Raw genomic sequence first — 54,596 nt, forward strand, 5'->3', positions numbered from 1 at the left:
GCCGCGCTCGAGCGGGCGCGCGGGCTGCTCGCCCGGCTCAACCTGCCCGAGCGGCTCTGGAGCCTCTCGCCCACGACCTTCTCGGGCGGCGAGCAGCAGCGCGTGAACATCGCGCGCGGCTTCGCGCACGCCTACCCGGCGCTTCTGCTGGACGAGCCGACGGCGAGCCTCGACGCCGGCAATCGCGAGGTGGTGCTGACGCTGGTCGAGGAGGCCAAGGCCCGCGGCGCGGCGATCCTCGGCATCTTCCACGACGAGGCGGCGCGCGCGCGCGTCTGCGACCGGGAGGTGGACGTCGGCACCTTCACCCCGCGGGCCGCGGCATGAGCGGGCGGCTGATCGCGGTGGTCGGCCCCTCGGGCGTGGGCAAGGACACGGTGATGGCCGAGATGGCCGCCCGCCGGCCCGGCCTGCACGTGGCGCGCCGCGCGATCACCCGGCCGGCGGCGGCGAGCGAACCCTTCGAGCCGCTCTCCGAGGCGGCCTTCGCGCGGCGGGAGGCGGCGGGCGACTTCGCCCTCGCCTGGCGGGCGCACGGCCTCGCCTATGCGCTGCCCGTGCCCGAACTCGCGGGCCTCGCCGAGGGGCGCGACGCCCTCGCCAATCTCTCGCGCCGGGCGCTCGGGGCGGCGGCGGCGCGCTTTCCGCGCCTCGTCGTGCTGGCGCTGGAGGCGCCGGCGGAAGTGCTGGCCGCGCGCCTCGCCGGGCGCGGCCGCGAAAGCGCGGACGAGATCGCCGCGCGCCTCGCGCGGGCCGCGCCGCTGCCCGCCGACCTGCCCGAGGATGTTCCGGTGATCCGCATCGACAATTCCGGCCCGCCGGGCGCGGCGGCCGAGGCGGCGCTCGCCGCGCTCTACCCGGAGAGGGCCGCCTCGTGAACCGCGTGGAACCGCCCCTCCGCGTCCTCGCCCATCAGCGCGAGGTGCGCGACCCGGAAGGGCCGCGGCGCCACCGGCGCGAAATGCGCGGCGAGCGCGGCCTCGGCGCGCGCCCGGTCGGCCTCGTCCAGCGGGCAGGTCAGCGTGACGTGAAAGCGGAACTCCTCCATCACGTAAGGATAGCCCCAGCGGCGCAGCAGCGCCTCCTGCCGGGGGCTGAGCCCGGGCTTGCGGCGCCGGGCGAGCTCCGCCGCGTCCGCGGGCGCGCGGAAGGCGTCGAGCACCTCCACCGTGGCGCACGCGAGCCGGTCGAGCTCCACCGCGCCGCCCTCGGGCCGGAGCGCGAGGAAGGGACCGACCGCGGCGACGGCGAGCCCCTCGGCCCGCGCCGGCCAGGCCCGCGCGCAGAAGGCGTCGAAGGCGGCGCGCAACTCCGCCTCGGTGCGTCCCTCGGCCAGGCGGAAGGGCGGCTTGATCGTCGCGTGAAAGCCGTAGCGCCGCGCCCGTTCGGTGAGCTCCGCCGCGGGTCGCGGCAGCCCCGGCACCTCCGGCTGCGCCAGTGCGCGCCCCGCCCGCGCGTCCCAGCCGAGCCACGCCGCGCCCGCCGCGCCGAGCGCGCCGTCGGGCAGCGCGTAGACCGCGTATCGCTCCCAACCCATCGCAATCCCTCCATCCGACGGGGCCCCGCATGACACGGCAAACGATCCTCGCCAATGCCCGCCTGATCCTGCCCGACCGGGTCGTGACCGGGCGGCTGCACCTCGAGGGCGACCGGATCGCCGGGATCGAACCGGGCGAAGGCGTGCCTGCGGGCGCCGAGGACTGCGGCGGCGACTGGGTCGCGCCGGGGCTCGTGGAGTTGCACACCGATAACCTCGAACGCCACATCGAGCCGCGCCCGAAGGTGGACTGGCCCCATGCCGCCGCGCTGGTGGCGCATGACGCGGAGCTCGCCGGCTGCGGCATCACCACGGTGTTCGACGCGATGCGCGTGGGCTCCAACCCCGGCGGCAAGCGCCGCTACCTGCCCTACGCGCGGCGCCTTGCGAGCGAGCTTCTGGAATTGCGCGAGGCGGGCGCGCTCCGGATCAGCCATTTCCTGCACCTGCGCGCCGAGATCTGTTCCGAGACGCTGCCCGAGGAGATGGACGCTTTCGGCCCCGCGGACCGCGTCGGCATCGTCAGCCTGATGGACCACACGCCGGGCCAGCGGCAGTTTCGCGACCTCTCGAAGCTGCGCGCCTACGTCTCCGGCAAGGTCGGCATGACCGAGGCGGAGTTCGTCGAGCACGTCGCCGAACTCAAGGAGCTGCGCGCGCGCCACGGCGACGCCCACGAGCGCCACGCCGTCGCGGCGGCGCAGGGCTACGGCGCGGTGCTGGCGAGCCACGACGACACCACGGCCGCGCATGTCGCCGCCTCCGCGGCGAACGGCGTGCGCCTCGCCGAGTTTCCGACGACCGAGGAAGCCGCCCGCGCCTGCCGCGCCGCCGGCATCCCGGTGATGATGGGCGCGCCCAACCTGATCCGCGGCGGCTCGCACTCGGGCAACGTGGCCGCGCAGGACCTAGCCGCGGCGGGGCTTCTCGATATCCTGTCGTCGGATTACGTGCCCGCCGCGCTCCTGCTGGGTGCGGTGCGGCTGGGCCGGCTCTGGGACGACATGGCGCGCGGGCTGGCCACCGTGACGCGCGCGCCGGCCGAGGCGGCAGGCCTCTCCGACCGGGGCGCGCTGATCGAGGGGCGGCGCGCCGACGTCATCCGCTTCGGCGAGCGCGCCGGCGTGCCGATGGTGCAGGGCGTCTGGGTCCGCGGCGCCCGCGTGGCCTGACGGCGGCGCGGCGCCCCGGGGCGCGGCGCATCGCGCCCGGGCGGGCGCTCTTCGCCGCGGCGCGCAGAGGGACCGGAGGGACCGATAAGCGCCCGCTGGACGGGGCCCTCGGGACTCGGGGCTGCCCCGGCGCATCGCACATCCGCGGGCGTCGCGCGCACCCCGCGCCGCCTCACCGCCGCCTCACCGCCGCCGAAGCGTGTCGCCCTCGTCGATCGTCGGCGTCAGCGTGACGATCCGCTCCCCCGGGTCGCGGCCGGCCACGCGGTCGGCCACGATGCGCGCGGCGCGGCGCCCGATCTCGCGGCGGCAGGCGTCCATCGTCGCGATCCGCCGCGGCAGCCCGTCCAGAAGCGTCAGCCCGTTGAACCCGGCGAGCCCGAGGCGGCCGGGGATCTCGATCCCCTGCTCCATCAGCCACAACAGCCCGCCCGCCGCGATCAGGTCGTTGGAGTAATAGAGGAAATCGAGCTCCGGGCTCCGCCCGAGCATGTCGCGCGTCATCTCGCGCCCCTTGGCGAGCGCCGAGCCGCCAGAATAGAATGCGCGGTCCTCGAGCTCCACGCCGCCCTTGGCGAGCGCCTCGACGAAACCCTCGAAGCGTTTTCGCGCCCGGTGGTCGAGCGGCATCTTGGTGCCGAGAAAGCCGATCCGCCGATACCCCTCGGCGAGGATCGCGCGCGCCATCTCGCGCCCCGCGCGGCGGTGCGAGATGCCGACCGCGGCGTCAACCGGCTCGCCGTCGGTGTCCATGATCTCGACCACCGGCATGTGCGCCGCGCGCAGCATCGCCCGCGCGGGGTCGGAATGCTCGAGCCCCGCGACGATCACGCCCGAGGGCCGCCACGAGAGCATCTCGTGCAGGACGCGCTCCTCCTTCTTGGGGAGGTAGTCGGTCATGCCGACGACGGGCTGCAAGCCGTCGGCCTCCAGCACTTCACTGATGCCCGAGAGGACCTCGGGAAAGACGAGATTGCCGAAGGAGGGCACGATCACCGCGACGAGATTGACCCGCTGGCTCGCCAGCCCGCCGGCGATGCGGTTGGGCACGTAGCCGAGCTCGCGCACCGCGGCGAGCACCTTCTCCCGGGTGCGCGCCGAGACGTCGTCGCGGTTGCGCAGCACCCGGCTCACCGTCATCTCGGAGACGCCCGAGGCCTCCGAGACGTCGCGCAGGGTGAGCGGCCGTTTGTCCTGTCGGCTCAAGAGCGCATCCGATCCGTGAAAGCTGCGCGAGCCTATCCCGCGCCCCCACGCCCCGCAAGCCGCCGCCCGGGTGACAAACCCGCCGCGGCGGGCTATCACGCCAGCGCGCGGCCCCGTGGCTCAACCGGATAGAGCAGCCCCCTCCTAAGGGGCAGGTTGCAGGTTCGAATCCTGCCGGGGTCGCCAGCTGTGTCTCCTCATGTTGATGCAAGTATCCGCCACTATCCTGTTTGTTGAGGATAAAACGCGGGCCTTCGGGTGTTCGGCCGCCTTGCCGGAAGGGTCGGCGCGTCAGGACGCTCGGCTGTATCGACGCGGCGGATCGGCGCGTTTCTCCATGCGAGGCGAGGGTATTTCAGAGAGCCGCCTGCCACCGGTGGTGTGCCGGGGCGTGCTCCGGTCGCCGCGGTCGACGTCCGACCCGTCTGCGCCTCCCGGTGCGCGCCGGCTCCGGGGGTCGCGCCCTGCTCGCCGCGACGGGCCGCGCATGTTTGCGGTCGGGGCCGGATGGATCGACGCGGTGTGCACGGTCTTCGCCGCAGTCCGGAGAGCGCCCGCGCATGAAAAAGCCCCCGCCGGCGCGGCGGGGGCTTTCGTGCTTCGAGGCGAGGCGCCGCGTCAGTGCAGCACGGCTTCCTCCGGCGGCTGCCGGTCGGAGCGGCCGACCCGGTCCCCGATCAGCAGGCCGTCGGCCCCGGCGCTCACCGGGATCACGTCGCCGTCCTTCACCTCTCCGCCGAGCAGCATCTCGGCGAGCGGGTCCTGCAGCGCCTTCTGGATCACCCGCTTGAGCGGGCGCGCGCCGAAGACCGGATCGTAGCCCTCGTTCGCGAGCCATTCCTTCGCCGCCTCGTCCATCTCCAGCCGGATCTTCCGGGCCGCGAGCCGCTTCTGAAGCTCGCCGAGCTGGATCTCGACGATGCCGGTCATGTCCGCGCGCTCCAGCCGGTCGAAGACGATGATCTCGTCGAGCCGGTTCAGGAACTCGGGGCGGAAGTGGTTGCGCACCGCCTCCATGACCTCGCCCTTGGCCTGGCTCGAGTCCGCGCCCTCCGGCAGACGGCTCAGCGCCTGGCTGCCGAGGTTGGAGGTGAGCACGATCAGCGTCTGCTTGAAGTCGACGTGATGGCCCTGCCCGTCGGTGAGCATGCCGTCGTCGAGCACCTGCAGGAGCACGTTGAAGACGTCCGGGTGGGCCTTCTCGACCTCGTCGAAGAGCACGACCTGATAGGGCCGGCGGCGCACCGCCTCGGTCAGGACGCCGCCTTCCTCGTAGCCGACGTAGCCCGGCGGCGCGCCGATCAGCCGGGCGACCGAGTGCTTCTCCATGAACTCCGACATGTCGATGCGCACCATCGCGCTCTCGTCGTCGAAGAGGAAATCGGCGAGCGACTTGGTGAGCTCCGTCTTGCCGACGCCGGTGGGCCCGAGGAAGAGGAACGAGCCCAGCGGCCGGTTCTCGTCGTTGAGCCCGGCGCGCGCGCGGCGCACGGCGTTGGCCACTGCGGTGACGGCCTGATCCTGCCCGACCACGCGGGCGTGGAGCTCCTCCTCCATGCGCAGGAGCTTCTCGCGCTCGCCCTCGAGCATCTTGGACATCGGGATGCCGGTCCAGCGCTCGACCACCGCCGCGATCTGCTCGGGGCGCACGGCCTCCTCGACCATGACTCCGTCCTCGGTCTCGCCCTCGCCCTCGCGGGCCTCGGCCTCGGCGAGCTGCGATTCGAGCTGCGGGATGATGCCGTAGGAGAGTTCCCCGGCGCGGGCGAGGTTGCCCTCGCGCTTGGCCTGCTCGAGCTCGTTGCGCGCCTGGTCGAGCTGTTCCTTGAGCTCGCGCGCGGAGGCGAGCTTGTCGCGCTCGGCCTGCCAGCGGGCGGTCATCTCGGCGGAGCGCTCCTGCAGCTCGGCGAGCTCCTTCTCGATCTTCTCGAGCCGATCTCGGGAGGCGGCGTCGTCCTCCTTCTTGAGCGCCTCGGCCTCGATCTGCATCTGCAGGATCTGGCGGTCGAGCTGGTCGAGCTCCTCGGGCTTGGAGTCCACCTCCATGCGCAGGCGGCTCGCCGCCTCGTCCATCAGGTCGATCGCCTTGTCCGGCAGGAAGCGGTCGGTGATGTAGCGGTCCGAAAGCTGCGCCGCGGCCACGAGCGCGCTGTCGGAGATGCGCACGCCGTGGTGAAGCTCGTACTTCTCCTTGATGCCGCGCAGGATGGAGACCGTGTCCTCCATCGTCGGCTCGTCCACGTAAAGCGGCTGAAACCGCCGGGCGAGCGCCGCGTCCTTCTCGACGTGCTTGCGGTATTCGTCGAGCGTCGTGGCGCCGACGCAGTGCAGCTCCCCCCGCGCGAGCGCGGGCTTCAGGAGGTTGGAGGCGTCCATCGCGCCGTCGGCCTTGCCGGCGCCGACGAGCGTGTGCATCTCGTCGATGAAGAGGATGATCTCGCCCGCGGCGGCGGTGATCTCGGACAGCACCGCCTTCAGCCGCTCCTCGAACTCGCCGCGATACTTCGCCCCCGCGATCAGCGCGCCCATGTCGAGCGCGAGCAGCTTCTTGTCGCGCAGGCTCTCCGGCACGTCGCCGTTCACGATGCGCAGGGCGAGACCCTCGGCGATGGCGGTCTTGCCGACGCCGGGGTCGCCGATCAGCACGGGGTTGTTCTTCGTCCGGCGCGAGAGCACCTGCATGGCGCGGCGGATTTCCTCGTCGCGCCCGATGATCGGGTCGATCCGGCCCTCTTCGGCGGCCTCGGTCAGGTCGCGCGCGTATTTGCGGAGCGCGTCGTAGCCCTCTTCCGCGCTCTCGGTGTCGGCGGTGCGGCCCTTGCGCAGGTCGTTGATCGCCTCGTTGAGCTTCTGCGGGCTGACCGCGCCGGCCTCGAGCGCCTCTTTCGCCGGGCTCTTCACCATGCCGAGCGCGGTGAGGATGCGCTCCACGGGCACGAAGCTGTCGCCGGCCTTTTTGGCGAGTTTCTCGGCCTCGTCCATGACCTTGGCGGTCTGCTGGTCGAGATAGACCTGCCCCGCCCCGCTGCCCGAGACCTGCGGCACCTTGGCGAGCGCGGCCTCGACCGCCTCGGAGACGCGCTCGGGCGCGCCGCCGGCGCGGCGGATCAGGTTGGCGGCGAGCCCCTGCTCGTCGTCCATCAGCGCCTTCAGCAGGTGCTCGGGGGCGAGCTTCTGGTGTCCCTCGCGCACCGCGATGGTCTGCGCCGCCTGCATGAAGCCGCGCGACCGTTCCGTGAACTTCGACAAGTCCATGACGTTTCTCTCCTTCTTCAAGCGCCCCCTGTCGGCCGCCCGCCCGGCGGCGCGGCCCCTCGGAAGCCTCGCGGGATCGAGATGGGAAGGGGCGCGGCCTGTTGCAAGTGGACAACAGCCCCGGCGTCAGCCGCCCGCTTCCTCGGCCGCCGGGGTCTCGGTCACCATCTCGCGGTCGGCGCTCCGCACCACCCAGATCGCCGCGATCCCGGCGAGGATCAGGAGCGCGGCCACCGCCACCGCGATGCCTGTCGTGCCGCGTCTGCGCTTCGCCATCGTCTCCTCCGTGCGCTGCGGCGGCGCCGCGCGCGCCGCCTCTCGTCCCCGCAACCGGTGCGCGCCGCAAGGGGTTCCGCGCCTTGTGCGGCCCCGCGTTTTGCGGCAAGCCCGGCGCCATCCGGAGGATGTGCCCATGCCTGCCCACGCCGACGACCGCCTGATCGTCGCCCTCGACGTGCCCGACGCCCACGCGGGCCTGACCCTCGCCGGGCAGCTCGGCGAGGCCGTGAGTTTCTACAAGATCGGGCTCGGCATGCTCACGGGCGGCGGGCTCGCGCTCGCCAACGAGCTCAAGGCCGAGCACGGAAAGCGCATCTTCCTCGACATGAAGCTCTTCGACATCGGCGCGACGGTGGAGGCCGCGGTGCGCGGGCTCGCCCGCTTCGACCTCGATTTCCTGACCGTGCACGGCGATCCCTACGTGGTGCGCGCCGCGGCGGAGGGGGCGGCGGGCTCCGGGCTGACGATCCTCGCCGTCACGATCCTCACGTCGCTCGACCGCGCGGACCTCGATTCGGCGCTGATCCGCGCGGGCGCGCTGCCCGATCTGGTGGCCGAACGCGCCGCGCGCGCCTTCGAGGCCGGCGCCGGCGGCGTCATCGCCTCCCCGCAGGAGGCCGCGGCGCTCCGCGCGCTGCCGGAGGCGGCGGGCCGGCTGATCGTGACGCCTGGCGTGCGCCCGGCCGAGGCCGACGCCGGCGATCAGAAGCGCATCGCCACGCCCGAGGCCGCGATCCGCGCCGGGGCCGATCACATCGTCGTCGGCCGCCCCGTCTGGCAGGCGTCGAACCCGCGCGCCGCGGCGGAGGCCGTGCGCGACGCGCTGCCGCCGCGCTGAGCGCGCCACTGGACGGCGGGCCCGCGCGCGCCCATCCTCGCCCCATGCCCGCCCTCTGCCGCGACTGTCTCGAGGTTTTCGACACCGGCCCCCGCTGCCCCGCCTGCGGGCGCCCGCGAGTGATCGCGCACGACGAGCTCTTCGATCTCTCGATCGCGCACATGGACTGCGACGCCTTCTACGCCAGCGTCGAGAAGCGCGACCGCCCCGAGCTCGCGCACAAGCCCGTCGTCATCGGCGGCGGCGGGCGGCGCGGCGTCGTCTCGACGGCCTGCTACGTCGCGCGCATCCGCGGCGTGCGCTCGGCCATGCCGATGTTCAAGGCGCTCGAGCTCTGCCCCGACGCGGTGGTGCTGAAACCGCGGATGGCGCTCTACGCCGAGGTGAGCCGCGCGATCCGCGCCATGATGGCCGAGCTCACGCCGGCGGTGGAGCCGCTCTCGCTCGACGAGGCGTTTCTCGATCTCACCGGCACCGCGCGGCTGCACGGCGCGCCGCCCGCGGTGCTGCTGGCGGGGCTGGTGCGGCGGATGAAGGCCGAGCTCGGCGTGACGGGCTCCATCGGGCTCTCGCACAACAAGTTCCTCGCCAAGATGGCCTCCGACCTCGACAAGCCGCACGGCTTTTCCGTGATCGGGCAGGCCGAGACGCTCGACTTTCTCGCGGACATGCCCGTGCGCGCGATCTGGGGCGTGGGCGAGGCGGGGCAGGAGGCGCTGACGCGCGCCGGCATCCACCGCTTCGCCGACCTGCGGCGCTGGGAGAAATCGGCGCTCGCGGCGCGCTTCGGCTCCATGGGGCCGCGGCTCTGGCACCTCGCGCGGGGCGAGGACGCGCGGCGCGTCTCCCCCGATTCGGCGCCCAAGTCGATCTCGAACGAGACGACCTTCGGCGAGGACATCGACGATCCGGACATCCTCGACGGCCACCTCTGGCGCATGGCCGAGAAGGTCGCGGACCGCGCCAAGGCCAAGGGCCTCGCCGGGCGGGTGGTGACGCTGAAGCTCAAGCAGGCGGATTTCCGGCTGCTGACCCGCCGGCAGGGCCTGCGCGACGCGACGCAGCTCGCCGACCGGATCTATCGCACGGGCCGGCAGCTCTTCGACGCGGTGCCGGCCGGGCGGGCCTACCGGCTGCTCGGTGTCGGGATCTCGGATCTCTGCCCGGCCGAGGAGGCGGAGCGGTCCGGCGATCTCCTGGACCCTGAGGCGGCGAAGCGCGGCGAGGCCGAGCGCGCCGCCGACGCCATCCGCGCGCGCTTCGGACCCGAGGCGATCCTCAAGGGGCGCGGGCTGCGGTGACGCGCGGGGCGGGCGTCAGCAGCGAGGCACGGAGAAAGCGGTCGGCGGAGACGGCGGACGCGCCGCGCCCACGCAGCGGGCGAGGCTGTGCTAATGGACCGGCGGATGTGCCTCCGTGCGGGCTACCCTGCCCGCCGCGCGCCGCTCACTCGGCGGCGAGGGGCACCGCCGCCTCCGCCGAACCGCCGAGCGCCGCGATCTCGGCCACCACGTCGCGCAGGAGCGTGCGGAACGCCGCGAACCCGGCGTTGGGGCGAATCGCCTTCTCGTCCATGTAGATCGCGCGGTCGATCTCCACCTGCACCACGTGCTGCCCGCGCGAGGGGCGGCCGTAGTGCTGTGCGACGTAGGCGCCGGCGAAGGGCGCGTTGCGCACCACCGTGAGCCCGGCGGCGACGAAGGCGGCCTCGACCCGGTCCACGACCTCGGACGCCGCGGAGGCGCCGAAGCGGTCGCCGAGCACGATCTCGGGCCGGCGCGCGCCGCCGCGCGCGATGCCGTCCACCGCCTCGTGCGGCATGGAGTGGCAATCGATCAGCGCCGCGAGGCCGTGCGCGCGATGCGCCTCGGACAGCTGGCGCGCGAGCTCCGCGTGGTAGGGGCGCCAGATGTCCGCGATGCGCCGCTCGGCCTCCGCCCGCGTGAGCTTGCCGCGATAGATGGCGCGGCCGTTGGCGACGACGCGGGGAATCACGCCTAGCCCCGAGGTGACGCGCGGGTTGTGACTGCCGCGCCGCACCCCCTCGATCAGCGCCGGATCGAGCTCCTCGGCGGAGCGGTTGAGGTCCACGTAGGCGCGCGGCGCGCCCGCGGCGAGCAGCGGCGCGCCGAACTCCGGCGCGCAATCGAAGAGGCGGTCGACATAGGCGTCCTCGGACGAGCGCACCGAGAGATCGTCGAGCACCGTGCGCCGCAGGAAGGCCGCGGGGTAGTCGCGCCCGCTGTGCGGCGAGGCGAAGACGACGCAGGAGGTGCGCCGCGCCGGCATCTCGATGTGATAGGCCGCCTCTGGCACCGCACCCTCCGTCGCTCGGGGGCAACATAGCGCGATCGCGCGCGGTGCCAAAAGCCCTTGAACGCCCCGTCGGTTCCTTTTATAGCCCCCCGCATCCGGCGCAGCGGACCGCGTGCCTCGCCCTCGGGCGCGGCGCGGATCGCCACGGCCGAGGGCGGTTAGCTCAGCGGTAGAGCACTACGTTGACATCGTAGGGGTCACTGGTTCGATCCCAGTACCGCCCACCATTCGACCCGCCGCGCCCCGCGGCACCCCGTTTAAGGCGCGCCTGCGCGCCGCGCGAACTGAGGAGAGGACCATGAAGGTCAGGAACTCGCTGCGCTCGCTGAAGAAGCGCCACCGCGACTGCCGCGTGGTGCGCCGCAAGGGGCGCGTCTATGTCATCAACAAGACGCACCGCCGCTTCAAGGCCCGGCAGGGCTGAGCGACGCGCGCACGGCTGAAAACGTCCGGGCCGCCCCGCGAGGAGGCGGCCCTTTCGTCTTGCGTGATGCATCCGCAGGCAGCGGCGGCCGATCCCGGGCGGCCCGCTGTCATCCCGACGTCACGCGCGGTTGACAGAAGGCATGTCCGACACTTCTAAGGTGCGGCCATGCCCAGAGACGATATTTCTACCCGACAGACCTCCCGCCTGGCCGACGCCCCCGGGGGCTACGGCCGGGACAACCTCCACCCGCACGACACGCTCGACCGCGCCACGCGCGCCGCGCAGGCCCGCGTCACCGGCGGGCTCTCGCCGCACGCGGCCTGGGCGGCCTGGGCCGACTGGGCGACGCACATGATGCGCGCGCCGGGGCGGCAGATGGCGGTCGCCGAACGGGCCGTGCAGAACGGCTGGAAGCTCGCGCGGCACGCTGCCGGGCTGGCCGAGGCGCCCTTCGCGCCGGAGCGCACGGATCACCGCTTCACGCACGAGGGCTGGGCGCGCCCGCCCTTCGCGCTCTGGCAGCAGGCCTTCCTCGCGACGCAGGACGTGGTCGACCTCGCCACCGAACCGCTGCGCGGCGCCCGGCCGCGGAGCGCCGAGCGCGTGCGCTTCATGGCGCGGCAGACGCTCGACGCGGTGGCGCCCTCGAACGTGCCGGCGCTCAACCCCGAGATCCTCGAGACCCTGCGCGAGACGGGCGGTCACGCGCTGGTCGACGGCTGGCGCAACTGGCAGGCGGACGTGCTCGGCGAGCTTTCGGGCGAGCCCGTCGCGCCCGAGAGCCGCTTCCGCGTGGGCGAGACGCTCGCCTGCACGCCGGGGCAGGTCGTCTACCGCAACGAGATCATGGAGCTGATCCAGTACAGCCCGCAGACCGAGACGGTGCACCCCGAGCCGGTGCTGATCGTGCCGGCCTGGATCATGAAATACTACATCCTCGACCTGCAGCCCCAGAATTCGCTCATCAACTGGCTGGTGGGACAGGGCTACACCGTCTTCGCGATCTCCTGGTTCAATCCGACGGCGGAGCACCGCGACCTCGGGCTCGAGGATTACCGGCGCGACGGGGTCATGGCCGCGCTCGACGCGGTGAGCGCGATCATCGAGGCGCCGAAGGTGCACGCCTGCGGCTACTGCCTCGGGGGCACGATGCTCTCGATCGCGGCGGCGGCGATGGCGCGCGACGGCGACGACCGGCTCGCCTCGATCACGCTGCTGGCCGCGCAGACGGACTTCGCCGAGGCCGGCGAGCTCCTGCTCTTCGTCGACGACAGTCAGCTCGCCTTCCTCGAGGACATGATGTGGGATCAGGGCACGCTCGATTCCCGGCAGATGGCCGGCGCCTTTCAGGCGCTGCGCGCCGAGGACCTGATCTGGACCCGGTCGGTCGGCCGCTACCTGATGGGGCGCGAGGACCCGGACGCCGACATCCTCGTCTGGAACCGCGACGCGACGCGGATGCCGGCGCGGATGCACGGCGAATACCTGCGCGGCCTCTTCATGGAGAACCGCCTGACCTCGGGGCGCTACGCGGTGGACGGGCGCGTGGTGGCGCTGCGCGACCTCTCGGCGCCGATCTTCGCGGTGGGCACGGAGGCGGACCACATCGCGCCGTGGCGCTCGGTCTACAAGGCGAAGCTCTTCACCGACGTGGACATGCACTTCGTGCTGACGAGCGGCGGGCACAACGGCGGCATCGTCTCCGAGCCCGGGCACCGCGGCCGGCGCTACCGGGTGGGCCACCGCCCGCCGGGCGCGCTCTACATGGACCCGGACACATGGCTCGACCACGCCGAGCAGAAGGACGGCTCGTGGTGGCCGGAGTGGGGCGCGTGGCTCGACCGGCTCAGCGGCGACCGCGTCGCGCCGCCGCCGATGGGCGCGCCCGGCAAGGGCTACGCCCCGCTCGCGCCGGCGCCGGGCACCTACATCTTCCAGACCTGAGGCGGGCGCTCATCGGCCCTTTGCGGGCCTCTTCGCGCCGCGTCGTCCCCGGCCGGACCGCCCGGCGCGGGGCCGGCGCGTGGCGCAGCGCGCGCCCTGCGTCTGGTCGGGCTTGCCGTTTCGCCCCGGCCCCCGCGCGGAGCGCGCCCCGCGAGCGAGGAGGCCCGGCCCCGGGCCGACGCGCGGCTCAGTCGTAGCTGCGCTTGTCCTCGATCACGAGCCCGTCGCGGGGCAGCGCGCCGGGGGCGACCACCTCGACCGCGCCGCGGAGCTTGAGGATCTCGGCGACGCTCGCCTCGAAGACGGCCGGCTCGCCGCCCGTGGCCTCGATCTGCACGGTCATCACGTCGCGTTCGTCGGCGCGGGTGACGACGACGCGGGCGCGCGCGATCTCGTCGTGGCGCGCCACCAGCGCCGCGACCTGCTCCGGGCGGACAAACATGCCCTTGATCTTGGTCGTCTGGTCGGCCCGGCCCATCCAGCCCCTGATCCGCATGTTGGTGCGTCCGCAGGGGCTCTCGCCCGGCATCACCGCCGACAGGTCGCCGGTCGCGAAGCGGATCAGCGGATAGTCGCGGTTGAGCGTGGTCACCACCACTTCGCCCACCTCGCCGTCGGGGACGGGATCGCCGGTGCCGGGGGTGACGATCTCGACGATCACGTGCTCGTCGACGATCATGCCCTCCTGCGCCGCGCTCTCGTAGGCGATGTTGCCCAGATCGGCGGTCGCGTAGCACTGCAGGCAGGCGATGCCGCGGTCGGCGTAGTATTGCCGGAGCGAGGGGAAGAGCGCGCCGCCGCCCACCGCGGCCTTCTCGATGCGCAGCGTCTCGCCCATCTCGTCGGCCTTCTCGAGGATCGCCTTCAGGTAGTCCGGCGTCCCGGCGTAGGCGGTGCAGCCGATGTCGGCGGCCGCGCGCACCTGAAGCTCGGTCTGCCCGGTGCCCGCGGGCAGCACCGTCGCGCCCACGGCGCGCGCGCCGCTCTCGAAGATCATGCCGGCGGGCGTCAGGTGATAGCCGAAGCAGTTCTGCACCACGTCGCCCTGCCCCACCCCGCAGGCGTGCAGGAAGCGGCCCATGCGCCACCAGTCGGGCGCGTCGCCGCCGGGCTCGTAGATCGGCCCCGGCGACTGAAAGACATGCGCGAAGCCCTGCACCGGGCGCGCGGTGTAGCCGCCGAAGGGGGCATCCGCGCCCTGCGCGTGGCCGAGGCGCGCCTTGCGCAGCACGGGCAGCGCGGCGAGCGCGTCGCGGCCGGTGATCGCCTCCGGGTCCACCGCGTCGAGCGCGCCCGCGTAGCCCGGCAGCGACCGCGCGAGCGCCACCTGCCGCGGCAGCTCCTCCGCGAGCCACGCCGCGCGCGCCTCGGCGCTGCGCGTCTCCAGCGCGTCGAAATGCGTCCCGCTCCCCGGTCTGTCCTTCATGCCGCCGCCTCCTTCACTCTGTCCGTCGGGCCGTCCAGCCACGCGCGCGTCAGCGCCGCGACCAGCCGCACGTAGCGTTCGCGCCCGCCCGCGATCTGCGCGAGCTCCTCCGGCCGGTCGGGCAGGCCGAGCGCGCGCGCCTGTTCCAGCGCGTGATCGTCGGCCGTCGGGAAGAGCTCGTCCCAGACGAGCTGCGCCTCGCGCGCGAAGATGTCCGCGCCGACCGTGCCGATGCCGTCGAAGGCCTGAAGCCGCGCGCGGATGCCGGCCGCGTCGCCGCCCTCGGCCCGGAGCCGGCGCAGGTCGCCGCCGTAGGCGTCGCGCACGCGCTCCGCCGCGGCCATGATCTGATCCGCGCCGCGGTTGTCGAAGCGGGCGTAGCCGTTCTCGTTCAGCACGCGGATGCGCTGCTCGCGGTCGGTGTCGAGGACGCCCTGCACGGTGTGCATCTCCTCGAGCTTGAGCGCGCCGGCGGCCTGCGCGGCCTGCGTCGCACCGATGCGTACCGACATGAGCACCGCGCCGAGCAGCCAGTGGAACCACGCATCCGGCGTGTCCGCGTCGATCCGCGCGCCGATCTCCTCGCTCCAGAGCCGGCCCTGATCCTCGATCAGCGCCCTGACCACGTCTGTCCGCGCCATCTCCGCCTCCTTTCGCCTCCGTGGGCGGAACGGCAGGAGGACGCCGGGGGTCCCGCCGCCGCGCGGCATCACGCCAGCCAGCGCTTGCGCCGGCGATAGCTGCGCACGTCGCGGAAGCTCTTGCGGCCCTCCTCCGAGACGCCGAGGTAGAATTCCTTCACGTCAGGGTTCTCGCGCAGGTCGTCGGCCGGGCCGTCCATCACCACGCGCCCCGATTCGAGGATGTAGCCGTAGCGCGCGAAGCGCAGGGCGACGTTGGTGTTCTGCTCCGCCAGAAGGAAGGTCACGCCCTCGTTCTCGTTGACCGATTTCACGATCTCGAAGATCTGCTCCACGAGCTGCGGCGCGAGGCCCATCGACGGCTCGTCGAGCAAGATCATCTCGGGCCGGGACATCAGCGCGCGGCCGATCGCGGTCATCTGTTGTTCACCGCCCGAGGTGTAGCCCGCCTGACTGCGGCGGACGTCCTTCAGGCGCGGGAAATACTCGTAGACGAGGTCCAGATCGCGCTGGATCTCGGCCCGGCTCGCCGTGCGCGTGTAGGCCCCGGTGAGGAGGTTCTCCTCGACCGTCAGGTGCTCGAAGCAGTGGCGCCCCTCCATCACCTGGATCACGCCGCGTTTGACGAGCGCGGAGGGCGCGAGGTCCTGCACCGGCTCGCCCTTGTAGACGACGGAGCCCTTGGTGACCTCGCCGCGCTCGGAGGCGAGCAGGTTGGAGATCGCCTTGAGCGTCGTGGTCTTGCCCGCGCCGTTGCCGCCGAGCAGCGCGACGATGCCGCCCTTGGGCACGGAGAGGCTGACGCCCTTCAGCACGAGGATCACGTGGTTGTAGATCACCTCGATGTTGTTGACCTCGAGAAGGGCCTGGTCGGTGCGGCCTGCGTCGAACATCCTCGCCTCGCTCGCTGGGTCGGGCGGGGCGGCCCCGCCGCCCGCGCCCGGATGGTCCTGTCGCGCCCCGGCCCGCGCGGCCGGGACGCCCGATCTCAGCTCTCGTTGCAGCGGAGCTCGATGTCGTTCTCCTCGGCGAAGGCCATGGAGTCCTCCTCCACGAGCGGGTCGAGCACCGCGTCGTCCGGCTGGATGTAGTCGGTGATCGGCTCCCACTCGCCGGCGGAGGCGTCCCACTGCTGGACGATGCCGCCGCCCGAGCCGCCGTGGTTCGAGCAGGAGACCGCGAACTCCGGCCCGATGCCCGCCATGCCGAGCTCTTCCATCTTCGCCTCGGTCATCTCGAGCGCCTCCATCCCGTCGCGCATCATCGCGGCGTCGATCTGGGCGATGCCGTGCATCTCCTGCGCGGTCTTGGCGGCCTCCACGGCGAGCATCGCGGCGTACATGCCGCGGGTGTAGAGCACCTTGCCCACGTTGGAGCCGTCCCCGGCCGCGAGCCCTGCGTCCACGACATACTCCTGAATGTCCTCGAAGACCGGGTAGTCGGCGATCCGGTTCATGTTGAGCGCCTTGTAGCCGTCGGCCGCGTCGCCCGCGGGCGTCACGTCATGCTCGGCGCCCGCCCACCAGTTGCCGATGAAGTTCTCCATCGGGAAGCGGACGTTGGCGGCCTCCTGGATCGCGACCTGGTTCATCACGCCCCAGCCCCACATGATCACGTAGTCGGGACGCTCGCGGCGGATGCGCAGCCACTGGCTCTTCTGCTCCTGGCCGGGATGGTCCACCGCGATGGTCGAGAGGTTGTAGCCGTGCTTCTCGGAGAGATCCTCGAGGGTGCGGATCGGCTCCTTGCCGTAGGCGGAGTTGTGGTAGAGCAGCGTGATGTCCTTGCCCGAGAGGTCGCCTCCGTTCTCGTCCAGCAGGTGCTTGATCGCGACCGAGGCGGCGTCCCAGTAGTTCGCCGGGTAGTTGAACACCCACTCGAAGACCTCGCCGTTCTTGGCGGAGGTGCGGCCGTAGCCCATGGTGTGAAGCGGGATGCCGTCGGCCTGCACCTTCGGGATCAGCTGATAGGTGATCCCCGTCGAGAGCGGCTGATAGACGAGCGCGCCCTCGCCCTTCGTCGCCTCGTAGCACTCGACGCCCTTTTCCGTGTTGTAGCCCGTCTCGCACTCGATGACGCGGGCCTCGACGCCGCCGATGCCGCCGTCACGCTCGTTCACGAGCGTGAAGTAGTCGCGGTAGCCATCCGAGAACGGGATGCCGCCCGCCGCGTAGGGGCCGGTGCGGTAGCTCAGATCCGGGAACACCAGATCCGCGAGCGCCGGCCCGGCGGCCATGCAGGCGGCCATCGCCGCTGCGGTCAGTTTCGTCTTCATGGGGTCCTCCTCCCTCTTGGTCGTCGTTGCCTGCGGCGGTGCCCGCCGCCGTGCCCGCCCCTCAGTAGGGGAAGGGCCAGAGCCTCAGCTTCTCCTTCGCGAGGCGCCAGAGCTGGGCGAGCCCGTGCGGCTCGGCCACCAGAAAGACGATGATCAGCCCGCCCACGATGACGAGCTCGAAATGCGCGGCGAGGTCCGAGGGCCAGCCGAGCGCGCCCACCAGCACGTTCTTCAGGAAGACGGGCAGCAGCACGAGGAAGGCCGCGCCGGCGAAGCTGCCGAAGATCGAGCCGAGCCCGCCGATGATCACCATGAACAGGATCAGGAAGGACTTCTGGATGCCGAAGGCCTCGCCCACCTCGACCGCGCCGAGATAGACCCCGAAGAAGAGCGCGCCCGCGATCCCGATGAAGAAGGACGAGACCGCGAAGGCCGAGAGCTTCGCCGCGAGCGGGTTCACCCCGATGATCTCGGCCGCGATGTCCATGTCGCGGATCGCCATCCACTGCCGGCCCTGCTTGCCGCGGGTCAGGTTGCGCCCGACGAGCGCGACGAGCGTGACGAAGACGAGACAGACCAGGTAGGCCGCCCAGGCCGGCGCCTCCGGCCCCGTCACGGCGACGCCGAGCACCGTGCGCTCGGGCGCGGTGATCTGGCCCGAGGCCGAGTAGTTGTAGAACCACGGCACCTTGTTGAAGAGCCAGACGAGGAAGAACTGCGCGGCGAGCGTGGCGACCGCGAGGTAGAAGCCCTTGATCCGGAGCGAGGGCAGCCCGAAGAGCACGCCCACCGCCGCCGTGACGCCCCCGGCGAGCACGATGTGGATCAGGATCGAGACGTCCGGGAAGGCGGTCATCAGCTTGTAGCAGGCGTAGGCGCCCACCGCCATGAAGCCCCCGGTGCCGAGGCTGACCTGCCCGCAGTAGCCCGTCAGGATGTTCAGCCCGATCGCCGCGATGGCGTAGATCAGGAAGGGCAGCAGGACCGCGTTCGCCCAGTAGTCGTTGACGACGAAGGGCACGATGCCGAAGGCCACCGCGAGCACCGCGTAATAGCGCCAGCGGTCGAACCGGATCGGGAAGGTCTGCCCGTCCGCGACGTAGCTCGTCTTGAAATCGCCCGCCTCACGGTAGAGCATCTCGGTCCTCCCATTGCGCCTGCGCGGCCTCGCGCACCTCCGCCGGCAGCGGGCCGGAGCGGGGCGCGTAGCCCGTTTCTTCTGCCATCCGCGCGATGCGTATCCACGCCGCCACGCCCGTCACGAGCCCCGCGAAGGCGATCGCCGCGGCCACCGCGACCTGCGTCGCCGTCAGCCCCTCGGCCGCGAGCGCGAGATAGCCGAAGGCCCAGAAGCCCGACCAGGCGATCACGTTGACGATGGCGATCAGCTTGCGCATCGCGTCACACCCGCTCGATGATCTTCTCGCCGAAGAGCCCCTGCGGCCGGAACACGAGGAACACGAGCGCGAGGACGTAGGCGAACCAGTTCTCCGTCGCGCCGCCCACCATCGGGCCGATCAGGAACTCGAAGAGCTTCTCGCCCACCCCGATGATGAGCCCGCCGACGATGGCGCCGGGGATCGAGGTGAAGCCGCCCAGCATCAGCACCGGCAGCGCCTTGAGCGCGATGAGCGAGAGCGAGAACTGCACGCCCATCTTGGTGCCCCACATGATCCCCGCGACCAGCGCCACGATCCCGGCGAGCGACCAGACCATGATCCAGATGAAATTGAGCGAGACGCCGACCGACAGCGCCGCCTGGTGGTCGTCGGCCACCGCGCGCATGGCGCGGCCCTGCTTGGTGTACTGCGCGAAGAGGATCAGCACGGTCACCAGCGCCGCGGCGATCAGCGTGGCCGAGATGTCGAGGTTGTCGATGAAGAAGCCGTAGCCGAACCACTGGTAGGTCAGCTCGTCGATGGTCGCGTTGATCCCCTGCGGCAGCCCGACGTCGAGGTTCTTGATGTCGGCGCCCCACATGATGTCGCCGACGCCCTCGAGGAAATAGGCGAGGCCGATCGTCGCCATGAAGAGGATGATCGGCTCCTGCCCGACGAGATGTCGGAAGATGAAGCGCTGCACCGCCCAGGCGAGGGCGACCATCACCAGCGCCGTCAGCAGGATCGCCGCCAGCGCCGGCAGGTGCCAGCCGAAGTGGTGGATGTCCGTGCCGAAGATCGCGTTGATCAGATGGGCGAAGGGCACCTGCCCGTCCATGATGCCCACGAGGGTAAGCGCCGCGAAGAGCGCGAGCACCCCCTGGCTGTAGTTGAAGATGCCGGAGGCCTTGAAGATCAGCACGAAGCCCAGCGCGACGAGCGCGTAGAGCACGCCCGCCATCAGGCCGTTCAGCACGACTTCGACGCCCCAGAAGAATTGTTCAGGCATGGCGCTCCCTCCCCTCGCCCGGGGCCGCCACGCCGCCGGGCCGCGTCAGTCCTCCGGACCGCCGAGCGGCCGGCACCGGCAGTTCGCCAGCAGGATGTCGCCCCGCGCCGAGCGTTCCCCGGCCGGGAAGGACTCGAGCGCGGCGCGCGCGCCCCGCAGCCCCTGCAGGATGTCCTCCGCCTTGTAGGCCGGCACGTCCTCGCCCTGCAGGCCCTGCCCGGCGCGGGCGTCCCGGCTTTCCCGCGCGGCGCGCGCGAAGGCCGAGAGCGCGGCCTCCCGCTCGCGGTGCGGAAGCTCGGTCAGGTCCGTCTCCGTCAACCCGGCCGCCGGCGCGGCTACTTCGTCCGGCAGTCCGCGATCCTCGTTCAGGATCTCGGCCAGTCGGCACTTCGTCCAAGTCATGTCGGCCATCTCGGTCCTCCTTGCCTGTCGGAGAGACAAGCGCGCAGGCCGGGCCGCGGGTCCATCGCAGGGCGTCAGTCATGCGACACCCCCAGATAGGCGTCGATGACTTCCTGGTTGTTGCGGACATCGTCCGGCGTGCCGTCTCCGATCTTCCTGCCGTAGTCCATGACCACGACCCGGTCGGAGAGGTCCATGACGACGCCCATGTCGTGCTCGATCAGCGCGATGGTGGTGCCGAATTCGTCGTTCACGTCGAGCACGAAGCGGCACATGTCCTCCTTCTCCTCGACGTTCATGCCTGCCATCGGCTCGTCGAGCAGAAGGATCGTCGGCTCCGAGACGAGCGCGCGGGCGAGTTCCACCCGCTTCTTCAGGCCGTAGGGCAGCCGCGAGACGGGCGTCTTGCGGATGTGCTGGATCTCGAGGAAGTCGATGATCTTCTCGGCCTTCTCGCGGTTCTCGACCTCCTCGCGCTCGGCCGGCCCCTTCCAGAGCGCCTGCGCGAGGATGCCCTGCTGCATCTGGGTCAGCCGCCCGGTCATCACGTTGTCGAGCACGCTCATCCCGTCGAAGAGCGCGATGTTCTGGAAGGTGCGCGCGATGCCCTGGCGCGCGACCTGATAGGGCTTCATCGGCGGGCGCTTCGCGCCGCGGAACCAGACCTCGCCCTCTTGCGGCACGTAGAAGCCCGAGATGACGTTGAGCATCGAGGACTTGCCCGCGCCGTTCGGCCCGATGATCGCGCGGATCTCGCCCTCGCGGATGTCGAAGGAGATGTCCTTGATCGCGGTGACGCCGCCGAAGCGCAGCGTGATGTTCTTCATCTCCATCACGACGCCGCCGATCTTGCGGCCGTCCTCGGTGACGTGGCCCGGCCCGCGGTCGCCCCCGCCTTCGTGGGTGCTCTCGTGCACGGTCTCGGCCAGATCCGCGCGGGTGACGAGGTTCTCGGCGCTCATTGCATGACCTCCCTGTGGCCCCCGGGGGCGCCTCCTCGCGCCCTCGCGGGCGCTCCTCGGCGGCGCGATGACGCCCGCGAGGGCGGAAGAGCGGCCCCGCCCCTCATTCCGCCGCCGCCTTCGCCGGCGCCTCGACGGGCACCACCGCGGCGTCGCGGATCTCGAGCGTCGCCTTGATCTTTCCGGTGCGGCCGTCCTCGTAGGTGACCGCCGTCTCGGTGTAGACGCTCTGCGAGCCGTCGTAGAGCGCGGTCACCAGATCCTCGAACTTCTCGCCGATCACCTTGCGGCGCACCTTGCGCGTGCGGGTGAGCTCCCCGTCGTCGGCGTCGAGCTCCTTGTGCAGCACGAGGAAACGGTGGATCTGGCAGGCCGAGAGCATCTCGTCCCGCGCGATCGAGCGGTTCACCTCCTCGACGTGCTCCTGGATCATCTCGAGCACCTGCGGATGCCCGGCGAGCTCCTGATAGCTCGCGTAGGCGATGTTGTTGCGCTCGGCCCAGTTGCCGACGGCGTTGAGGTCGATGTTGACGAAGGCGCAGCAGCGGTCCCGCCCGGCGCCGAAGACCACCGCCTCGAGGATGTTGGGGAAGAACTTGAGCTTGTTCTCCACGTATTTCGGCGCGAAGAGACTGCCGTCGGCCATCTTGGCCACGTCCTTGGCGCGGTCGATGATGCGCAGATGCCCGGTGTCCGGCTCGAAGAAGCCCGCGTCGCCGGTGGCCACCCAGCCGTCCGGGTCCTTGGTGTCGGCGGTGGAATCGGGGTTCTTGTAGTACTCCACGAAGACGCCCGGGCTCCGGTAATAGACCTCGCCGTTCTCGCGCACCTCCACCTCGACGCCCGGGCTGGGCACGCCCACCGTGTCCGAGCGCACCTCGCCGTCGGGCTGCTGGGTGATGAAAACGCTCGCCTCGGTCTGGCCATAGAGTTGCTTCAGGTTGATGCCGAGCGAGCGGTAGAAATCGAAGATCTCCGGCCCGATCGCCTCGCCGGCGGTGTAGCCCACGCGGATGCGCGACATGCCGAGCACGTTCTTGAGCGGCCCGTAGACGAGCGCCGAGCCCAGCGCGTATTTCAGCCGGTCCCAGGCGCCGACGGTCTCGCCGTCGAGGATCGCGGGCCCGACCCTGCGGGCATGCGCCATGAAGTGGTCGAAGAGCCATTTCTTGATCCGGCCGGCGTCCTCCATCCGGATCATCACGGTGGTCAGCTGCGTCTCGAAGATGCGCGGCGGGGCGAAATAATACGTCGGCCCGATCTCGCGCAGGTCGGTCATCATGGTGTCCGGGCTCTCGGGGCAGTTCACGCAGAACCCGCACCAGTAGGCCTGCCCGACCGAGAAGATGAAATCGCCCACCCAGGCCATCGGCAGATAGGCGAGGATCTCCTCGTCGTGGCGGAGACCGTCGAACTCGGCCGAGGCCTTCGCGGTCTCGATGATGTTGCGGTTCGAGAGCACCACGCCCTTGGGCTTGCCGGTGGTGCCGGAGGTGTAGAGCATCACGCAGGTGTCGTCGTAGCCGAGCTTCGCGCGCCGGCGCTCGAGCTCGGGGCGGAACTCCTCGTCCGCCGCGCGGCCCTGATTCTGGACGTGGCTGAACTGATGCAGGCGCGCGTGGTCGTATTTCCTGAGACCGCGGGGATCGACGTAGATGATGTGCTCGAGCTGGTGCAGGCGCTCCTGCACCTCGATCAGCTTGTCGACCTGTTCCTGATCGGCGACCACGGCGAAGCGCGCGCCGCAGTGGTCCATGACGTAGGCCATCTCCTCGGCGCTCGCGTCCTGATAGAGCGGCACGGGCACCGCGCCCACCGACTGCGCCGCGACCATCGCCCAGTAGAGATAGGGGCGGTTGCGCCCGATCACGGCGACGAAATCACCCTCCGCCACGCCGAGGTTCAAGAGCCCGAGCGCGACCGCCTCGATCTCGCGCGCGGTCTCGGCCCAGGTCCAGCTCTGCCAGATCCCGAACTCCTTTTCGCGATAGGCCGGCTTGTCGCCGACGCGGGCGACGTTCTGTGCGAGAAGCGCAGGAACGGATTCCGGATTCGCCCGGTCGGCGACGGTCTTGGTCACGATGCCTCCTCCCTGCCCGGCCCTCCCCGGCCGGGCGGCCTCTTTCGGGCCGTGGGGGAACGCTGCTTCCCGAGTCTTTCCGCATCATGTCGAAATTCTTGCGAATTGTAACAACCCGCGGGCTGGCCGCGTCCGACGGGAGGGGGGCTGTCTGCCCCCCTCTTGGCCTGACGGCCAATTCACCCCCCGAGAGTATTTGGGCCAAGATGATGGGCGCCCTGCGCGAGAGGGCCTCACAGGCGCATCGCGGTGCAGGCGCGGGCCCGGGCGTCACTCCACGGCGCGGATCAGCTTGCGCTCGAGCACGCGCAGGACGGTGCGCAGGTCGTGCCCCCGCTTGAGCACGCGGCCGTCCATGCCGATGACGGCATACTGCCCCTGGCGGTTGCGCAGCTTCGGGCGCTTCTCGATTCGGTAGAGCGGCTGCTCCGCGGTGCGGCGGAACACCGAGAAGACGGCCACGTCGCGCAGGAACGACAGGCCGTAGTCCCGCCATTCGCCGGCGGCGACCATGCGACCGTAAAGCGCGAGGATCGCGTTGAGTTCGGTCCGGTCGAAGGCGACTCGCTCCGGGCCGGAGGCGGCGAAGGGCGTGGCGGCGGTCATCCGTCGAGAATTGCGTCGGATGCCGCGCAAATCAAGCGCAGGTCGCCGCGGTGGCGCCCGTGTCGCCTTCCCGACGCGGAGGAGCCCGCGTCAGTCGCGGTGGTAGGGCGTGCCGGCGAGGATCTGCGTCGCGCGGTAGAGTTGTTCGGCGAGCATCACCCGCGCCAGCGCGTGCGGCCAGACCATCGGCCCGAGGGAGAGGGCGAGATCGGCGCCCCGGCGCAGCGCCGGGTCGAGCCCGTCGGCCCCGCCGATCAGGAAGGCCGCCTCGGACCGGCCCGCGTCGCGCCAGCGGGCGATCTCGGCGGCCAGCTCGCGCGAGGAGAGCGCGCGCCCGCGCTCGTCGAGCGCGATGCGGAGCGCGCCGGGGGAAAGCTTTCGCATGAGCAGCGCCGCCTCGCCCGCGGGGCCGCCGCCCTTGCGGTCCTCGACCTCGGTTTCCTCGACGGGGCCGAGCCCGAGGACGCGGCCCGCCTTGCCGGCGCGCGCGATGTAGTCGTCGACGAGCGCGCGCTCCGGGCCGGCCCGCAGCCGGCCCACCGCGCGAACACTCAGCCGCAAGGCGCGCTCAGGCGCGGGTGGCGGCCGCCGCGGGCTCCAGCCACATCTTCTCGAGCTGGTAGAACTCGCGCACCTCGGGGCGGAAGACGTGCACGATCACGTCGCCCGCGTCGATCAGCACCCAGTCGCCCGCCTCCTGCCCCTCGGCCCGGGCGAGCACGCCGAGCTCCTGCTTGAGCGTGTCGAGAAGCCGGTCGGCGATGGATGAGACCTGTCGCGCGCTGCGGCCCGAGCAGATCACCATGTGATCGGCCATCGCGGATTTCCCGCGCAGGTCGATCGTCACGACATCGTCGGCCTTGCTGTCGTCGAGAATGCCCAGAACGCGGGACAGAACGGCGTCGTCCGCACGGTCCGGATCGGCGGTGCCCGTCACGGGCACCCTCGTGTCTGCGGCACCCGCCGCGTTGACGTCGAGAGACAGGACATCGTCCTCCTTGGCTGTCGCGCCGCACATCGCCCCGGCGCCGGGCGCATGCGAAAGGTAGCAACCCGGCGCCGACAATTCAATGAAGCGCCGCCCGGCGCGGCGCGATACCGGCGCTTCCGCGCTTGCCTGTCGCCGGGGCGCGGTATATTCCGGCAACCATGAGCCGGGTCTTCGACATGGACGACCGCGCCCGCCTGCCGTGGCGCTTCTTCGGCGCCGCGAAGAGCGTGCTCGCGCGGGCGGCCTGACCGCGAGACCGGCGCGCCGCGCGGCGCGCTCTCCTGCCCTGTCCAGCCATCGCCACCCACGGGAGAGACCCATGTCCCCCAAGACGCTCTACGACAAGATCTGGGACGCGCATCTCGTCCACGAGGACGAGGACGGCACCGCGCTCCTCTACATCGACCGCCACCTCGTGCACGAGGTCACGAGCCCGCAGGCCTTCGAGGGGCTGCGCCTCGCCGGGCGCGCGGTGCGGGCGCCCGAGCGCACCATCGCCGTGCCGGATCACAACGTGCCGACGAGCGCGGACCGCGCCGAGCGCATCGACGACGAGCAGTCGCGCATCCAGGTCGAGGCGCTCGACCGCAACGCGCGCGACTTCGGCGTGACCTATTACCCCGTCAGCGACGTGCGCCAGGGCATCGTGCACATCATCGGCCCCGAGCAGGGCTGGACCCTGCCGGGCATGACGGTGGTCTGCGGCGACAGCCACACCTCGACGCACGGCGCCTTCGGCGCGCTCGCCCACGGCATCGGCACGTCGGAGGTCGAGCACGTGCTCGCCACGCAGACGCTGATCACCCGCAAGTCGAAGAACATGAAGGTCGAGGTGACGGGCCAGCTGCCGCCCGGCGTGACGGCCAAGGACATCACGCTCTCGATCATCGGCAAGACGGGCACCGCCGGCGGCACCGGCCACGTCATCGAGTACTGCGGCGAGGCGATCCGCTCGCTCTCGATGGAGGGGCGGATGACCCTCTGCAACATGGCGATCGAGGGCGGCGCGCGCGCCGGGCTGATCGCCCCGGACGAGACGACCTTCGAGTATGTGAAGGGCCGCCCGCACGCGCCCAAGGGCGCGCAGTGGGAGGCGGCCGTCGCCTGGTGGAAGACGCTGCGCTCGGACGAAGACGCCCACTGGGACAAGGTGGTCACCCTCGACGCCTCCGAGATCGTGCCCGTCGTGACCTGGGGCACCTCGCCCGAGGACGTGGTGCCGATCACCGGGCAGGTGCCCGACCCCGAGAGCTTCGCCGACGGCAAGGCCGAGGCGGCGCGGCGCGCGCTCGAGTACATGGGGCTCGCCCCCGGCACGCCGCTTTCGGAGATCGACATCGACACCGTCTTCATCGGCTCCTGCACCAACGCGCGGATCGAGGATCTGCGCGCCGCGGCCGAGATCGTGAAGGGCCGCCGCGTCAAGGAGGGCGTGCGCGCGATGATCGTGCCGGGCTCCGGCCTCGTGCGCGCGCAGGCCGAGGAGGAGGGCCTCGCCGACATCTTCAAGGAGGCGGGCTTCGACTGGCGCCTCGCGGGGTGCTCGATGTGCCTCGGCATGAACCCCGATCAGCTGAGCCCCGGGGAGCGCTGCGCGGCGACCTCGAACCGCAACTTCGAGGGTCGGCAGGGCCGCGGCGGGCGCACGCACCTGATGTCGCCGGCGATGGCGGCGGCCGCGGCCGTCACCGGGCGGCTGACCGACGTGCGCGAGCTGAGCTGACCCCCCGGCGGAGAGGAACGACGACATGAAGAAATTCGAACGGCTCACCGCCATCGCGGCGCCGCTGCCGCTGATCAACGTCGATACCGACATGATCATCCCGAAGCAGTACCTGAAGACGATCAAGCGCACCGGGCTCGGCGTCGCGCTCTTCGACGAGATGCGCTACGACGCGAACGGCGACGAGGTGCCGGACTTCGTGCTCAACAAGGCGCCGTGGCGCGACGCGGAGATCCTCGCCACCGGCGCCAACTTCGGCTGCGGCTCCTCGCGCGAGCACGCGCCCTGGGCGCTCGAGGATTTCGGCATCCGCTGCGTCATCGCGCCGAGCTTCGCGGACATCTTCCACAACAACTGCTTCAAGAACGGCATCCTGCCCGTCGTCCTGCCGCAGGCGCAGGTGGACGCGCTGATGAAGGACGCCGAGCAGGGCGGCAACGCGCGGCTGACGGTCGACCTCGAGAAGCAGGTCGTCATCGGCGCGGACGGGACGGAGTACCCGTTCGAGGTCGATCCCTTCAAGAAGCACTGCCTGCTGGAGGGGCTGGACGACATCGGCCTGACCCTCGGGCGCGCGAACGAGATCGAGGCCTACGAGGCGCGCGTCGCGGCCGAGCGGCCCTGGGTCTGACGCCCCGGCGCGCCCCGGGCGCGCACAACATCTTGTAGCCATCATGAGCGGCGGCCCATCGCGGCCGCCGTTCTGATGCAGAGACGCACCAGTTCCGCCGCGAATCCGCCCGATTTTGCGGGCACGGTTAACACCGCGATTGAGCATGTGAAGGAAACGGGGCACGATTTGGGCGCGATTGAGGCAATCCGCCGAGCGTGGCGGACCCGGACCGGCGACGAGGGCGCGCAGCACAAAGGACGCGCCCGGTCGCAACGAGGGAACGGAGCAGTGATCGAACGGGTCGTGGGCGCTGCGGCGCGCGCCGTGCTCGCCGCGCTCGTCGTGGTGACGCCGGCGCTGGTGCTGCCGGGAACGATCGGCGGGGGCGGCTTCGCCCTTCCGATCGTCTGCGCCGTCGCCGCGGGTTTCGTGTTCGTGGAATACTACACCGACTTCCCGAGCGTCGTGGACTTCCGGGACGCGCCGCCCTTCAACCGCCTGCGCTTCGCGTGCCTCTTCGCCATCGTGCTCAGCACCTCCGTCCTCTGCGCCGATCAGGTGCGCCCGACGCTGTTCAGCGGCGCGGTCGCGTCGCTCGGCGCGCTGACCGGCGGCGCGCTCGACTTCCCCTATTCGCCGGTGCGGATGCTCCTCATTGGCGTGGCGGACGGCGCGCGCCTCTCGGCCCTCGAGATCGCGCAGAGCGCGGCCGGCCTCGCCTGCGTCTATGCGGCGCTCACGCTCGGCGCCTTCGCGATCGTCCTGCGCCGGGGCTGGCCGCTCCGGGACGGGCCGTTCAACGTCTGGATCAACATGCCGCTCTTCGACCCGACGAGCGGGGGCGACATCGTGCACCGGCTGCGCCGCGACGGGCGCGTCAATCTCATACTGGGCGCCCTGCTGCCCTTCGTGCTACCTGCGGTCATCAAGGCGGTGACGCTGGCCGTCGGTCCGCTCCGGCTCGGCGATCCGCATACCCTGATCTGGGTGATGAGCGTATGGGGCTTCCTGCCCGTCAGCATGATCATGCGGGCCCTCGCCCTGCAGCGGGTGGCCGATCTCGTCGAGGACAAGCGGCGGCGCACCGCCGCCCTGCGCGAGGCGCCCGCGCCGGCCTGAGCGCGCTCGCGCTGCTCGCCGCGCTCTGGGCCGGCGCGCTTCCGGCCGAGTCGCTGCGCGTGGCGACCTACGGCGCCGCGCTCTCCCGCGAGGGTCCGGGGCTTCTGCTGCGCGACATCCGCGAGGGCGAGGCGCAGGCGCGCGCCGCCGCCCGCGTGGTGGCCGAGGCCGCGCCGGATATCCTGCTGCTCACCGATTTCGACTACGACTGGGAGGGCCGCGCGCTCGACGCCTTTGCCGGGCTGGTGGCCGAGGCCGGCCATCCCCTGCCCCACCGCTTCGCGCTGCGGCCCAACGCCGGGATGGCCACCGAGCGCGACCTCGACGGCGACGGGCGCCGGGGCGAGGCCGACGACGCGCAGGGCTGGGGCCGCTTCGCGGGCGACGGGGGGCTCGCGCTCCTGTCCCGCCACCCGATCGATGCGGAGGGCGCGCGCGATTTCTCGGACCTGCTCTGGCGCGACCTCCCCGGGAGCCGCGCGGCCGAGGCCGGACTGACGGAGGCCGCGCGCGGGGTTCAGCGGCTCTCCTCCACCGGGCACTGGGCGGTCGAGGTGCGCCCCGCGGGCGCGGCGCCGCTCACCCTGCTCGCCTTCGCGGCGACGCCGCCGGTCTTCGACGGGCCGGAGGACCGCAACGGCCGGCGCAACGCCGACGAGATCCGCTTCTGGCGGCTCTTTCTCGACGGCGCCTTCGGCCCGGCGCCCGACGGGCGCTTCGTCCTCCTCGGCAACGCCAACCTCGATCCCGTGGACGGCGAGGGCCGGCACGCCGCGATCCGCGCGCTGCTCACCGATCCGCGGCTGCAGGACCCGCGCCCGGAAAGCGCCGGCGCCCGCGCCGCCGCCGATGCCGCGCACGCGGGCGACCCGGCCCTCGACACCGCCGACTGGGACGGGCCGGGGAACCTGCGGGTGCACTACGTCCTGCCCTCGGCCGACTGGCGCGTGACGGGCGCGGGCGTCCTCTGGCCCGAGGCGGGCGCCCCCGCGGAGGCGGCGGCCGCTGCCGGGCCGCACCGGCTGGTCTGGGTGGACCTCGCCGCGGCCCGGGGCGCGCCGCCTTGACCGAACGTGCGGCGCGGACTAGGCGAGCGCGACCCGACCACTTCAGGAGAGCCCCCATGTCCGATCGTTCGCTGCTCATTCTGCCCGGGGACGGCATCGGCCCCGAAGTGATGGACGAGGTCCAGCGGGTGATCGCCTGGTTCGGCGACAAGCGCGGGCTCGGCTTCGCGGTCTCCGAGGATCTCGTGGGCGGCGCGGCCTACGACGCGCACGGCACGCCGCTCACCGACGCCACGATGGCGCGCGCGCAGGAGGTGGACGCGGTGCTGCTCGGCGCCGTGGGCGGGCCCAAGTACGACGCGCTCGACTTCTCGGTGAAGCCCGAGCGCGGGCTCCTGCGCCTGCGCAAGGAGATGGACCTCTTCGCCAACCTGCGCCCGGCGCAGTGCTTCGACGCGCTCGCCGATTTCTCCTCGCTCAAGCGCGAGGTGGTGGCGGGCCTCGACATCATGATCGTGCGCGAGCTCACCTCCGGTGTCTATTTCGGCGAGCCGCGCGGCGTCTTCGAGGAGGGCGGCCAGCGCGTCGGCCTCAACACCCAGCGCTACACCGAGGCCGAGATCGCCCGCGTCGCCCGCGCCGCCTTCGAGCTCGCGCGGCGGCGGGGCAACCGGGTCTGCTCGATGGAGAAGGCCAACGTCATGGAATCGGGCGTGCTCTGGCGCGAGGTGGTGACCGAGGTGCACGCGGCCGACTACGCCGACGTCGAACTCTCCCACATGTACGCCGACGCGGGCGCGATGCAGCTCACCCGCTGGCCGAAGCAGTTCGACGTGATCGTGACCGACAACCTCTTCGGCGATCTCCTGTCGGACCTCGCGGCGATGCTCACGGGCTCGCTCGGCATGCTGCCCTCGGCCTCGCTCGGCGCGCCGATGGCGAACGGCCGGCCCAAGGCGCTCTACGAGCCGGTGCACGGCTCCGCGCCCGACATCGCGGGGCAGGGGAAGGCCAATCCCTGCGCCTGCATCCTGAGCTTCGCCATGGCGCTGCGCTATTCCTTCGACGCAGGCGAAGAGGCGACGCGCCTCGAGCAGGCGGTCGAGCGGGTGCTCGCCAAGGGCATCCGCACGGGCGATCTGCTGAACGTCGAGGGCGCGACGCCGGCCACCACGCGCGAGATGGGCGACGCGGTGATCGCGGAGCTCGAGGCGAGCCTCTGAGCGCGGGGCAAGGCGCTTGAAAAGCGCCTTGAACGGCCTTTCCAAGGCCGTTCGCCCGCCGCGACGGCAGCACGCCGAAATCCGCGCCGTCGCCTCTTGCCAAGCCCGGCGCGAGGGGCTATCCGGCGCAACACGGTCGGAGTGTAGCTCAGCCTGGTAGAGCACCGTCTTCGGGAGGCGGGGGTCGTAGGTTCGAATCCTGCCACTCCGACCAGATTCTCGCTCAAGTCGCTGTATCGCGCCGGTGTGCCCGGCCCGACGTCGCGTTCCCACGAACGGCACGAAAAACGCGCGCCGCCGGGGCGACGCGCGCGCTGTCCCGTCCCGGTGGCGCTCAGTCGCGCAGGAGCTCGTTGATGCCGACCTTCGAGCGGGTCTGCGCGTCGACGCGCTTGACGATCACCGCGCAGTAGAGATTGACCCCTCCGGTCGAGGGCATGGAGCCCGAGACGACGACCGAGTAGGGTGGCACCTCTCCCATGAAGACCTCGCCGGTCTCGCGGTCCACGATCTTCGTGGACTGGCCGAGATAGACGCCCATGCCGAGCACCGCGCCCTCGCGCACGATCACGCCCTCGACGACCTCGGAGCGCGCGCCGATGAAGCAGCCGTCCTCGATGATCGTCGGGTTGGCCTGCATCGGCTCGAGCACGCCGCCGATGCCGACGCCGCCCGAGAGATGCACGTTCCGCCCGATCTGCGCGCAGGAGCCGACGGTCGCCCAGGTGTCCACCATGGTGCCCTGGTCGACGTAGGCCCCGAGGTTCACGAAGGAGGGCATGAGCACCACGCCCGGCGCGATGTAGGCGGAGCGGCGCACGACGCAGTTGGGCACCGCGCGGAAGCCGGCCTCGCGCCAGCGCGCCGCGTCCCAGCCGGCGAACTTGCTGTCCACCTTGTCCCACCAGCCGCCGCCCTGCGGGCCGCCCGACTGCATTTCCATGTCCTTCAGGCGGAAGCCGAGAAGCACGGCCTTCTTGGCCCACTGGTTGACCTGCCACTGCCCGTCCGCGCCCGGTTCGGCGACGCGCAGCTCGCCGCGGTCGAGCGCCTCGAGCGTCGCCTCGATCGCCTCGCGCGTCTCGCCGCCGGTGGCGGGGGTGATGGTGTCGCGCGCCTCCCAGGCGGCCTCGATCGCGGCTTCCAGACCAGCGGTGGACATCTGTCGCTCCCCTTGCGTGACTGCGTGTCGCGCGGGGTATAGGCGAGCGCCCCGGCCCGCACAATCCGCGCTGTGGCCGGGGCCCGGCGAACGCGTTAGGCAAGGACCACAGAGGAGGTGCCCATGACCGACGACCGCCGCAGCCCGTTTCCCGACGCCGGCGCGGACCGCTCGGCGGCCGAGCATCTGCCGCAGACGCCGCAGACGCGCTCGCCCGCCTACCGGCTCGCCTTCGACGACGAGGATTTCCTGCTGCGCGACGAGCTCCGCCCTGTGCGGCTGCAGCTCGAGCTTCTGAAGCCCTCGATGCTGATGGACGAGCACGGGGTGAAGAGCACGATCGTGCTCTTCGGCGGCGCGCGCATCCCACCGCCCGACCGCAAGGAGAGCGCGCGCACCGAGACCCTGCAGGCGCTCTCGCGGTTCTACGAGGTGGCGCGCGACTTCGCGCGGCGCATGACCGAGGCCTGCCGCGGCACGGGCGAGAACGTGATCGTCACCGGCGGCGGCCCCGGCGTGATGGAGGCCGGCAACCGCGGCGCGGAGGAGGCCGGGGGCGAGAGCATCGGCCTCAACATCGTGCTGCCGCACGAGCAGGCGCCGAACGCCTACATCACGCCGGAGCTCTGCTTCAATTTCCACTACTTCGGCATCCGCAAGATGCATTTCCTGCTGCGCGCCAACGCCGTCTGCATCTTCCCCGGCGGCTTCGGCACGCTCGACGAGATGTTCGAGGCGCTGACGCTGATCCAGACGGGGCGGATGCGGCGGGTGCCCTTCCTGCTCTTCGGGCGGGACTTCTGGGAACGGATCATCGACTGGCACGCGCTGGCCGAGGCAGGCACCATCTCGGACGAGGACCTCGACCTCTTCCGCTACGCGGAGACGGCGGAGGAGGCCATCGCGATCATCGAGAACTGGGAGATCGAGGCCCCGCGCGAGGAGATCCCGGGCCGGGTGCCGCCCGAGGGCTGAGCGCGCGGGCCGCCGCGGCGTGATGCGCGTGCCCCAGAAACGGCGCGCCGAAGGTCCGGACGAGGTGGGCGTAGCCGTAGCCCAGCTCCGAGCCCTTGCAGAGGCGCCGGCCGTCGAGCGCGTGCAGCGCGAGGCCGCCGCCGGCCTCCTGCAGGCGGTAGCCCTTCGCCGCGAGGCGCGATTGCAGGTCCGCTCAGTCGCGCGCGTATGCGAAATCCTCGGCGAGGAGCGCCCGGAGGGGCGCGACGAGCCGCTCATCCGCCCTGACGGGCGTCTTCGCCGTCTCCCGGCGCTTCAGGTCGCGGCGGATCGCGTCGCGGATCACCTGTCCGCGGCTCACGTCCTCGGCGCGCGCGGGCCGCTCGAGGGCGGCGACATACTCGGGCGGCAGTGCGATATCCAAGCGTTCCATGCCGCCGGGCGTGCCGCAATCTGGTTAATGCCCGGTTGACCGGCGCTCAGTGCAGCGTCTCGCCCGCGGGCTCGCGCTCGGCCGGCAGGGTGCAGAGCGGCGCGTCGCTCAGGACGCCGCAGATCACCGCCCCGGCCTCGGTGCGCACCACGCGGTAGCCGTAGCCCTTCAGGCGGTGCGACCACTCCCGGTCCGAGAGCGCCATGCGGCGCTCGCGCTGCGCGAGGGTGCGGATGTCGGCGAAGCCCTCGGCGTCCATGTGCTCGGTCGGGTCCATCGGGTCCTCCACTCGAAACAAAGCCTCTGCCTCGAGGGAATAGTTGACCGATGTGGCGGAAATGGAGCGCGCGGCGGGCAGGCCGCGGGCGTTCTCAGGGCGTGGACAATCCGGCCTCGGCCGCGATCTCGGCGCGGGTTTTCTTCGCGCGCTCGGTCGCGGACTTGAGCTGACCGCAGGCGGCCATGATGTCCTCGCCCCGCGGGGTGCGGATCGGCGCGGCGTAGCCCGCCTTGTAGATGATGTCGGCGAAGGCCTCGATCCGGTCCCAGTCGGAGCGCGCGTAGGGCGCGCCGGGCCATTCGTTGAAGGGGATCAGGTTGATCTTGGCCGGGATGCCCTCGATCAGCCTCAGGAGGCGGCGCGCGTCGGCGTCGCTGTCGTTCACGTCCTTCAGCATCACGTATTCGAAGGTGATGCGCTCGGAGTTCGAGAGGCGCGGGTAGGCGCGCAGCGCCTTCAGCAGCTTCGCGATGTTCCATTTCCTGTTGATCGGCACGAGCTTGTCGCGCACCGCGTCGGTGGTCGCGTGGAAGCTCACCGCCATGAGACAGCCGATCTCTTCGGCGCAGCGGGCGATCTCGGGCACGACGCCCGAGGTGGAGAGCGTGATGCGCCGGCGCGAGAGCGAGATGCCCTCGCCGTCCATGGCGATCTTCATGGCGTCGCGCACGTTCTCGAAGTTGTAGAGCGGCTCGCCCATCCCCATCAGCACGATGTTGGACACGAGCCGCGGCCGCTCGCCCATGCCCTCGCCGGGCTTCGGCCAGTCGTCGAGATCGTCGCGCGCCGCCATCACCTGCCCGACGATCTCGGCCGCGGTCAGGTTGCGCACGAGCTTCTGCGTGCCGGTGTGGCAGAAGGAGCAGGTGAGCGTGCAGCCCACCTGGCTCGAGATGCAGAGCGTGCCGCGCCCCTCCTCGGGGATGTAGACCGTCTCGACCTCGTGGCCGCCGGCGATGCGCATGAGATACTTGCGCGTGCCGTCGGCGCTGACCTCTTTCGAGACGATCTCGGGGATCTCGACCACGAAGGCGTCGGCGAGCTGCGCGCGGTAGGCCTTGGAGAGGTTCGTCATCGCAGCGAAGTCGCGCACGCCGCGCTGGTAGATCCACTGCCAGAGCTGCGCCTCGCGCATCTTCGCCTGTTTCTCGGGCGTGCCCGCCGCGATCAGCGCCTCGCGGAACGCCGGCCGCGGCAGACCGACGAGGTTGCGCGGCCCCTCCGGCACCTTCCGGGGGATGGTCATGAAATCCTGCGTGATCGGCGTGTCGGCGGTCATGGCGTCTCTCGCGGCTGGCGGAGTTTCAGGCTCATATAGCATTCGCGCCGCGATGCCAAAGGGGCGTCACTCGGCGCAGCGCGCCTCCGCCTCCTCGACCGCGGCCGTGTAGCCCATGAGCGAGAAGGTGTCCTCGGTCGTGGTGCCGCGCGTGCTTTCGGCGGTGATCACCGCGTCGACCCCGCGCCGCATCGCGGCGGCGATCTCGGCGTCTTCCTCCGCCGAGGCGGCCCAGGCCCATTCCTGTTCGTTCACGGGCGTGTCCGGGTCGTCCTCGTCGGTGTAGAGGCGGAAACGGTCGTCGCCGATGACCATGGTGATCGGCGTCTCGGTGGAGAACGGGTAGCCGCCGGTGAAGCTCACCTGCCCCGCGATATCTTCGGCAGGGTGGAAGGACGTGAAGAGCTGGATTTCGCCCCGGCGCACATCATCAGTCACGTCTGAGCCACCGCGCGTTGCACGCCACGTTTCCGGTCCAGCAACTCCCCAGCATGCGAGAGGATCATCCTCAACGAACACGGTCCAATCCGTCTGAGTCGCGACGCGGTTCGTGCTCATTTCTTCCTGTGCAACGGCCATGCCCGCGACGGCGAGCGTCAGCGCGCCGGCCAGACCCGGCAAGATACGGGAAACCATTCGCCTGCCTCCAAACTGTTCGTGCCCCAACCGCCCGGCCGCCCCGGCCGCCCCGGCCGCTCTTCCGGCGGCTCGCGTCGGCGGGCAAGTCCCTCTCGACGCCGCTGTTCTACCGTGAAATGGTCCGCCGGCGAAAGACCTGTCGGCGCCGCGGCGCCCGAACGGCACGAGGAGGCGGGGCATGGACGGCTGGACGCTCATGGCGGAGGCGACGCGCGATCCCTTCGTCGAGAGCCGGCACCTCGGCGCGGCGGTGATCGCCGGGCCGGAGGGGGTGCGCCACGCCTGGGGCGATCCCGAGCGGGTGATCCTGCCCCGCTCGGCGGTCAAGATGATTCAGGCGCTGCCGCTCGTCGTCTCCGGCGCCGCCGACGCGGCGGGGCTCGGGCCCGAGCATCTCGCGCTCGCCTGCGCGTCGCACCAGGGGGCGGAGATGCACACCCGGCGCGTCGCCGACTGGCTCGCCGCGCTCGGGCTCTCGGAGGCGGACCTGCGCTGCGGCCCGCAATGGCCGGCCGACCGCGCCGCGCGCGACGCGCTGATCCGGGCGGAGGCGGCGCCCTCGCAACTGCACAACAACTGCTCGGGCAAGCACGCCGGCATGCTGACGCTGGCGCGCCACCTCGGCGCGGGGCCGGAGTATCACCTGCCCGACCACCCGGTGCAGGTGGCCTGCCGCGAGGCGTTCGAGGCGGTGACCGGCGCGCCCTCGCCCGGCTACGGCATCGACGGCTGCGCGCTGCCGAATTTCGCCGGCCGCCTCGACCGGATCGCGCAGGCGATGGCGTGGTTCGCCACGGCGCAGACCCGCGACGACGCCGAGAGCCGCGCCGCCGCCCGGCTGGTCGCGGCGATGACGGCGCACCCCGAGCTCGTCGCGGGGGAGGGCCGGGCCTGCACCGATCTGATGCGCGCGGGCGGCGGGCGCGTCGCGGTCAAGACCGGGGCGGAGGGCGTCTTCACCGCGATCCTGCCCGAGGCGGGCCTCGGCGTCGCGCTCAAGATCGCCGACGGCGCGACGCGGGCCGCGGACTGCGCCGTCACGGCGCTCCTCGTGCGTCTGGGTGCGCTGTCGGCGGAGGACCCGGCGGTGGCGGCCCGGCTCGAGGCGCCGATTCGCAATCGCCGCGGCGACACCGTGGGCCACATCCGCCCAGCGCCGGACCTGCGCGCCTGAGCGTCAGGGGGCGGCGAACTCCGCCCGGGCATAGCCCTGCAGGTAGAGAAGCGCGGTCAGGTCGCCGTGGTTGACGCGAATGCGCGCCTCGCGCTGCACGGCCGGTTTCGCATGCAGCGCCACGCCGAGCCCTGCGCGCGCGAGCATGGCGAGGTCGTTCGCCCCGTCGCCCACCGCGATGGCGTCCTCCGGCGCGATGCCGAGCCGCGCCGCCGTCCGCTCCAGCGCGGCCACCTTGGCGTCGCGCCCGAGGATCGGCGGGCGCACCGTGCCGGTGAGCCGCCCGGCCTCGGCCTCGAGCACGTTGGCCTGCGCCGCGTCGAAGCCGAGCGCGGCGGCCACGGGCTCCGCGAAGGCGGTGAAGCCCCCCGAGACGAGGAGCGTATGCGCCCCCGCCGCCCGCATCGTCGCGGCGAGCGTGGCGCCCCCCGGCATATGCGTGATGCGCTCGGCGAGGACGCGGTCGATCACCGCCTGATCGAGCCCCTCGAGGAGCGCCACCCGCTCGGTCAGCGCGCCCTCGAAGTCGAGCTCCCCGTTCATCGCGCGCGCCGTGATCTCCCGGACATGCGCGCCGACGCCCGCGACCTCGGCGAGCTCGTCGATGCACTCCTGCCGGATGAGGGTGCTGTCCATGTCCGCGATCAGGAGCCGCTTGCGCCGCCCCTCGGACGGCACGAGGGCGAGGTCGATCCCCTCCGCCTGCAGGTCGGCCCACGCCGTTTCCGGCTTCGAAGGCGCCTGCGGCACCTCGAACTCCGCCGCTTCCCCCGGCGCGAGCCAGCGCAGCGCGCCGCCGCCCCAGTCGGCGCGAAGCGCTTCCACCCGCTCGGGCTCCAGCGACGGGCGGGCCGGATCGGTGAGCAGAATGGCGACGGGCATGTGGAGAGCCTCTCGAGGGATGGGATACGCCGCAACGGCTTAGCGTCGATGCGCCCGGGGTGAAAGGGCGCCGGCGGAGGCACGGCGCCCCGGCGGGACATGCAGGGGCCGCCGCGACGCCCCGTCGACCCGCGGTCAGGTCGGTCTTGCGCCGGACCCGCCAGCAACGCGCGGGGCGCAAGGGCGGCATGTCTACCTCCCGATCGCGAGGAGGAGGTCGCGCCGGCGGCGTTTCGGGCATGTCCACCGGGGCCTCCGGACCGCCAAACGGCCGGAGCCGTGAGTGCCGCCCGTCTCGCCCTTCGCCGCTCAGCCCCGTGGTCAGGGCGGGCGTCCGGGTTTCTGCAACGACCGAAGCGTCAGCGCTGTCCGGGTCGCGCCCGCCGCCGCGAGGGTGACGCTACCACCCGGCGCGCGGCCGCGTCAGCGGACACGTCACGGGCGCGGGCCGCCCGCCTCCGCGCGCCGCCGCTCCATCAGGGCGGTCAGCCAGTCGGGGTCCATCTCGGGGACCGAGGACAGCAGAAGCTCGGTGTAGTCGGGATGGGGCGGCGCGAGGATCTGGTCCTTCAGCCCCTGTTCCACGACGCGGCCCTGGTACATCACCACGATCTCGTCGGCGATCGCCTCGACGGTGGCGATGTCGTGGGCGATGAAGAGGTAGGCGATGCCCCGTTCCCTCTGCAGCCGCATCAGGAGCTTCAGGATGCCCTCCTGCACGATCTGGTCGAGCGCCGAGGTCACCTCGTCGCAGAGGATCACGTCCGGATCTGCGGCGAGCGCGCGGGCGATGCAGATGCGCTGCTTCTGCCCGCCGGAGAGCTCGCCGGGCAGGCGGTCGTAGAACCCCGCGTCGAGCTCGATCTGCTCCAGAAGCTCGACGGTGCGCCGCTCCAGCGCCGCTCCCTTCAGCCCGTGGTAGAAGGTGAGCGGCCGGCCGATGATCTCGCCCACGGTCTGGCGCGGGTTCATGGCGGTGTCGGCCATCTGGTAGATCATCTGGATGCGGCGGAGCTGTTCCTTGCTGCGGTCCTTGAGCTTCGGCGGCAGGGGCGCGCCGTCGAAGGTGATCTCGCCCTTGGAGGGGGGCAGCAGGCCGGTGACGACCTTCGCCATGGTGGACTTGCCCGAGCCGCTTTCACCGACGAGCGCGACGGTGCGCCCGCGCGGCAGGTCGATGCTCACGTCGTGGAGCACCTTGAGCCGGTTGCCGTAGGCCGCGTCGATGCCTTCGGCGCGCAGCACCACGTCCTCGGACGGGTCGGCCGCCTTGCGCAGGCTGCGCACGGACCAGAGGCTTTTCGTGTAGTCCTGTTTCGGGTGCGCGAGCATCTCGCGCGTTTCGGCCTCCTCGACCTCCTCGCCGTAGCGCAGCACCTTGATGCGGTCGGCCATCTGCGCCACGACGGCGAGGTCGTGGGTGATGTAGATCGCCGCGGTGTCGAACTCCTCGACGATCTTGCGCATGGACATCAGCACCTCGACCTGCGTGGTCACGTCGAGCGCGGTGGTGGGTTCGTCGAAGACGATGAGATCGGGGCGCGCGGACATCGCCATCGCGGTCATCACGCGCTGAAGCTGCCCGCCCGAGACCTGATGCGGGTAGCGCGCGCCGATGTGCTCGGGGTCAGGGAGTTGCAGCTGGGCGTAGAGCGCCTTCGCGTCGGCGATGGCCTCGGCCTCGGACTTGAGCCCCTCGCGCACGGCCGCCGCCACCGTCTGGTCGATCAGCCGGTGCGCCGGGTTGAAGGAGGCCGCCGCCGACTGCGCGACGTAGGTCATGCGCGTGCCCCAGAGCCTGCGGCGCTTCCACTCCGGCATGGTCAGGAGGTCCATGCCGTCGAAACGGACGGACCCGCCGGCGAAGCGGACGCCGGCGCGCGCGAAGCCCATCGCGGCGAGGCCGAGGGTGGACTTGCCCGCGCCCGATTCGCCGATCAGGCCCAGCACCTCGCCCCGGTGCAGCGTCAGGTCCACGCCCTTGATGATCGGGTTCCACCGCTCGTCGGCGAAGCCCTCGATCCGCAGCCCGCGGATGTCGAGGAGCGGCGCGCCGGACGCCGGCGTCGCCCCGGTGACTTCGGAACGCTCAGTGTTCATCGCGCAACCCGCTCGTCTTTTGCAGGAACCAGTCCACCACGAAATTCACCGCCACGGTCAGCAGGGCGATCGCCGCCGCCGGCAGGAGCGGCGTGAGCCCGGCCTTCAGGTCGAAGCGGGCGAACTGGATCAGGTTCGCGGTCTCCCGCACCATGGTGCCCCAGTCGGCGGTCGGCGGCTGGATGCCCACGCCGAGGAAGGAGAGCGCGGCGATGGTCAGGAAGACGAAGCAGAAGCGCAGCCCGAACTCCGCCACCAGCGGCGGCAGGATGTTGGGCAGGATCTCGCGCCGCATGACCCAGCCGAGCCCCTCGCCGCGCAGCTGCGCCGCCTCGACGTAGTCCATGACGACCACCCCCACCGCGACCGATCGCGTCAGGCGGAAGACGCGGGTGGAATCGAGCACCGCGATGATGAGGATGAGCGACAGCGCCGAGGAGCCGAAGATCGACAGCAGCATCAGCGCGAAGATCAGCGACGGAATCGCCATCAGCACGTCGACGCCCCGGCTGATCACCTGATCGAGCCATGCGCGGTTGATCGCCGCGACGAGCCCGAGCGAGACGCCGATCACGAAGGCGAGCAGGGTGGTGACGAAGGCGATCCCGATGGTGTTGCGCGCGCCGTAAATCAGCCGCGTGAGGATGTCGCGCCCGATCTGGTCGGTGCCGAAGGGATGCTCCGCGCTCCAGGGCGCGTAGGACTGGGCGAAGACCTCCGCCTCGCCATAGGGGGCGAGCCAGGGCGCGAAGAGCGCGACGAAGATGTAGCCCGCGATCACGAGCAGCCCGAAGAGCGCCGTGGGCGGCGCCTTCTTCAGCTCGATCCACGCGCGCTGCCGCCATGTGCGGCGGGTTCGGAAGCGGCCCACCTCGGCGGCGGCCGAATAGCCTTCGGTCTGATCGGTCATTTCGGGTGCAACAGCCGCGGGTTGGTGACGATGCCGATGATGTCGGCGACGAGATTGAGCAGGATGTAGGTCGCCGCGAAGATCAGCGCGCAGGCCTGCACCACGGGGATGTCGCGCGCGCTCACCGCGTCCACCATCAGTTGCCCGATGCCGGGATAGACGAAGACGACCTCGACCACGACGACGCCCACGACGAGATAGGCGAGGTTGAAGGCGATCACCGCCGCGATCGGCGCCCAGGCGTTGGGCAGCGCGTGGCGCAGGATCACCCGGCGCGGCGGCTCGCCCTTGAGGCGCGCCATCTCGATGTAGGGCGAGGCCAGCAGATTGATGATCGCCGCCCGCGTCATCCGCATCATGTGCGCGACGATCACCAGCGTGAGCGTCAGCGCCGGCAGCGCGGTGGTATAGACCCGGTCCCAGAGCGGCATGCCCGGGCTGACGTCGGCGAGGCTCGGAAAGACGGGCCAGAGCGCGCCGAGCAGCAGGATCAGGATGTAGGCCACGAAGAACTCGGGAAACGAGATCGTCGTCAGCGTCGTGGTGCTCACCGCCTTGTCGTAGAGACTGTCGCGCTTGAGCGCCGCGGTGATCCCGAGAAAGAGCGCGAGCGGCACCGCGATCAGCGCCGTCATCCCGGCGAGGAAGAGCGTGTTCAGGAGCCGCGGGCCGACCAGATCGGCCACCTCGCGCGAGCGGTCCACGCCCGAGGCGGCGCGCCCCGAGAACGACGTGCCGAGATCGCCCTGCGCGAGCGCCCCGATCCAGTCGAGATAACGGATCACCGGCGGCTGGTCGAGGCCGAGCTCGCGGCGGAAGGCCGCCACCGTCTCGGTCGTCGCCGCCTGCCCGAGCACGGCCTCGGCGAAATCGCCGGGCAGCATCTGCACCGAGGCGAAGATGATGATCGACACTATGAAGAGCGTCAGGACGCCCAGCGCGAAACGCTGGAGGACGGTCCGGAGCACCGGATGCATCTTGTCTCTCCGTTCTGGGCCGCCGGGGCACCTCTGCGCCCTCGATGCGCTCGGGGGCGCGGCTACGGCGGCCGTCTCGGCGGGGTCGCCCCCGCGCCGCGCGAGATTACGCGAAGCGACGCGCCGATTTCAAAGAAAAACACGTCGCGCATGGACATGCGAAGATTCTGTTGGGTCTCGGCGCGCCAGGATGTAGTGTATAAAGCAGTTCATGCGGGTCAGCGTCCCCGGGCGCCGCCCCACCAACGACGAGACAGGGAAAGCGACATGAAGGACAAGTTCATCGAGCGTCAGCGCCGGCTGCTCCGGCAGGGCCGCCTCTCGCGGCGTGATTTCGTGGCCTCGGTGCTCTCCGCCGGCGTCGTGCTGCCCAGCGCGCTGACCATGGCCGACCGCGTGCAGGCCGCCACGCCCAAGCGCGGCGGCGACCTCAAGATCGGCATGGGACACGGCTCGACCACCGACAGCCTCGACCCGGCGACCTACGAGAACGGGTTCATGACGCACACGGGCTACCTCTGGGGCAACTCGCTGACCGAGGTCGCGCCCGACGGCACGCTGCGCGGCGATCTGGTCGAGGGCTGGGAGGCGACGCCCGACGCGCGCGTCTGGCGCTTCCCGATCAAGAAGGGCGTGACCTTCCACAACGGCAAGACGCTGACCGTCGAGGACGCGATCGCCTCGCTCAACCACCACCGCGGCGAGGACACGAAGTCCGCCGCCAAGGGCCTCCTGTCCGACGTCGAGGAGATGCGCGCCGACGGCGACACGCTCGTGGTGACGCTCGCCTCCGGCAACGCGGACTTCCCCTTCGTGCTGTCGGATTATCACCTGCTGATCATGCCGTCGGACGAGGGCCGCGTGGACCCCACCGCGGCGATCGGCACCGGGCCCTACCCGCTCGACACCTTCGAGCCCGGCGTGCGCGTCACCGCCACCCGGAACGAGAATTACCACCGCGAGGACGCGGCTTGGTTCGACACGGTCGAGCTCCTCGCCATCCTCGACCCGACCGCGCGGCAGAACGCGCTGATGAACGGCTCGGTGCACCTGATCGACCGGGTCGATCCCAAGACGGCGAACCTGCTCGGCCGGGCGCCCGACGTCACGATCCTCGAGGAGACGGGCTACCTGCACTACACCTTCCCGATGCGCGTCACCATGGCGCCCTTCGACAACTACGACCTGCGCATGGCGCTCAAGCTCTCGGTCAAGCGCCAGGAGCTCGTGGACAAGATCCTGATGGGCTACGGCACCGTCGGCAACGACCACCCGCTCTCGCCGAGCGTTCCCTTCCACGCCGCCGATCTGCCCCAGCGCGAGTTCGACCCGGAGAAGGCCGCCTTCCACTATCGGAAGTCGGGCCACAGCGGGCCGATCCAGCTCTCGGCCTCCGACGCGGCCTTCGCCGGCGCGGTGGACGCCGCGCAGCTCATCGCCGCCTCCGCCGCCGAGGCGGGCATCGAGGTCGAGGTGGTGCGCGAGCCCTCGGACGGCTACTGGTCCAACGTCTGGAACAAGAAGGCCTGGTGCGCCTGCTACTGGAGCGGCCGGCCGACGGCGGACTGGATGTTCTCCTCGGCCTATGTCGACGACACCGAGTGGAACGACACCGACTGGCGCAACACCGACGCGGCGCAGAAATTCAACCGCATCGTGGACGAGGCGCGCGCCGAGCTCGATCAGCAGAAGCGCGGCGAGCTCTACGCCGAGGCGCAGCGCCTGATCCACGACGACGGCGGCGCGCTCGTGCCGATGTTCGCCAACCACGTCATGGCCCATTCCAACGCCCTCGCCCACGGCGAGCACGTCGCGGCCAACTGGGAACTCGACGGCAACAAGGCCAGCCAGCGCTGGTGGATGGCCTGAGCGCCAGACGGCTCGGGGCGCCCGCCGCCCCGCGCACGACCACTGGGGCGCCCAAACCGGGGCGCCCCGGCTCATCCCGACAGGCGTCACGCTATCGGTCGCCGACGCCCCGAGGCCCGGACCGGATCGTCCGGCAAGCTCTTCGACGCTCCCCGGGCCGCGCGCGCCGGGTGACCGCGAGAGGCACTTGCTGCTCGCCGACCCCGGGCGCGGTGCGCCGACCGAAGCCCCACGCGCCGTGGGCCCGCCACCGCGGCAACCGGCACGCTGCCGCGTGGCGTCGCGCCGAGGGGGCGCCGCCTACTCCTCCGCGCCGCCGACCGCCTCGAAGCCGGCGACCACGTCGAGAAGCTCGCGGGTAATGGTCTCCTGCCGCTTGCGGCTGTAGAGCGCGGTCAGCTCCTCCCCGCGCGCGTCGATGTTGCGCTCCGCGCTCTGCATCGCCGCGAGCCGGGTGGCGTGCTCGCTCGCCAGCGCCTCGGCGAGCGCCCGGTAGAGCACCACGAAGGTGCGCTGGCGCACCAGCCACGACAGCAGCCGCGCGGGCTCCATCCGGAAGAAGGGCAGGCCGCGCCCCGGCCAGTCGCGATCGCGCAGCCGGCGCAGATCGGCCTCGGGGATGGGCAGCAGCGTGCGCTCGACCGGCACGGCGCGCGCGCGCCCCTCCCGCCGGTTGTGGACGACCGAGACCCGGCCGACGCCGCGCGCCCGCGTCCAGCGCTCGACCTCCACGAGGGCGCGCTGCACCATGGGCGTCATCCCCGTGACCGAGCCCGGCAGCGCCATCAGGCGGTCGATCTCGTGGCCCTCGGCCTCGAGCCGGGCGGCGGCGCGCGCACCGACGACGGCCAGCACCTCGGTCCGCGGGCCGATGCGCGCGGCGGCGTGGCGCGCGACGATCTCGTTGTAGCGCCCGCAGAGCCCGCGGTCGGAGCCGATCACGATCACCGCCTCGCGCGCGGCCGGATCGGCGGTGCGCGGCAGCGGCAGGCCCTGCGCGTGGCGCGCGCGCAGAAGCGCGGTCAGGCCCAGCGCCACCGTCTCGTCGTAGTCCGAGATCGCCGCCTCGGCCGCCTCGTATTGCCGGATGCTGACCGCCGAGAGCGCCTTCATCGTGCGCACGATGGTGCGGATGTCGTCCGTCGTCTCGAGCCGCTCGGAGAGGCTCTCAAGCGTCTCCATCGCGCGCGCCCCCGCTTTCGTCGCCGTCGTCCAGCCCGAGCGCCGTGCGCAGCGCCGCCAGCAGCTCCGCGCGCGCCGCGTCGGTCAGGGGCTCGCCCGCCTCGATATCGGCGGCGAGATCGGGCAGCCGCTCGCGCAGGGCGCCGCGCAGCGTCGCCTCGGCCTCGGCGACCTCCTCCGGCGCGAGATGGTCGAAGAGACCCTCGGTCGCGGCCAGAAGCACCGCGATCTGCTCGGGCACGGCGAAATGATCGTGCTCGCGCTGCGTCAGCACGGCGCGCACGCGCCGCCCGCGGGTCAGCTTCCGGCGGGTTTCCGCGTCGAGCTGCGTGCCGAAGCGCGCGAAGCTCTCGACCTCCTCGAACTGCGCGTACATCAGCCGGAGGCTGCCCGCGACGGACCGGAACGCGGGTAGCTGTGCCTTGCCGCCCACGCGGCTGACGGAGGTGCCGATGTCGATCGCGGGCAGGTGCCCCTTCTCGAAGAGGCCCGGCGTCAGGTAGATCTGCCCGTCGGTGATCGAGATCAGGTTCGTCGGGATGAAGGCCGAGATGTTCTGCGCCTGCGTCTCGATGATCGGCAGCGCGGTGAGCGAGCCGCCGCCGAACTCCTCGCGCAGATGCGTCGCCCGCTCCAGAAGGCGCGAGTGGATGTAGAAGATGTCGCCCGGATAGGCCTCGCGCCCCGGCGGGCGGCGCAGGAGGAGCGAGAGCTGGCGGTAAGCGCGGGCGTGGCGGGTGAGATCGTCGTAGACGATCAACACGTCGCGCCCCTGCGCCATGAAGTGCTCGGCCATGGTCGTCGCGGCGTAGGGCGCCATGAACTGAAGCCCCGGCGCGTCGTCGCCCCCCGCGACCACCACGACGCTGCGCCCGAGCGCGCCGCCCTCGCGCAGCGCCTGGATCACGCGCGCCACGGCCGAGGCGCGCTGCCCGACGGCGCAATAGATCGAGACGACTCCGCTGTCGGTCTGGTTCAGGATCGCGTCGAGGCCGATCGCCGTCTTGCCGGTCTGGCGGTCGCCGATGATCAACTCGCGCTGGCCGCGCCCGATGGGGATCGCGGCGTCCACCGCCTTGATCCCGGTCTGGAGCGGCACCTCCACCGGATCGCGGTGCATGATCGGCGGCGCGGGCCGCTCGACCGGCTGACGGCCCTCTTCCTCGACCGCATCGCCGCCGTCGAGCGGGCGGCCCAGCGCATCGACCACCCGGCCGAGGAGCGCCTCGCCCACGGGTACGTCGACGACCCGGCCCGTGCGCCGCAGCCGGTCGCCGGGGCGCAGTTGATCGGTGGAGCCGAGCACGATGACGCCGATCCGCTCGGGGCGCAGGCTCGAGGCGATGCCGACGACGCCGTTCGGGAACCGCACCAGCTCGTCGGCATGAAGGTCGGTGAAACCCGCGACCTGCGCGACGCCGTTGCCGACCGAGAGGATGCGCGCGGTCTCGGCCGCGTCGATCCCGGGCTCGACGCGGTCGAGCGCCGCGTCGAGCGGGGCGAAGAAATCCGCCGCGATGTCCTCGGCGCGGGTCATCGCGTCTGGCGCTCCGTCTCGCGGTCGGGCGTGTCCGCCGCGCCGTCGTCCGCCCGGTCGTCCTCCGCGCCCTCGTCCTCCGCGTCGCCCTCCCGTCCGGACGCGCCCGTGTCCGCGTCGATCATCTCGCCGAGCTCGGTCTCGAGCCGGCGCAGGTAGCGCGCGGCGGACCACTCCGCCGCGTAGTCGCCGATGCTGAGGCGCAGGCCCATGACGAGCTCGGGGTCCTCGCTGTACGCGACGTCGATATCGGTCGAGAGCTCTTCGTGGATCGCGCGGGTGAGCTTGCGCCGCGCATCGGTGCCGAGCGCGTGTCCCGTCTCGACCCGGGCCGTCGCCCCCGCGTCGGCGGCCGCCTCCGCGAGGGCGTCGCGCGTCTCGGCGTCGAGCGCCGCGAGCCGGTCGGTGAAGGTGCCTGCGACGCGCTCTGCGACGTCGCTGTCGGCGTAATCGGCGAGCACGCGCTCGGCGATGCGCAGGACCTTCTGCCCGGCCTGCCGGCGCAGCGAGACGACGAGGGCGTCGCGCTCCTCGGCGAGGTGGCGGCGCCAGGCGGCGCGCTTCTCCTCCATCTCCTCGCGCAGCTCGCGCTCGAGCCGCGCGCGCAACTCTTCGGCCTCCTCGCGCGCGGAGGCCAAAATCGCGTCCGCGCGCGCGTCGAGGTCGGCCTCCTTCTCCTCGAGCCGGCGCTCCTCCGCCTCGGCCGTCTCGCGGGCCTCGCGCGCCCCCGCGAGGCGCGACTCGATCCGCTCCTCGCGGCGGCGCATGGCGGAGGTGATCGGCCGGTAGAGGAACCGCTGCAGCAGCCAGACGAGGACGAGGAAATTGACGATCTGCGCCGCGACCGTGAGCCAGTCGATCTGCACGGATCAGCCCCCCGTGAACGGGTTCGCGAAGATCAGGATCATCGCCACGACGAAGCAGTAGATCGCCGTCGATTCGATCATGGCGAGACTGACGAAGAGCGTCCGGGTGATCGTGTTGGACGCGTCGGGCTGCTGGGCGATCGCCTGCAGCGCCTGCGCCGCGGCGCGGCCCTCGGCGAGCGCCGGGCCGATCGAGCCGATGGCGATCGTCAGCCCGGCGGTCACGATGGACGCGATGGCGATCCAGGTCGCGGGATCCATGGGTCAGTCTCCTCGGTCATTGCGTTCGGCTGCGCCGGTCCCGGCCGCCCCGCGCCGCGTGCGGCTGGCCGAGGCGATGTAGACCATCGCGAGGATCGCGAAGATGTAGGCCTGCACCAGCCCGGTCAGCAGCCCCAGAAGCTGCAGCAGGACCGGAAAGAAGAACGGCGCGACGCTGATCAGGATGCCGACGATGACCGTGCCGCTCATGACATTGCCGTAGAGCCGGATGGCCAGCGCCAGCGTGCGCGAGGCCTCGCTGATCACGTTGAAGGGCAGCATCAGGGGCGTCGGGCGGACGTAGGTCTTCAGGTGGCCGCCGAGCCCCCGCCGCGCGATCGAGAAGAGCGGCACCGCGATCAGAACGCAGATCGCCAGCGCCGCCGTGGTCGAGAGCGAGCCGGTCGGCGGCTGGTAGCCCGGAACGATGGTCAGGACGTTCGCCGTCGCGATGAAGAGGAAGAGCGTCCCGATGAAGGGCAGGTAACGGTCCGGCGTCTCGGCCCCGACCTCGGCGATCTGGTCGCGGATCGTCGAGACGATCACCTCGAGCGCGACCTGCCAGCGCGAGACCCGCTCGCCCCGACTGAGCCGCGCGGTGACGGCCCATGACCCCAGCACGAGGAGCGCCATGACCAGCCACGTGTAGGCCACCGTCGCGGTGAGCCGGAGCCCGCGCCACTCGTAAAGGACCGTCGCGTCGGGGCTTATCTCCATGGCGCGCCCTCCCCGTCGCGGACCCGGCGCGTGACCGTCAGGCGCACCGCCACGAACCCGGCGAGCCCCGCGAGGATCGCCCCCGCGCCGAGCTCCGCCGCCACGGCGAGCGCGAGCGCGCCGAGGATCAGCGCGGCGCGCAGCGCGGCGAAGAGCGCGAAACGCCCGCCGCCGCCCCCGGCCGTCAGCGCGCGCACCCCCGCCCAGAGACAGGCGGCATAGGCCGCGCCCACGACGGCGCCCGCCGCCGCGGCCAGCGCCCAGACGACCGGCTCAGTCATCGCCGTGCCCCTCGCGCTGCACCCAGTACCATGCGTTCAGCGCGCCGAGCGCGGCGCCGGCGAGCAGGCAGACCAGCGTCCAGGAGGTCTCGCCCGGCCAGCGCGCGTCGATCCAGAGGCCGAGCGCGGTGCCCGCCACCACCGGCACGGCCACCGCCCAGCCGACCATGCCGAACATCCCGAAGCCGTACCACGCGCTCGGGTCGCGGCGCTTGCGCGCCTCCTCCATCCGGCGCGCCTTGCGCGAGATCTCGCGCGTTTCCTCGGTGGGCTCGTCGGTCATGGCCCCTGCCCCTCCAGATCCTGAAAGCGCCGGATCATGCTCGCCTCGAGCCGGGCGAGCGCCGCGCGGGCCTCGCGCTCGTCCTCGTCCTGGCGGCGGAACTCGGTCTCGACCCGGTCGCGCAACCGCGCGAGGTCGTCGCCCTCGATCGCGGCCTGCACCGCGACGCGGACGTGATCGCCCCATTTGACGAGCGTGCCCGAGTGCACGGCGAGGAAGCGCTCCGCGCCCTCCTCCGTCTCGAAGACGAGGATGCCGGGCACCAGCTCGGTGACGAAATCGCCGTGGCCCGGCCACATGCCGAAATGGCCGTCCGGCGCCTCGGCCACGATCCGGCGCACCGCGCGGTCGAGCCGGACGCGCATGGGGGTGACCACCTCAAGACGCATCGCGCGCGCCCTCCCCGGCGATCTCGTCCACGGCCCCGATCATGTAGAAAGCGCCCTCGTCGCGGTCGGAGAACTCGCCCGCGAGGATGCGCTCGCAGCTGTCGAGCGTCGCCTCGAGCGTGACGAAGCGGCCCGCCTGCCCGGTCATCGCCTCGGTCGAGAAGAAGGGCTGCGTCAGGAAGCGCTCGATCTGGCGCGCCTGCCGGACGGTGGCGCGGTCCTTCTCGGACAGTTCCTCGAAGCCGAGCATCGCGATGATGTCCTTCAGATCGTCGTATTCGGCGAGCGTGTTGCGCACCGCGCGCGCGATCCGGTAGTGCCGGTCGCTCACCGCGCCGGGGGTCAGCAGCTTCGAGAAGGACTGCAGCGGGTCGATGGCGGGATAGAGTCCCTCGGACGCCTTCTTGCGCGAGAGCACGATCGAGGCCGAGAGATGCGAGAAGGTATGCGTCGCGGCCGGGTCGGTGAAATCGTCGGCCGGGACATAGACCGCCTGAATCGAGGTCATCGCCCCGCGCTCGGTCGAGCAGATGCGCTCCTCGAGTTCGGCGAGCTCCGTGCCGAGGGTCGGCTGGTAGCCCACCCGGCTCGGGATGCGCCCCAAGAGCCCCGAGACCTCGGAACCCGCCTGCACGAAGCGGAAGATGTTGTCGATCAGCACCAGCACGTCGCGGCGCCGGTCGTCGCGGAAATACTCCGCCATGGTCAGTGCGGCGTGGCCCACGCGGAAGCGCACGCCGGGGCTTTCGTTCATCTGGCCGAAGACCATCACCGTGTTGTCGAGCACGCCCGCCTCGCGCATGTCGCGGTAGAGCTCCTCCGCCTCGCGCGAGCGTTCGCCGATGCCGCAGAACAGGCTCACGCCCTGGTATTCGGCGACCATGTTGTGGATCATCTCGGTGATCAGGACGGTCTTGCCGACGCCCGCGCCGCCGAAGAGCCCCGCCTTGCCGCCGCGCTCGATCGGGCTCAGCAGGTCGACCGCCTTGATCCCCGTCTCGAAGAGCTCGCCCTCGACCCGGCGCTCCGAGAGCGGCACCGGCGCGCGCAGGATCGGGCGGCGGCGCGCCTCCTCGAGCGGCGGGCCGCCGTCGATCGTCTCTCCGAAGAGGTTGAACATCCGCCCCAGCACGTCCTCGCCCACGGGCACCCGGATCGGCGCGCCGGTGTCGCGCACCGCGAGCCCGAGCCGCAACTCCGGCGACGGGTCGAGCACCAGCCCGCGGGCGGTGTCGGCGGCGGGCAGCGCGGCGACCTCGATGGTGATCTCGGGCTCAGAGAGCGTCACAAGACGGGAGGCGATGAAGGGCAGCTTGCCTTCCGCGAAGCGCACGTCGGCGATGCCGCCGTCGATGGCGGTGATATGTCCGACAGGGCCCTCGGTCTCGGCCATGCGCTGCTTCTCCGCTTGCACGCCGGCGGCCAGGCGCCGTCGACCGCTGCTCCGGCATCCCGACAACACGCGGCCGGAGGCCCGGTTCCGACCCGACCGCCGCGCATGTGCGCGCGGCTGCGCCGATGTCGCGGGGCGCGGTCCGGACGATACCGGCCGCCGTCTTTCGATTGAGGGGCGCGCGCGCGGCCCTGTCAACACAATCTCGCCGCGGCACGAGGGGGAGGCCGCCGCGGACGTCGCGCCACGACCGGGCGCGTCGCGCTCATGCCGAGCGCGGCGCGCGCCGTTGTCGCCGTGCAGGCGCGCTTCGAGGCGGGGGCCGCGAAGGGCGACCGCCTTCTGCCCGGCATGTCGGGCGAGGTGCGCCTCCGGGTGACCGGACCGCCGGAGGACGGGCCGGCGGCGCGCCGCCCACGCCGCCTCTCGATCCGCACGCTCCGCGCCGAGCTGGTTCGCGGCCGGATCGCGCCCCGCATCGGACGACACGGCGCGTTGTTTCCGATCGCCGTCTCGTCTAGACGGCCATGTGGGCGGGCGCACCCCACGGGCGACCGCGCCGCCGGCGTTCGCATCGCAGGGCGCGCGGAGACCGAAGCAAGGAGGACGATGCCATGGCCGGCTTTCGCATCTGGCTCGCCGCCACGGCGCTCGCCATCGCCGCCGCGGTCGCGGTGCCCTACGGCCTCCTCGGGGAGGGGGCGCCGCTCGCCGTTTTCCTGTTCTGGTGCGGCTTCGGCCTCGCGGTGATCGCGCTCATCGCCGCCGGCGTCGCGCGCTGGAGGCTCTGACGTGATCTCGCCCGTCGTCATCTGGATCACCCTCGCCGTCTTCGCCGTGGCGGGCGGGATCATCGCCTTCGCCGCCATGCGCAGCAACACCGGCAGCGCCCTCGACTATTACCTCGGCGGGCGGCGCTTCGGGGGCATGGTCTCGGGGCTGTCCTACGCCGCGACGACCTATTCGGCCTTCATGCTCGTCGTCCTGACAGGCCTGACCTACCGTGGCGGCGTCGGGGCGCTCGGCTTCGAGCTCATCTATTTCTCGGGCCTCACGCTGCTCGTCGTCTTCGGGCCGCGCTTCTGGCTGGCGGCGAAGCGGTGGGGCTTCATCACGCCGGCCGAGATGCTCGGCGCACGCTACGGCGACCGCAGCGTCGCGCGGCTCGCCGCGGTGCTCAGCCTGCTGTTCCTGATGCCCTATTGCACGACGCAGATGGCCGGGATCGGGCTTCTGCTGTCCGGCGTCACGGGCGAGGCGATCGCGCTCTGGCAAGCGATCGCCGCCGGCGCGGCGCTCGCGATCTTCTGGACGCTGGTCGCGGGGCTGCGCTCGGTGGCGTGGACGGACGCGGTGCAGGCGGCGGTGATGATGCTCTCGGCGCTGCTCGCCGTGGGCTTCGTCGTCGCGGCGATCGGCGGCCCCGGGCGCTTCGCCGAGCGTCTGGCGGCGGATCACGGGCCGTGGCTCGAGGTGCCGGGCCCCGGGCTCTGGAGCCTCGGGACCTTCCTCGCCCTCGCCATTCCGTGGTTCTTCTTCCCGCTCTCGAACCCGCAGGTGAGCCAGCGCCTCTTCGTGACCGAGGACCTGCGCGCGCTCAGGCGCATGATCTTCTGGGTGCTGGGCTTCGGGCTGGTGTTCACGCTGATCGCGGTGATCTGGGGCTTCGCCGCGCTGGTGCTGGAACCGGGGCTCGAGACCCCGGCCGGCGCGACGCCGGCGCTGCTCGGGTCGGGGGTGGTGCCCCTGCCGGTGAGCCTGCTCCTGATCGTGGGCATCCTCTCGGCGGCGGTCTCGACGCTCGACTCGATCGCGCTCACGCTCGGGTCGATGGTGGCGCGCGACATCATGCGCCAGGGCGAAGGACGCGACGCGCGCCAGATCCTGATCGGGCGGGTGGTCGTCGTGCTCGTGGTGCTCTTCGCCGCCTATTTCGCGCTCCGGAACGCGCCGATCGTCGATCAGCTCGCCGCGCTGTCGGCGGCGGGGCTGGTGGTCACCGTCCCGGCCACGGTCGGCGCCTTCTTCTGGCGCGGGGGCACGGCGGCGGGCGCGCTGGCCTCCATGATCGGCGGCGGCGCGCTGGCGATCTGGCTCGCCATGGGCGCGGGCGTCAGCGTCTTCGACCCGCGCCTCGCCGGGAGCGTGATCGCGGCGAGCGTCGGGCTCTTCGTCGGCGTGAGCCTCGTGACGCGCCCGCGCGCCGAGGCCCTCGACTTCAAGCGCGACCTGCGCCGGGATCTCGACGCGCACGGCGTCTGGTGACGCGAGCCCCTTTCGCGCGCGTCATCCCCAGGGACCGGCCGGTGCGGCATCGCGCGGCGTCGCGGGGCGGCCGCCGCCGGGCATGGCCCGCAGCGCGGCGACACGGTTCTCGGTCTTCGGATGCGTCGAGAAGAGGTTGTCGTAGCCGTGCGCGTGCAGCGGGTTGATGATGAACATATGCGCCGTCGCCGGGTTGCGCTCGGCCGCGTTGTTGTCGATCCGCGCCGCCTGCCCCGCGATGCGCTCCAGCGCCGAGGCGAGCCAGTCCGGATCGCCGCAGATCTCGGCGCCGGTGCGGTCGGCCTCGTATTCGCGCGCGCGGCTGATCGCCATCTGCACGAGCCCCGCGGCGAGCGGGGCGAGGATCATCATGGCGAGCGTCCCCGCAAGCCCCAACGGGCTGTCGCGCCGCCCGCCGAAGAAGAGCTCGAAATTCGCCAGCATCGAGATCGCGCCGGCGAAGGTCGCGGTGATCGTCATGATGAGCGTGTCGCGGTTCCGGATGTGGGCGAGTTCATGGGCGACCACGCCCGCCACCTCCTCGCGCGAGAGGCGCTGCAGCAGCCCGGTCGTGACGGCGACGGCGGCATTCTCGGGGTTGCGGCCGGTGGCGAAGGCGTTGGGCTGCGCCGTCTCGATCACGTAGACCTTCGGCACCGGCATCCCGGCGCGGCGGGCCAGATCGGCCACCATGCGGCGCAGGCCCTCGCTCCCCGGCCCCTCGGCCGGGCGCGCGCCGTGCATCCGCAGCACCATCCGGTCGGAATTCCACCAGCCGACGAGGTTCATCCCCGCCGCGAGGACGAAGGCCAGCACGATGCCCGTGGGCCCGGCCAGCAGATAGCCCACGCCCATGAAGAGCGCGGTCATCACGGCCATCAGGATCGCGGTGCGCATGTAGCCTGCCATCGGATCGCTCCCCTTTCCCGGATGGACTGCGATATAGGCAATGGAGGGCGGACCGTGAAACCCGCGACGTCGCCTTCCGGGAGCCGCGCCGCACAAGGCGGGTGACGGCCGCGCTTGGGCGTGCCGCGGTTCCATGCTCGTGAACGGGTGCGAGGGAGTGGACCGGGCTGCGGATCCGCCTAGGGCGCCGGCTCTAAGGCGATGGTTCCTATGGCATGTGCCGGGGCGCCTTTTTCGGTGCGCGGCGGGAGCGGTGGGATCTCGTGAGACGGCGCCGTTGGATGCCCAGCGGTTGTAAGCTGGGCGCACGGGCGGCGCGCCGTGTGTCTCAGTTTGGGGGCGAATGTTGCGTGGGTGTTGAGTCGTTTTTTCGGCCGCTCGCGCGGGCGTCGCGTTCGGCCTGTAGTGTGTTGATTTCGTTGGGGATTGTTGGTTGCGGGGAGAGGATTTGAACCTCTGACCTTCAGGTTATGAGCCTGACGAGCTACCTGGCTGCTCCACCCCGCGGTATTGATCGTTGAGAGAGATACGTTTTTTTTTGCGTCCAGGCGCTTGTCAGGTTTGGCGGCGACCTACTCTCCCACGTCTTGAGACGCAGTACCATTGGCGCTGCGGCGCTTAACTTCCGGGTTCGGAATGGGACCGGGTGTTTCGCTCGCGCTATGGCCACCAAACCGGGCAAGCGCCCGGTGGATATGTCAAGTATACTGGAGTGCGACTTTTTGGATCGAGTGGCCGTCCTGCGGTCACTGGATCGGATCAAGCCTGTCGGGCCATTAGTACCGGTCAGCTGAGTACATTGCTGCACTTACACCTCCGGCCTATCGACGTGGTGGTCTACCACGGCCCTCTGGGATACCTTGTTTCGAGGGGGGCTTCCCGCTTAGATGCCTTCAGCGGTTATCCCGTCCGATCATAGCTACCCTGCACTGCGGCTGGCGCCACAACAGGTCCACCAGTGGATCGTTCACCCCGGTCCTCTCGTACTAGGGGCAACTCCTCTCAAGTATCCTGCACCCACGGCAGATAGGGACCGAACTGTCTCACGACGTTCTAAACCCAGCTCACGTACCTCTTTAAACGGCGAACAGCCGTACCCTTGGGACCTGCTCCAGCCCCAGGATGAGATGAGCCGACATCGAGGTGCCAAACACTGCCGTCGATATGGACTCTTGGGCAGTATCAGCCTGTTATCCCCGGCGTACCTTTTATCCGTTGAGCGATGGCCCTTCCACGCGGGACCACCGGATCACTATGGCCGACTTTCGTCTCTGCTCGACTTGTCGGTCTCGCAGTCAGGCTGGCTTCTGCCATTGCACTCGCCGAGCGATTTCCGACCGCTCTGAGCCAACCTTCGCGCGCCTCCGTTACTCTTTGGGAGGCGACCGCCCCAGTCAAACTACCCGCCACAGAGGGTCCCGGAC

Annotated in this window: 55 protein-coding genes, 4 tRNA genes and 2 rRNA genes (2 of these 61 cut by a window edge); 21 read left to right on the plus strand and 40 right to left on the minus strand. The window is 71.5% G+C overall.

Annotated features, from left to right (window positions below; translation table 11 throughout):
- Both phnL and phnN read left to right on the plus strand, forming a co-directional pair.
- Positions 1-327, plus strand: the final stretch of a protein-coding gene (gene phnL / locus DRV84_RS07735; RefSeq protein ID WP_420852970.1) for a phosphonate C-P lyase system protein PhnL. The gene continues 363 nt to the left of window position 1, outside the view; the window shows 327 of its 690 coding nt (coding positions 364-690); the start codon falls outside the window, past its left edge; the stop codon is at positions 325-327.
- Positions 324-878, plus strand: a complete 555-nt coding sequence (gene phnN, locus DRV84_RS07740) for a phosphonate metabolism protein/1,5-bisphosphokinase (PRPP-forming) PhnN (RefSeq protein WP_115979317.1) — start codon at positions 324-326, stop codon at positions 876-878. The genes phnL and phnN overlap by 4 nt, the downstream gene beginning before the upstream one ends.
- Here the strand turns inward: phnN and DRV84_RS07745 are convergent.
- Entirely contained in the window at positions 854-1,537 is a 684-nt protein-coding gene (locus DRV84_RS07745; RefSeq protein ID WP_115979318.1) for a DUF1045 domain-containing protein, read from the minus strand. The two genes, phnN and DRV84_RS07745, sit on opposite strands and share 25 nt — an antisense overlap.
- Positions 1,538-1,566: 29 nt before the next feature.
- Between DRV84_RS07745 and DRV84_RS07750 the strand changes: the two genes are divergently transcribed.
- Positions 1,567-2,709 carry an alpha-D-ribose 1-methylphosphonate 5-triphosphate diphosphatase gene (locus DRV84_RS07750; RefSeq protein WP_115979319.1) on the plus strand — a complete coding sequence of 381 codons (1,143 nt, stop codon included), beginning with the start codon at positions 1,567-1,569 and terminating at the stop codon, positions 2,707-2,709.
- Positions 2,710-2,892: 183 nt separating this feature from the next.
- Here DRV84_RS07750 and DRV84_RS07755 read toward each other — a convergent pair whose 3' ends face one another.
- Positions 2,893-3,915 (minus strand): LacI family DNA-binding transcriptional regulator, encoded by a 1,023-nt coding sequence (locus tag DRV84_RS07755; protein ID WP_115979320.1) that lies wholly within the window; start codon positions 3,913-3,915, stop codon positions 2,893-2,895.
- A 109-nt stretch (positions 3,916-4,024) separates the two neighbouring features.
- Here DRV84_RS07755 and DRV84_RS07760 point away from each other — a divergent pair.
- Positions 4,025-4,101, plus strand: a tRNA-Arg gene (locus tag DRV84_RS07760).
- 432 nt (positions 4,102-4,533) lie between these two features.
- Here the strand turns inward: DRV84_RS07760 and clpB are convergent.
- Both clpB and DRV84_RS15590 read right to left on the minus strand, forming a co-directional pair.
- Positions 4,534-7,170: an ATP-dependent chaperone ClpB gene (gene clpB / locus DRV84_RS07765; RefSeq protein ID WP_115979321.1), complete on the minus strand. Its 2,637-nt coding sequence runs from the start codon at positions 7,168-7,170 to the stop codon at positions 4,534-4,536.
- Between the two features lie 126 nt (positions 7,171-7,296).
- Entirely contained in the window at positions 7,297-7,446 is a 150-nt protein-coding gene (locus DRV84_RS15590) for a hypothetical protein (protein ID WP_158547771.1), read from the minus strand.
- 136 nt (positions 7,447-7,582) lie between these two features.
- Between DRV84_RS15590 and pyrF the strand changes: the two genes are divergently transcribed.
- Both pyrF and DRV84_RS07775 read left to right on the plus strand, forming a co-directional pair.
- The gene (gene pyrF, locus DRV84_RS07770; RefSeq protein WP_192881407.1) at positions 7,583-8,287 is read left to right on the plus strand and encodes an orotidine-5'-phosphate decarboxylase; all 705 of its coding nucleotides are present in this window, start codon (positions 7,583-7,585) and stop codon (positions 8,285-8,287) included.
- Between the two features lie 44 nt (positions 8,288-8,331).
- Complete coding sequence (locus DRV84_RS07775; protein ID WP_115979323.1) at positions 8,332-9,588, plus strand: DNA polymerase IV; 1,257 nt, start codon at positions 8,332-8,334, stop codon at positions 9,586-9,588.
- A 145-nt stretch (positions 9,589-9,733) separates the two neighbouring features.
- Here the strand turns inward: DRV84_RS07775 and DRV84_RS07780 are convergent, their stop codons facing one another.
- Positions 9,734-10,603, minus strand: a complete 870-nt coding sequence (locus DRV84_RS07780) for an N-formylglutamate amidohydrolase (protein ID WP_115979324.1) — start codon at positions 10,601-10,603, stop codon at positions 9,734-9,736.
- Between the two features lie 152 nt (positions 10,604-10,755).
- Here DRV84_RS07780 and DRV84_RS07785 point away from each other — a divergent pair.
- The 3 genes from DRV84_RS07785 (at position 10,756) to DRV84_RS07795 (ending at position 12,974) form a co-directional block, all read left to right on the plus strand.
- Positions 10,756-10,830, plus strand: a tRNA-Val gene (locus DRV84_RS07785).
- A 71-nt stretch (positions 10,831-10,901) separates the two neighbouring features.
- Positions 10,902-11,027 (plus strand): type B 50S ribosomal protein L36, encoded by a 126-nt coding sequence (ykgO, locus tag DRV84_RS07790; protein ID WP_115979325.1) that lies wholly within the window; start codon positions 10,902-10,904, stop codon positions 11,025-11,027.
- Positions 11,028-11,195: 168 nt separating this feature from the next.
- Entirely contained in the window at positions 11,196-12,974 is a 1,779-nt protein-coding gene (locus DRV84_RS07795; protein ID WP_115979326.1) for a PHA/PHB synthase family protein, read from the plus strand.
- A gap of 187 nt (positions 12,975-13,161) precedes the next feature.
- Here the strand turns inward: DRV84_RS07795 and DRV84_RS07800 are convergent, their stop codons facing one another.
- From DRV84_RS07800 to rsfS, 13 genes are all read right to left on the minus strand, one after another.
- Positions 13,162-14,400, minus strand: a complete 1,239-nt coding sequence (locus tag DRV84_RS07800) for a phenylacetate--CoA ligase family protein (protein ID WP_115979327.1) — start codon at positions 14,398-14,400, stop codon at positions 13,162-13,164.
- A complete protein-coding gene (locus DRV84_RS07805) occupies positions 14,397-15,041 on the minus strand; it encodes a hypothetical protein (protein ID WP_115979328.1) in 645 nt (214 codons plus the stop codon). Before DRV84_RS07805 ends, DRV84_RS07800 begins: the two co-directional genes overlap by 4 nt.
- A gap of 68 nt (positions 15,042-15,109) precedes the next feature.
- Positions 15,110-15,934: an ABC transporter ATP-binding protein gene (locus tag DRV84_RS07810; protein ID WP_115979329.1), complete on the minus strand. Its 825-nt coding sequence runs from the start codon at positions 15,932-15,934 to the stop codon at positions 15,110-15,112.
- Between the two features lie 95 nt (positions 15,935-16,029).
- The gene (locus DRV84_RS07815; RefSeq protein WP_115979330.1) at positions 16,030-17,316 is read right to left on the minus strand and encodes an ABC transporter substrate-binding protein; all 1,287 of its coding nucleotides are present in this window, start codon (positions 17,314-17,316) and stop codon (positions 16,030-16,032) included.
- A gap of 61 nt (positions 17,317-17,377) precedes the next feature.
- Positions 17,378-18,454 (minus strand): branched-chain amino acid ABC transporter permease, encoded by a 1,077-nt coding sequence (locus DRV84_RS07820; RefSeq protein ID WP_115979331.1) that lies wholly within the window; start codon positions 18,452-18,454, stop codon positions 17,378-17,380.
- Entirely contained in the window at positions 18,441-18,713 is a 273-nt protein-coding gene (locus DRV84_RS07825) for a hypothetical protein (RefSeq protein WP_115979332.1), read from the minus strand. Before DRV84_RS07825 ends, DRV84_RS07820 begins: the two co-directional genes overlap by 14 nt.
- 4 nt (positions 18,714-18,717) lie before the next feature.
- Positions 18,718-19,704: a branched-chain amino acid ABC transporter permease gene (locus DRV84_RS07830; RefSeq protein WP_115979333.1), complete on the minus strand. Its 987-nt coding sequence runs from the start codon at positions 19,702-19,704 to the stop codon at positions 18,718-18,720.
- A gap of 45 nt (positions 19,705-19,749) precedes the next feature.
- Positions 19,750-20,115, minus strand: a complete 366-nt coding sequence (locus tag DRV84_RS07835) for a hypothetical protein (protein ID WP_115979334.1) — start codon at positions 20,113-20,115, stop codon at positions 19,750-19,752.
- 65 nt (positions 20,116-20,180) lie between these two features.
- The gene (locus DRV84_RS07840; protein WP_239995025.1) at positions 20,181-20,939 is read right to left on the minus strand and encodes an ABC transporter ATP-binding protein; all 759 of its coding nucleotides are present in this window, start codon (positions 20,937-20,939) and stop codon (positions 20,181-20,183) included.
- A gap of 232 nt (positions 20,940-21,171) precedes the next feature.
- Positions 21,172-23,148 (minus strand): AMP-binding protein, encoded by a 1,977-nt coding sequence (locus DRV84_RS07845; protein WP_115979336.1) that lies wholly within the window; start codon positions 23,146-23,148, stop codon positions 21,172-21,174.
- Between the two features lie 270 nt (positions 23,149-23,418).
- On the minus strand, positions 23,419-23,754 hold the full coding sequence (locus tag DRV84_RS07850; protein ID WP_115979337.1) for a DUF2794 domain-containing protein: 336 nt from the start codon (positions 23,752-23,754) through the stop codon (positions 23,419-23,421).
- 90 nt (positions 23,755-23,844) lie between these two features.
- The gene (gene rlmH / locus DRV84_RS07855) at positions 23,845-24,315 is read right to left on the minus strand and encodes a 23S rRNA (pseudouridine(1915)-N(3))-methyltransferase RlmH (protein ID WP_115979338.1); all 471 of its coding nucleotides are present in this window, start codon (positions 24,313-24,315) and stop codon (positions 23,845-23,847) included.
- A gap of 7 nt (positions 24,316-24,322) precedes the next feature.
- Positions 24,323-24,697 (minus strand): ribosome silencing factor, encoded by a 375-nt coding sequence (rsfS, locus tag DRV84_RS07860; protein WP_420541606.1) that lies wholly within the window; start codon positions 24,695-24,697, stop codon positions 24,323-24,325.
- Positions 24,698-24,903: 206 nt separating this feature from the next.
- Here rsfS and DRV84_RS07865 point away from each other — a divergent pair, with 206 nt between their 5' ends.
- The 7 genes from DRV84_RS07865 to DRV84_RS07895 all read left to right on the plus strand — a co-directional run bounded on the left by DRV84_RS07865 (position 24,904) and on the right by DRV84_RS07895 (position 30,644).
- Positions 24,904-24,993 carry a hypothetical protein gene (locus tag DRV84_RS07865; protein ID WP_115979340.1) on the plus strand — a complete coding sequence of 30 codons (90 nt, stop codon included), beginning with the start codon at positions 24,904-24,906 and terminating at the stop codon, positions 24,991-24,993.
- A 71-nt stretch (positions 24,994-25,064) separates the two neighbouring features.
- Entirely contained in the window at positions 25,065-26,468 is a 1,404-nt protein-coding gene (leuC, locus tag DRV84_RS07870) for a 3-isopropylmalate dehydratase large subunit (RefSeq protein WP_115979341.1), read from the plus strand.
- A 25-nt stretch (positions 26,469-26,493) separates the two neighbouring features.
- Complete coding sequence (gene leuD / locus DRV84_RS07875; protein WP_115979342.1) at positions 26,494-27,099, plus strand: 3-isopropylmalate dehydratase small subunit; 606 nt, start codon at positions 26,494-26,496, stop codon at positions 27,097-27,099.
- A gap of 270 nt (positions 27,100-27,369) precedes the next feature.
- A complete protein-coding gene (locus DRV84_RS15950) occupies positions 27,370-28,200 on the plus strand; it encodes a hypothetical protein (protein ID WP_115979343.1) in 831 nt (276 codons plus the stop codon).
- A gap of 59 nt (positions 28,201-28,259) precedes the next feature.
- On the plus strand, positions 28,260-29,267 hold the full coding sequence (locus DRV84_RS07885; RefSeq protein ID WP_338052686.1) for an endonuclease/exonuclease/phosphatase family protein: 1,008 nt from the start codon (positions 28,260-28,262) through the stop codon (positions 29,265-29,267).
- A 56-nt stretch (positions 29,268-29,323) separates the two neighbouring features.
- Entirely contained in the window at positions 29,324-30,430 is a 1,107-nt protein-coding gene (leuB, locus tag DRV84_RS07890) for a 3-isopropylmalate dehydrogenase (RefSeq protein ID WP_115979344.1), read from the plus strand.
- Positions 30,431-30,567: 137 nt separating this feature from the next.
- Positions 30,568-30,644: transfer RNA gene (locus tag DRV84_RS07895), tRNA-Pro, on the plus strand.
- A gap of 120 nt (positions 30,645-30,764) precedes the next feature.
- On the opposite strand, the gene dapD is transcribed toward DRV84_RS07895, so the two are convergent.
- Entirely contained in the window at positions 30,765-31,592 is an 828-nt protein-coding gene (gene dapD / locus DRV84_RS07900) for a 2,3,4,5-tetrahydropyridine-2,6-dicarboxylate N-succinyltransferase (protein ID WP_115979345.1), read from the minus strand.
- A gap of 123 nt (positions 31,593-31,715) precedes the next feature.
- Here dapD and DRV84_RS07905 point away from each other — a divergent pair, with 123 nt between their 5' ends.
- Positions 31,716-32,567: an LOG family protein gene (locus DRV84_RS07905; RefSeq protein ID WP_115979346.1), complete on the plus strand. Its 852-nt coding sequence runs from the start codon at positions 31,716-31,718 to the stop codon at positions 32,565-32,567.
- A gap of 193 nt (positions 32,568-32,760) precedes the next feature.
- Here the strand turns inward: DRV84_RS07905 and DRV84_RS15955 are convergent, their stop codons facing one another.
- From DRV84_RS15955 to DRV84_RS07925, 4 genes are all read right to left on the minus strand, one after another.
- Positions 32,761-32,979 carry a ribbon-helix-helix domain-containing protein gene (locus DRV84_RS15955; protein WP_239995022.1) on the minus strand — a complete coding sequence of 73 codons (219 nt, stop codon included), beginning with the start codon at positions 32,977-32,979 and terminating at the stop codon, positions 32,761-32,763.
- A gap of 46 nt (positions 32,980-33,025) precedes the next feature.
- The gene (locus tag DRV84_RS07915; protein ID WP_115979347.1) at positions 33,026-33,256 is read right to left on the minus strand and encodes a hypothetical protein; all 231 of its coding nucleotides are present in this window, start codon (positions 33,254-33,256) and stop codon (positions 33,026-33,028) included.
- A gap of 94 nt (positions 33,257-33,350) precedes the next feature.
- Positions 33,351-34,538, minus strand: a complete 1,188-nt coding sequence (gene rlmN / locus DRV84_RS07920) for a dual-specificity RNA methyltransferase RlmN (protein WP_115979348.1) — start codon at positions 34,536-34,538, stop codon at positions 33,351-33,353.
- A gap of 66 nt (positions 34,539-34,604) precedes the next feature.
- A complete protein-coding gene (locus DRV84_RS07925) occupies positions 34,605-34,976 on the minus strand; it encodes an invasion associated locus B family protein (RefSeq protein ID WP_338052687.1) in 372 nt (123 codons plus the stop codon).
- Positions 34,977-35,355: 379 nt separating this feature from the next.
- Between DRV84_RS07925 and DRV84_RS07930 the strand changes: the two genes are divergently transcribed.
- Positions 35,356-36,351 (plus strand): asparaginase, encoded by a 996-nt coding sequence (locus tag DRV84_RS07930; protein ID WP_239995023.1) that lies wholly within the window; start codon positions 35,356-35,358, stop codon positions 36,349-36,351.
- A gap of 3 nt (positions 36,352-36,354) precedes the next feature.
- On the opposite strand, the gene serB is transcribed toward DRV84_RS07930, so the two are convergent.
- From serB to DRV84_RS07950, 4 genes are all read right to left on the minus strand, one after another.
- Positions 36,355-37,233: a phosphoserine phosphatase SerB gene (gene serB / locus DRV84_RS07935; protein WP_115979350.1), complete on the minus strand. Its 879-nt coding sequence runs from the start codon at positions 37,231-37,233 to the stop codon at positions 36,355-36,357.
- 435 nt (positions 37,234-37,668) lie between these two features.
- A complete protein-coding gene (locus tag DRV84_RS07940) occupies positions 37,669-39,333 on the minus strand; it encodes an ABC transporter ATP-binding protein (protein WP_115979351.1) in 1,665 nt (554 codons plus the stop codon).
- On the minus strand, positions 39,323-40,243 hold the full coding sequence (locus tag DRV84_RS07945; RefSeq protein ID WP_115979352.1) for an ABC transporter permease: 921 nt from the start codon (positions 40,241-40,243) through the stop codon (positions 39,323-39,325). The genes DRV84_RS07940 and DRV84_RS07945 overlap by 11 nt, the downstream gene beginning before the upstream one ends.
- The gene (locus tag DRV84_RS07950; RefSeq protein ID WP_115979353.1) at positions 40,240-41,220 is read right to left on the minus strand and encodes an ABC transporter permease; all 981 of its coding nucleotides are present in this window, start codon (positions 41,218-41,220) and stop codon (positions 40,240-40,242) included. The genes DRV84_RS07945 and DRV84_RS07950 overlap by 4 nt, the downstream gene beginning before the upstream one ends.
- Positions 41,221-41,487: 267 nt before the next feature.
- On the opposite strand from DRV84_RS07950, the gene DRV84_RS07955 reads away from it, so the two are divergent.
- Positions 41,488-43,089, plus strand: coding sequence for an ABC transporter substrate-binding protein (locus DRV84_RS07955; RefSeq protein ID WP_115979354.1), 1,602 nt, complete (start codon positions 41,488-41,490; stop codon positions 43,087-43,089).
- Between the two features lie 300 nt (positions 43,090-43,389).
- Here DRV84_RS07955 and DRV84_RS07960 read toward each other — a convergent pair whose 3' ends face one another.
- Genes DRV84_RS07960 through atpD form a run of 9 tightly spaced genes read right to left on the minus strand, consistent with a single transcriptional unit; the run spans position 43,390 to position 49,998 of the window.
- Positions 43,390-44,271, minus strand: coding sequence for a F0F1 ATP synthase subunit gamma (locus tag DRV84_RS07960; RefSeq protein WP_115979355.1), 882 nt, complete (start codon positions 44,269-44,271; stop codon positions 43,390-43,392).
- Complete coding sequence (locus DRV84_RS07965) at positions 44,258-45,808, minus strand: F0F1 ATP synthase subunit alpha (protein ID WP_115979356.1); 1,551 nt, start codon at positions 45,806-45,808, stop codon at positions 44,258-44,260. Before DRV84_RS07965 ends, DRV84_RS07960 begins: the two co-directional genes overlap by 14 nt.
- Complete coding sequence (locus DRV84_RS07970) at positions 45,805-46,674, minus strand: F0F1 ATP synthase subunit delta (protein WP_115979357.1); 870 nt, start codon at positions 46,672-46,674, stop codon at positions 45,805-45,807. The genes DRV84_RS07965 and DRV84_RS07970 overlap by 4 nt, the downstream gene beginning before the upstream one ends.
- Positions 46,675-46,677: 3 nt before the next feature.
- Positions 46,678-46,935 carry a F0F1 ATP synthase subunit C gene (locus DRV84_RS07975; protein ID WP_115979358.1) on the minus strand — a complete coding sequence of 86 codons (258 nt, stop codon included), beginning with the start codon at positions 46,933-46,935 and terminating at the stop codon, positions 46,678-46,680.
- Between the two features lie 3 nt (positions 46,936-46,938).
- Positions 46,939-47,652 carry a F0F1 ATP synthase subunit A gene (locus tag DRV84_RS07980; protein WP_115979359.1) on the minus strand — a complete coding sequence of 238 codons (714 nt, stop codon included), beginning with the start codon at positions 47,650-47,652 and terminating at the stop codon, positions 46,939-46,941.
- Positions 47,643-47,933, minus strand: a complete 291-nt coding sequence (locus DRV84_RS07985) for an N-ATPase subunit AtpR (protein WP_115979360.1) — start codon at positions 47,931-47,933, stop codon at positions 47,643-47,645. The genes DRV84_RS07980 and DRV84_RS07985 overlap by 10 nt, the downstream gene beginning before the upstream one ends.
- On the minus strand, positions 47,926-48,216 hold the full coding sequence (locus tag DRV84_RS07990; RefSeq protein WP_115979361.1) for an AtpZ/AtpI family protein: 291 nt from the start codon (positions 48,214-48,216) through the stop codon (positions 47,926-47,928). The genes DRV84_RS07985 and DRV84_RS07990 overlap by 8 nt, the downstream gene beginning before the upstream one ends.
- Complete coding sequence (locus DRV84_RS07995) at positions 48,213-48,605, minus strand: F0F1 ATP synthase subunit epsilon (RefSeq protein WP_115979362.1); 393 nt, start codon at positions 48,603-48,605, stop codon at positions 48,213-48,215. Before DRV84_RS07995 ends, DRV84_RS07990 begins: the two co-directional genes overlap by 4 nt.
- The gene (atpD, locus tag DRV84_RS08000; RefSeq protein WP_115979363.1) at positions 48,595-49,998 is read right to left on the minus strand and encodes a F0F1 ATP synthase subunit beta; all 1,404 of its coding nucleotides are present in this window, start codon (positions 49,996-49,998) and stop codon (positions 48,595-48,597) included. Before atpD ends, DRV84_RS07995 begins: the two co-directional genes overlap by 11 nt.
- Positions 49,999-50,612: 614 nt before the next feature.
- Here atpD and DRV84_RS15595 point away from each other — a divergent pair.
- Complete coding sequence (locus tag DRV84_RS15595; protein WP_158547775.1) at positions 50,613-50,789, plus strand: hypothetical protein; 177 nt, start codon at positions 50,613-50,615, stop codon at positions 50,787-50,789.
- Position 50,790: 1 nt separating this feature from the next.
- The gene (locus DRV84_RS08005) at positions 50,791-52,263 is read left to right on the plus strand and encodes a sodium:solute symporter family protein (RefSeq protein ID WP_205026728.1); all 1,473 of its coding nucleotides are present in this window, start codon (positions 50,791-50,793) and stop codon (positions 52,261-52,263) included.
- A 21-nt stretch (positions 52,264-52,284) separates the two neighbouring features.
- Here the strand turns inward: DRV84_RS08005 and htpX are convergent, their stop codons facing one another.
- From htpX to DRV84_RS08025, 4 genes are all read right to left on the minus strand, one after another.
- Positions 52,285-53,172 (minus strand): zinc metalloprotease HtpX, encoded by an 888-nt coding sequence (gene htpX, locus DRV84_RS08010; protein WP_115979364.1) that lies wholly within the window; start codon positions 53,170-53,172, stop codon positions 52,285-52,287.
- 430 nt (positions 53,173-53,602) lie between these two features.
- A tRNA-Met gene (locus DRV84_RS08015) sits at positions 53,603-53,679 on the minus strand.
- A 52-nt stretch (positions 53,680-53,731) separates the two neighbouring features.
- A 5S ribosomal RNA gene (gene rrf / locus DRV84_RS08020) occupies positions 53,732-53,846 on the minus strand.
- An 81-nt stretch (positions 53,847-53,927) separates the two neighbouring features.
- Positions 53,928-54,596 (minus strand): 23S ribosomal RNA (locus DRV84_RS08025); it runs 2,904 nt beyond the window's last position.

Source organism: Rhodosalinus sediminis (genome assembly GCF_003385555.1).
GTDB classification, from domain to species: Bacteria; Pseudomonadota; Alphaproteobacteria; order Rhodobacterales; family Rhodobacteraceae; genus Rhodosalinus; species Rhodosalinus sediminis.

Excerpts from the sequence above, each read along its gene's own strand:
- ykgO (WP_115979325.1), top strand. The coding sequence starts at position 10,902 with ATGAAGGTCAGGAACTCGCTGCGCTCGCTGAAGAAGCGCCACCGCGAC.
- DRV84_RS07975 (WP_115979358.1), bottom strand. The coding sequence starts at position 46,935 with ATGGATCCCGCGACCTGGATCGCCATCGCGTCCATCGTGACCGCCGGG.
- DRV84_RS07830 (WP_115979333.1), bottom strand. The coding sequence starts at position 19,704 with ATGCCTGAACAATTCTTCTGGGGCGTCGAAGTCGTGCTGAACGGCCTG.
- DRV84_RS07820 (WP_115979331.1), bottom strand. The coding sequence starts at position 18,454 with ATGCTCTACCGTGAGGCGGGCGATTTCAAGACGAGCTACGTCGCGGAC.
- DRV84_RS07930 (WP_239995023.1), top strand. The coding sequence starts at position 35,356 with ATGGACGGCTGGACGCTCATGGCGGAGGCGACGCGCGATCCCTTCGTC.
- DRV84_RS07745 (WP_115979318.1), bottom strand. The coding sequence starts at position 1,537 with ATGGGTTGGGAGCGATACGCGGTCTACGCGCTGCCCGACGGCGCGCTC.
- clpB (WP_115979321.1), bottom strand. The coding sequence starts at position 7,170 with ATGGACTTGTCGAAGTTCACGGAACGGTCGCGCGGCTTCATGCAGGCG.
- serB (WP_115979350.1), bottom strand. The coding sequence starts at position 37,233 with ATGCCCGTCGCCATTCTGCTCACCGATCCGGCCCGCCCGTCGCTGGAG.
- DRV84_RS07985 (WP_115979360.1), bottom strand. The coding sequence starts at position 47,933 with ATGACTGAGCCGGTCGTCTGGGCGCTGGCCGCGGCGGCGGGCGCCGTC.
- DRV84_RS07835 (WP_115979334.1), bottom strand. The coding sequence starts at position 20,115 with ATGGCCGACATGACTTGGACGAAGTGCCGACTGGCCGAGATCCTGAAC.
- pyrF (WP_192881407.1), top strand. The coding sequence starts at position 7,583 with ATGCCTGCCCACGCCGACGACCGCCTGATCGTCGCCCTCGACGTGCCC.
- rlmN (WP_115979348.1), bottom strand. The coding sequence starts at position 34,538 with ATGACCGCCGACACGCCGATCACGCAGGATTTCATGACCATCCCCCGG.
- DRV84_RS07980 (WP_115979359.1), bottom strand. The coding sequence starts at position 47,652 with ATGGAGATAAGCCCCGACGCGACGGTCCTTTACGAGTGGCGCGGGCTC.
- leuC (WP_115979341.1), top strand. The coding sequence starts at position 25,065 with ATGTCCCCCAAGACGCTCTACGACAAGATCTGGGACGCGCATCTCGTC.
- dapD (WP_115979345.1), bottom strand. The coding sequence starts at position 31,592 with ATGTCCACCGCTGGTCTGGAAGCCGCGATCGAGGCCGCCTGGGAGGCG.
- DRV84_RS07950 (WP_115979353.1), bottom strand. The coding sequence starts at position 41,220 with ATGCATCCGGTGCTCCGGACCGTCCTCCAGCGTTTCGCGCTGGGCGTC.
- DRV84_RS07750 (WP_115979319.1), top strand. The coding sequence starts at position 1,567 with ATGACACGGCAAACGATCCTCGCCAATGCCCGCCTGATCCTGCCCGAC.
- DRV84_RS07965 (WP_115979356.1), bottom strand. The coding sequence starts at position 45,808 with ATGACCCGCGCCGAGGACATCGCGGCGGATTTCTTCGCCCCGCTCGAC.
- leuB (WP_115979344.1), top strand. The coding sequence starts at position 29,324 with ATGTCCGATCGTTCGCTGCTCATTCTGCCCGGGGACGGCATCGGCCCC.
- phnN (WP_115979317.1), top strand. The coding sequence starts at position 324 with ATGAGCGGGCGGCTGATCGCGGTGGTCGGCCCCTCGGGCGTGGGCAAG.
- DRV84_RS07995 (WP_115979362.1), bottom strand. The coding sequence starts at position 48,605 with ATGCGTCTTGAGGTGGTCACCCCCATGCGCGTCCGGCTCGACCGCGCG.
- DRV84_RS07945 (WP_115979352.1), bottom strand. The coding sequence starts at position 40,243 with ATGACCGATCAGACCGAAGGCTATTCGGCCGCCGCCGAGGTGGGCCGC.
- leuD (WP_115979342.1), top strand. The coding sequence starts at position 26,494 with ATGAAGAAATTCGAACGGCTCACCGCCATCGCGGCGCCGCTGCCGCTG.
- DRV84_RS07865 (WP_115979340.1), top strand. The coding sequence starts at position 24,904 with ATGAGCCGGGTCTTCGACATGGACGACCGCGCCCGCCTGCCGTGGCGC.
- DRV84_RS07940 (WP_115979351.1), bottom strand. The coding sequence starts at position 39,333 with ATGAACACTGAGCGTTCCGAAGTCACCGGGGCGACGCCGGCGTCCGGC.
- DRV84_RS07850 (WP_115979337.1), bottom strand. The coding sequence starts at position 23,754 with ATGACCGCCGCCACGCCCTTCGCCGCCTCCGGCCCGGAGCGAGTCGCC.
- DRV84_RS15955 (WP_239995022.1), bottom strand. The coding sequence starts at position 32,979 with ATGGAACGCTTGGATATCGCACTGCCGCCCGAGTATGTCGCCGCCCTC.
- DRV84_RS07840 (WP_239995025.1), bottom strand. The coding sequence starts at position 20,939 with ATGGAGATGAAGAACATCACGCTGCGCTTCGGCGGCGTCACCGCGATC.
- DRV84_RS07815 (WP_115979330.1), bottom strand. The coding sequence starts at position 17,316 with ATGAAGACGAAACTGACCGCAGCGGCGATGGCCGCCTGCATGGCCGCC.
- DRV84_RS07955 (WP_115979354.1), top strand. The coding sequence starts at position 41,488 with ATGAAGGACAAGTTCATCGAGCGTCAGCGCCGGCTGCTCCGGCAGGGC.
- atpD (WP_115979363.1), bottom strand. The coding sequence starts at position 49,998 with ATGGCCGAGACCGAGGGCCCTGTCGGACATATCACCGCCATCGACGGC.
- DRV84_RS07915 (WP_115979347.1), bottom strand. The coding sequence starts at position 33,256 with ATGGACCCGACCGAGCACATGGACGCCGAGGGCTTCGCCGACATCCGC.
- DRV84_RS07810 (WP_115979329.1), bottom strand. The coding sequence starts at position 15,934 with ATGTTCGACGCAGGCCGCACCGACCAGGCCCTTCTCGAGGTCAACAAC.
- DRV84_RS07960 (WP_115979355.1), bottom strand. The coding sequence starts at position 44,271 with ATGGAGACGCTTGAGAGCCTCTCCGAGCGGCTCGAGACGACGGACGAC.
- DRV84_RS07990 (WP_115979361.1), bottom strand. The coding sequence starts at position 48,216 with ATGACCGACGAGCCCACCGAGGAAACGCGCGAGATCTCGCGCAAGGCG.
- DRV84_RS07905 (WP_115979346.1), top strand. The coding sequence starts at position 31,716 with ATGACCGACGACCGCCGCAGCCCGTTTCCCGACGCCGGCGCGGACCGC.
- DRV84_RS07795 (WP_115979326.1), top strand. The coding sequence starts at position 11,196 with ATGCCCAGAGACGATATTTCTACCCGACAGACCTCCCGCCTGGCCGAC.
- DRV84_RS07800 (WP_115979327.1), bottom strand. The coding sequence starts at position 14,400 with ATGAAGGACAGACCGGGGAGCGGGACGCATTTCGACGCGCTGGAGACG.
- DRV84_RS07805 (WP_115979328.1), bottom strand. The coding sequence starts at position 15,041 with ATGGCGCGGACAGACGTGGTCAGGGCGCTGATCGAGGATCAGGGCCGG.
- DRV84_RS15595 (WP_158547775.1), top strand. The coding sequence starts at position 50,613 with ATGGCCGGCTTTCGCATCTGGCTCGCCGCCACGGCGCTCGCCATCGCC.
- DRV84_RS15590 (WP_158547771.1), bottom strand. The coding sequence starts at position 7,446 with ATGGCGAAGCGCAGACGCGGCACGACAGGCATCGCGGTGGCGGTGGCC.
- DRV84_RS07775 (WP_115979323.1), top strand. The coding sequence starts at position 8,332 with ATGCCCGCCCTCTGCCGCGACTGTCTCGAGGTTTTCGACACCGGCCCC.
- DRV84_RS07825 (WP_115979332.1), bottom strand. The coding sequence starts at position 18,713 with ATGCGCAAGCTGATCGCCATCGTCAACGTGATCGCCTGGTCGGGCTTC.
- htpX (WP_115979364.1), bottom strand. The coding sequence starts at position 53,172 with ATGGCAGGCTACATGCGCACCGCGATCCTGATGGCCGTGATGACCGCG.